Origin of the sequence: Porphyromonas levii DSM 23370, from assembly GCF_000379925.1 — a bacterium.
Taxonomy (GTDB): Bacteria; Bacteroidota; Bacteroidia; order Bacteroidales; family Porphyromonadaceae; genus Porphyromonas_A; species Porphyromonas_A levii.
The window spans coordinates 1-57,671 of the sequence record NZ_KB904272.1; the positions used below are offsets into that span (position 1 = coordinate 1).

Genomic DNA, 57,671 nt, shown 5'->3' on the forward strand with positions numbered 1-57,671 from the left:
CCCACGGCAACTTTTCCGCCAGCTGATACCACCTATTGCTCTTATCGAGAGACTCCGACAAATTACCATCCCCAATAAAAAGGGGCAACCTCCCAATGCTTGAAAACACCTTCCTCATATTCTCAATAACTGCTATTGCGTTTCTTTTTAACACTACAATATACCAATAATCATCAATATAGCAAAGAAAATAATACTTCAATTGCTTGAATAGTAGGTGGTTAAGGCATATTCAGCAAGCTCTAATTCATACCATTATTGGCATCCATATTGCCCTCATCAATGGTACGACTACTGGTGTTTTTCTTCAGCTGGGTGATAAACTGCTGTTTGTTCTGCAGGAGATTGAACTTGTAGGCATCTAGGGTTTGCTCAACAGCATAAAGGTAGATATCCACCTTGTTGTCGTTGTATTCCTTAGCGACCCAGTTGCCAGTTCGAACACCTCTACCATTCCTCTGCTCGATGGCACTTGGCACCCAAGGTGTATCTAAGTGGTGTATGGCAACTGCCCTTTCTTGGGCATTAACTCCTGTCCCTAGGGTTTTGGTGGAGCCGAACATTATTCTGATTTTGCCTTCGTTCATATCTTGGCACATCTCCTGCTTCTGTTTGTCGCTTTTAGCTTCTTGTATGAAGCGGATACTATTAGCAGGAATCTCATAATGTTCAACGAGTTTGCGCTTTATCTCAGAATATATATTGAACTCAAGGTCATTGTCTCCTTTCCACGTTCCTAGGTCAGAAAAAACAAACTGAGTCCCTTTTTGCTCATTGAATTTATAATAGTAGTCTGCCACTTTTTTAGCGCAGTGAGAAGCCTTACTATCAATGTCATCTTCGCAGTTAGGGTCTATCAATCGCATATCTAACGACATCTTAGCCGCATAATTGGTTACTAAGAGCATACGAGCCTTATCTTCCTGTTCTGTCAAAGAGGAACGACCAATAAGCTGGGCATCACCTGTTCGAGCGAACTCAATTAAGTTATTCATATACTTAGTTTGGTCTGCTGTCCTAGGAATGTCATACAATGTGATATTGGCTTCGGGTCTATCTAAACCGATGTCTTCAGCAGTACGGAAGTCGGTTATCTCGCTGTAGAATGCTCCTAGCTCAGGAGCGTTCTTAAATGCTCTAAACCTCTCTTTCTGCTTGATTTCATTAGTCACAGAAAACTCATACTCTACGCTCTTGTTCGCAAAGACTGCTGCCCAAGCATCAAAACTTCTAATACCTTGTGCTTCGAGAGCTCGAGGACGTAGATATTTAAACAAGAGATACAACTCTGTGAGAGAGTTGGAAACAGTTGTGCCTGAGACAAAGGTTGCTCCAAGGTCTTTCCCCGTGCGCTCTTGAATGGTTCGTATAGCCATCAAGAGATTAAGAGCTCTTTGACTACCAACTTTATTACCTAAGCCAGCCACATTATTATGACGGGTGGCATAGGTAAGGTTCTTGAAGGTATGACTTTCATCAATAAATAGATGGTCGATGCCCATCATCCTAAAGTCTATCACATCGTCTCTGCGTTTCCGCAAATCATCTTCTACTTTTTTTAGTCGTGCCGTAAGATTAGACTTCGACTTTTCTAAAGCAGAATAGGCACGCTTGCTTATCTGGTCTCCATTGAGAGCTAGAGCATGGAGATTAGCTTCGACATCGTTGAGCTCATCATCAATAATCTTCTGCTCTATCTCTAGGCTCTGAGGTATCTTGGCGAAGTTCTCATGTGTGAGTACCACCATATCCCACTCATTATTCTTGATGTCGTGGAAGGCTTGCTCTCGGAGAGTTTCTCCAGCAACATCTTTCTCGTCAGGCACGAAGAGACGAGCATTGGGATAGGCTTGCTGGAAGGTCTTGGCGATGTCTTTATAATTGGCTTTTTGCGTTATCACCATCGGTTTATTTACCAAACCAAGTCGCTTCATTTCGTAAGCGGTGACTGCCATAATCATAGTCTTGCCTCCGCCAACCTCGTGATCAATGATGCCACCACCATTGACTTTAAGCATCCATATGGCATCTTTCTGAGATTGATATAGCTCGGAATAAGAGAAGCTACTAAAGTCAAGATGAGGAAATGTTTGATGAGAACCATCAAACTTGACCTTAGCTCGACCATTGAAAAGCCTATTATAGGTTGAAGTCATCGCTTGCTTGAACTCCAAGGGCTGGCTATCTAGCCAAATACGGAAATCACCTCTGATTTTCTCCTTGACGTTTTGAGCGAGCTGGAGACCAACACCATCGGGTACTTTCACGCTTTGAATCTCTCCAGTGATTGGGTCTTCCCTTTCAATGGTCTTGGTCATGTTAGGGAGCGTATCAGTAAGAGCATATCTTAGCATATTCTTGCCAGTATAGCTCCTTGATGCTCCTCTCACGAAGTAGATCTCATTGTTTACATGGTTATAAAATGTATTGGGGATAGCCACATCATAATCGTCAGTAGCAGGGTTATAAATAACTATAACTTCCGTGCCAAATCGGTCGGTAGCGAAACGAGAATATACCTTGCTACTTATCCATCTTTCACCAAGAGAGAAGTCAATATCAGCATATGGGATAGCAGGAGGAGTTGCTTCTTTAAGAGCTATAAGAGCCTCCTCTGCTAATGGTGCCTCCTCGGGATGCTCTTCTATCCACCTCTGTACTTGCTCTGCTTTCTCAATAACATTGCCAGCAACAAAGGTTTCAGCCAACTCATAGTTGCCCATAAGTGGGTTCCAATATATTCTCCCCTCCAAATCTTTTACAATGTCTTTGACATCTGTTTCGGGGAGAAGCTCACAGATATAACTCATATCTACTGAGCCAAAACGATTGAGAGAGGAGGTAAGAGCTTCGACAGGGGTAGTAACAAGACCACTGCTATTGGTGAAAAATGCTACAGGTTTGTAGAAGATATCACTCTTTACATAGACATTTTGGTTGTCTTCAAATCTCTCAATACCAAAGACCTGCTTGGAGATACTATCATTGTCTCTAATGAGCTTCTTATTAGATTTGTCATTCAAAGTGCCGTATTTCTCGACAAAGGCGTCATAGTGCCTATTGAGTTGAGCTCTAAGCTCGGTAGCTTCTTCCTGACGTTCTGCCTCATAATCATAGAGAAGCTGGTAAGAGTCACGCACTTTGATGTACAAATCGAGTTGCTCGATTTCACGAAGAGAAAAATCAACCGGGAGAAAAGAGGAGCCACCAAGAGGATGGAGGATGAGGTGACCAATTTGTTTCCCTTCTCGTACCAAGACACCAGCTTCTTTGTAATGCTTGTAGATCTGACCTGTATACTCTTTGATGCTCGCATCAAATGTGGATTGTACTGGAGACTGAGATTTCGTTTGTATTGGCTTCCGAATGGCACTATCTTCGACAACAACAGGATTGCCAAACATATCTTTTAGCACTTTTCCTGTCTCCTCTTGATACTGCACAGCAAATTGTTTTTCTTTGCTAAGTCTGACTTTTTTCGTTGAACGAATCTGCTGACTAGAATTCGGCTCCTCTTCTGTAAGGGTAGGCTCAAGGTAATTTTCAGCTTTATCTATCGAATTTTCACTTGAAGCGCTAGGAGTTTGAGAGGTGGTGCTGGCGGAGATATTACGCTCAAGCTCCGCTTCCTCTGTCTCCGCTGTGACATGCCCTTGTGCAATCTCTAATAACTCTCGTTCTTCTTGCCTTATTTTTTGGAAGTGGTCGTGATTGGCAAAGACTGCCATCACGGAGCTATAAGGGAGGGACATCGTAATGTCGGGTATCCCGGGACCTCTATCTGTAAGTTGTACTAAAACCTCTTCATTGGAATTGTTGTCAACAATCTTGCCAATTCTTCGCACACCAAGTAGGTCTACTAGGGCGAAGTCTCCCTCCTCAGATTGAACAGGTGCGATAAGGTTGGTACTACTCCAATCAAGATGCTTAAATAGACGGTCATCGGGATTAAAGGTTTGCATTGCTTTCACAACGCTAGTCACCTCTTCAATTGAACGAGATTGGGCTGTATCAAAGAGAAGTTCTCCGTGATTATTGTAGAGCTGGCGTCTAGAAGCGGCAGCAGCTCCTCCGATAATTCCTGAAATCCACAAGCCAACTCTAGTACCACTATCAGGCAATAACACTCCAACAGTATTATCATTCATATTGTGAACATAGGCATGTTCAACCCCATCGAGCTTGCCATTTCCATTGAAGTCGATATAACGGTATTGAATACCATCTATCCAAAAGTGTCTGAGTTTGCCCTCTTCGCTATAAAGCTTACGGGTATGATTATGCCTGATTTCAGCCTCATCATTTACCTTGGATTGTCCTTGCGCATATTGCTGATACAGCCTTTGGTCAAAGTTCTCTTCAAAGTCTTCACGAAGCATTTCCTTTATTTTGGTGCCTACTCCCTCGATATTCCCATCGAAGTTGTAGACATAGGCTGGCTTGCCGTAGGCATCGGTGCCAATAGACCTTGCAGGAAAGCCAGCAAGTCTATTTTTATCTGCCATATAATCTTCACGGAAGAGAACACTAGAAGCAATACCTGTGTTAGGGTCTCGCTCGGAAGTAATGAAATCATACTCCCTAGGACTCATGCCTTGAATGCTCTTTTCCCTATCGCTCTTCTGCAAAATAATAAGGTCGCTGCCAACGGCAGTACCAGCTTCGTCTGCAAACATTCCATCAGGCAATCGAATTGCTGATATGATGTTGCTATGACGCATCAGATATACTCGCGACTCGCTCGATGACATGCTATCAAGTACAGCTCTCGAGGTGATAAAAGCAACAATACCTCCCGGGCGTACTGCATCTAGTGCCTTTGCGAAGAAATAGTTGTGCAGACTCCCTGTGGTCGCTTGCTTTAGCGAATCTCCACTCCTGTTAAACTCTACATCAAAAACAGTGATGTTGCCAAATGGGATATTGCTTACTGCGATATCAACGATACCACTAGACTGACCTATTGAGAGTTGCTCAAAGGGCATATTTTGCACAACAACATCCCTGCTGTTAGCATTGACCTGTTTAAGTATAAGTGAGGTGAGATAATCTTTCTCAATGTAATACCTCTTATCAGTGAGAGCTCCTAAAGTGTCGCCAAAAACACCTAATCCTGATGAGGGGTCGAGCATTAGCACCTCTCCACTTTCGTGGAGCTTGAGCTCGGCAATGCTATCTGATATAGCTTGTACAATAGGTTGGGGCGTATAAAAGGCAGTTTGAACGCTGTTTTTAAGGCTCTCCAACATTTTGTCATAAGAAATATCGGGGAGTTGCGCCTCCTTAAGAATGAAGTGCAACTCCTTAACCATCGGGAATAAGTCATATTCACTTTTACTCCAATGCTTCAAATCATCTTCGACCTCGCAAGGGAGGAGAACACACTTTAATCCACCAAAGCCTTTATACTTGCGGAGTATAGCTATCTGCTCATCACTAGGTGCGAGTATATTATCGCGCTCTAGTTCTATCGCAGTTGCAATAGCATTGATGTTGTCCTGGAGTACTTGTTTCTTGTTATATGCCATACATCTATTCGATTATAAGCGTCTGCCTTTTGACTGAGTCGGAGCAGACTTGTCTATATTGTTGTCAAGAGAAATACTTGCCTTCACAGCTTCTTGGGCAATGGCTGATTGCTTTTTCTGGTTAGGGTTTATCTGAGAGAAATTAAGCTTGTCTTTTTCCTTATCGTAAGATACATAAGAGCTGAAAGCAACCCCAGTATCAGGGTCTTTAAGGTCATTGAGGTATAGGATATTGCCATCTTCAAGCGCAGTAATAAGGGTGGGAGGCAAGGTTCTTCCGTAAATAGTATTCGGGATACCTGCCTTTTGAGAGTGCTGTTCAACAACCTCTTGCTTTTCCTCTACCGTTGGTACTGCAGTGAGCTCTGCTTCTACCTGCTTGTGTGTTACACCATCAACCAGTTGCTTTGCAGACAACCTTGGTTCAATCTTCTCAGAGAAGTCGAACAGACGCTGGAAGAAACTCTTCTTTTGTACAGGGGAGGCAAGAGACAATGACAAATCCACCATTTCTTTATCTTGAACTCCCAAAGCCTTATAGACCTCGGGGTGTGCAATCATGTAGGCAGACTCTACCTTAATGAAGTCTAGAGTAGATTTGAATATGAGAGTTGGTATTCCTCCTTCTTCTGCAGGTGCAATAGTCCCGATACTATTCTTCAGTAAAGGGTCAGCTAAAGCAAAGGATTTATATGATTGCTCCATGTAATCCCAAAAAGCACGACCAATATCACCTGACCTGTCAAGCTTCATAGGTGCATTGTATTTCCGAATAAGACCAGTCGGCTTGTTATCGATATATAACGTCCTATACCCTCCAAGGCTAGGTCGGTCGGGGTCTTTGAAGGTGACTCTACTGCTCTCAAACTGCTCTTCCAGTCGCTCCGTAAGGGGTAGATAAGAGCTGATAGGAGACTCAGAAGGAGTAGGAGGTGGTATTGGTATTTCATTTATATTCTCATTCATAAATATTATAACTTTATCTTAGTATTATTACCCTGCCCCTGTGACTTCTCAGGTCTGTCAGGCTTTCGTGTCCCTTGCCAATCCTTGCCAAGTTCTGCTTCAGCTTTTTTGACGATGTCAGACTTCTTGGCAATGATAGGGAGCTTGGCTTTACCTTCACTAACACTATTTCTGACTTGACGGATAATGTAATTAGGGGTAGACTTATTTTCTCCTACACTTAATCTAACAGTCTTACTGGGATCAAGAGACAATATAAAAAGTGTCTCCTCGGGTGTGAGTTGGTTTTTTGCCACTCTTGCCCTAACAGTGTCACTATTATCATCAGACAATTCTCTCAATACCTCCTCTGGACATCGAGAGCTTTCAGCTACAAGAGCCCTTGTGTTAAGATTATCGCTCCTACTTAGTCTTTCAAACACTCTATGAGGAGTATTGGGGTGATTAAGTATTCTCCTTATATCAGTCTCTTTCTCTGCAAAATAGGAGATACGCTCTAAGTCAGATGGAGAGGTAGTTTTGGAATTACTTAGCCTAGAAATCATCCTATCCAGCATCAGGTCAAACTCTATATCCTTTTCTCTTTCCATAGTCGCTTTATTTAATAAGATAGGGGAGCATTACCTCCCCTATCTATTGTTTTAAGACCTAGCATTCCTTACATACCTGCTTTGATGCCTTTACTCTCACCGACCTTTTGGCTCTTGCCTTGGGTCTGAGACTTGGTGATGTCTATACCAGCATCGGTAGCTTTTTGTACAACTTCAGACTTCTTGGACTTCGTTGGGTCAAAGTTCGAGAACTTGAATTTGCCCTTGTTTTTATTCCAAGTAATATAGGAGTCGAAGGTCTGACCATTCTTGTTAATCATGCCCTCAATCTTCAGAGCCTTCCCAAGTGAGAGAGCATTCTGTTGCTTGACCGTTAGAGGTACCTTGCAAATGGTATTAGGAATTCCATCGGAACGCCTATTCCCAAGGAACTGCTTGTTGGAGGGAAACCTAAAATCTAGACCTCGCTTCTCTGCACTATACTGGAGTATAGCATCGTAAGGCTCGCCTTTTTTGCTTTGTAGACCTTGCACAGGCACCAAGTATCCATTGGCAAGCTGTTCTATTTGCTCTGGCGTAAGGTCTACACCGGCAATGTGGTTGGGAATACGAACATCCTTAGTTGGCATGAAAACCAAATTGTTCGTCTGACTATCGACAGAGACGAAAGCAGTAATAGCTTCTCCATTAGGGAATTTCAATTCTGCGAGACGTCCTAGATTGCCGTATGTCTCAAGATTAAGCTTGTCGGTTTCGCTAAACTGATTGCCAAGAAATGGTGTGTCCAAATCTAGCTCCTTTTTGACCGAGCGAATGTCAAGGGTAGGGGCACCATCAGGATTGTTCCGAAGGGCAATTCTCGCTTGGTGCATAACTTCTGTGTCGTCTATGCTAGTCTTGACATAAAGGACATCAGTGTACTGGAACTTGAGAAACTTGTCAAGTTGGTCATGTTCTTGTAGAACTTGACTACTCAATCCAACACCCTGCAATAGAGCTTCAACCTCAGGAGTCACCGTCTGCTCTGGCATATAGTCATACGGATTGACCCTCATCTCCTTGAGAGCTTCCTTATGCTCTGTACGATTCTGAAGCATAGCCTCAAGAGCATCTACAGATTTCTTGACATTGCCATCTTCAACTTTCATCGTATAGAGACGGTAATTCTTTACATTCTTGTAAGACTTGTTGAAGCTTTTAACAAAGTTCTCAAGTACATCACCCTTAGTATTGACATCCATCTTGACCATCTCTCTAAGAGGAATCTTCGGAGTAGGTTTTCTTGTCTTGATGTTTCCCTGCTCGTCTATACTCTCTACAACCTGAAGGTTGCCGACCTCATTGCCTGTATTGACCATCGAGCGGTCTTCGGCTACCAAAATAATATCTCCCATAAAATCTAAATAAATATATAGTTACTAATACCTTACAGCACAAATTACTATATAGTTCCCTACACTTCCAAGAAGTCGGGCAATATCGGGTAAAATCGGGCAATATCGGGCAATCCGACTTCCCGAAAAAAATGTCCTTCGAGTATCTCTACTCAAAGGACATTGGAAAATCAAATTTCAGAAATTCTATGAAAACAAAATATCTATTGGTTATCTATAGTCTTCGCTATATTCCCTCTGCTCTTGAACCATATCATCCATCAGGCTATCTCCAAAAAGAGTTTTGATGGTAGGCTTGTATATATCTTTTAAGTGGGTAATAGCATCAGCTAACTCGGGATGCCTACAATCTTCTCTCGCATCTATCAAGTGCCTTTCAATGCTATTCACACCTACATATATTGCCTCAATATCACTATGGTAAAGTTTGGGTAAAATAGGGCACAAACTCTTGTTGATAGCACCTTCAATATTTAGTTGATATGAGTATTCCCAAAGGGAGTTTTCTTGCTTAGTTACAACTAGCTCAAAGCCTGATGCCGTAGCCTCTCCCAAAATCATACTCCCAACGGTAATGGTGGTATTGCTATTAGTCCTTTTAATTGACAATTTGCTGTTCATTTTTTATGCCTAGTTACTTTTTGTTGTTATCAAAAAACTCTATTCTTATAGTCTTACTTAGCTTAAGAGCTAAAGCTAATAGAACCAAGAAGAAGACTACAGATATACCGCCCCAAACGAACTGTATGAAGCTGTTACTTGGTGAAGCTTCTACGCAGTAGGCACTTCCTATAAGAGCTATCAATGTACAGAGGATTCTACCATCGGAGCTTCGAAGAAAACTCCCCAAGATTTCGAATGCCTTTCTTGCATTCTCACCTTTGATGTTTCGCAACTTCCCGGCATTAAAATGTACCTGAACCAAAGTCTTTGGAATGCTCTGATGCGTATCTCCTGATGTAGGCTCGACACTTGATGGGGCGGAATCTGCTTCTCGTAAAGGTTGCTTTGTAGTGTCTCCTCCCTGTGGATACTCTACAGATGAGGGCTCCTCCACAAAGGTGTCATCCTCAAAAAATGACTGCTGGGTTGGCATGTTATCATCACTCATAGTTAATTACCTCTATATGTATTTGGTGACTTGTTGATAGTATGATACATTCCCGACATTTGCTCTAGCACCTCCACAAGTGATCGAAGTATGGAGACACCATAATCGAAAGTATCTCCTGTTCCTGATGCTATTAATGGGCGAAATAACACTTCCCCAGCATCATCGGGAGAGACGTTACTCTCAAGAGTAATATCGTTTGTTTTAGTGTTTCGTCTTACGATTAGATACACTTCATCTTCGCCTATAAACTCTTGTAGTGAGGTTAATAAACCTCTCTTTTGCTCTTTCTTGCTCATCTTAATATACTTCTAATATACGTTCAACGACTACTCAATATTGACAATAAGATGTCTTTCTCTTTTCTTAGGTCACAAGGCATAGTGCTGCTATTGACCACTGTGACTAGATTAAGTCCATCAGAGCCGTGTTGCTCTGCGTAAATCAAACCCCAACCCTTGGGGATTTCGTAGTTCTCAATCATTCTATATGGGCATACAAAATACTTCTCGGCTCCAACACTGTCTATCGGAGCTTGGCGGTTCCGCTTCGAAAATTCAGCTCTAAACTCCTCTTCCGTGGTGATAACCACATAAAGAACGGTTCGGGTGCCTCGCCAAGCAAAGAGGTCTATATGCTCTGCTCCAAGGGTCACGACCTCCCTTGCATGGCAATTAGAGTGGCGTATGACCAATTGGTCTAAGATGTCAGACTTCTTAATTGCAGGGGTAATTACTATCTTTGTACTCATAAATATATTACACTCTTACTTCAGTTATTATTTCCATTAGTCTTTCTCTTGGTATCATCAATCGATGGCGAGGAGACTCGCCAATAAAGGTCACAAGATAACTCACACATTCTCCCTTTATCTTCTGTAGGAGAGCTTCGGAGTAGGAGGAAAGGAGCAAATCTTCGAAATCCACCATTTCTATATATTCGAAATCATTGGTGGTTTCATCGTACCTAGAGAGCCAATGCCCTTTAGGGAAATCTCCAAAAGGAGAGCCATTTTTTGAATTCGTAAACATAGTCTATCTTTTGCTTTTTCTGTGTCTGCTCATATATTCGGCAATGACGTCTTTCGAAAACAAAAGGCGCCCTTGAAGCTTGGTGCACTCAATGCGACCAAGGTAGACCCAATTATATACAGTCTTGGGTGAAACTTTGCAAAGTTTGGCGACATCCCAAACATCGAGAAAATCATCGCCACTTTTCTGACGAAGACTGCTGTCTCCGACATTGTCTTTCATTAAGTACTTAAACAAAGAGTTTACATCATCTTCCAATGCTTTAACTCTTTCTTCCAATATCCTGTCTCTATCCATAATTAAGCTTTTTTGTGGCTCAATTCAATTATTATTCGTATCTTTGCTTCAAGAAGTTCGGGGAATAATCCTCATAGGAGGTTCGTTGTACATCGTCAAGTATTGAGGCTTGAAAGAATGGACTACGAACCTCTTTTTTTGTTTTATCCTAGTCTTAAACTGATTAGCCAATTCACTATAGGGGCGAAGTATCTCATATTGTAGTACCAATTTCCAGTAATTAAGTAATTGACTGGTTTTAGTAGTAGCAATAACACAAATGTTATATAATATCATGCCGTGTCTATAGGCTATTATCACAAAGTTGAACGGTATCATCATCTACCTTTTCTATAATGCCATTCTCAAGCATAAACTCAATTCGGGTGATTGAAGTGCGCCTGTCTTTGAGGTTATACTCCTTCAGAAGATACTCCGAAATGGCATTGACAAAGTCGTTGTAACCCATGCTATGACTATCACCAAGAGTGTTCTTGGCAATACCCAATAGCTCTTTATATTTGCGATCATCGGACTCTTTCTTTGATTTGTTGCCACGATAAACGTGCATGTCAAGCTCTTTATCCCAACTATACACCATCATCGGCACGTCGTACGGATCGCCATCACGTACTTTCAAGGCTTTAACGACAGAAAGAGCCGGGTTAGACTTGTCTTTGTCAATAGAGATAATCCCTGCTGCCTTGCGTTGGAGCTCACTACCAAGGTGTCCTCTTAGTTTTAGTCCACCTGGCGTCAAGTGGAGCACACAAACGATACAAGTGTTATAGATACCTGCCAACCTGTAAAGCTCCTCTACAATTGCCACGCTTTCAGACTCATTGTTGGCGCTTATTATGAGGTCCGCAATGCCATCTAAAACCACAAGGTGTATACCATCATGACGATGGTAATACATATCCATACTTTCTTGTATAAGCTTCAAGCGCTCATTTCGAGAGAAAGCTGTGAGGCAGAATGGGTGGTAGTAGTGAGGAATATCATTGATTTGTGCTCGCTTAAGGCTTCGCTTCACATTCTTGTAGAGCTGAGCATCGCTTTGCTCTGTGTCAAAGTGCAGAACAGCCATGCCCTCTGTGTTTGGAGCAACACTCATGCCTAGTGTCTCTTTGGCTGGAAGAGCGTGTAGTGAAATGGCTCCTGAAATAAGGGCTGAAACATAATTACTCTTACCTGTACCTTCTCCTCCAGTGACACATAAGAGATTGCCGAAGCTCCCAAGGGTCGTATCGTCTAAAGACACTAGTCTGCGCGAGGCTTCAGGTGGGTTATTGAGGTTAATCTCACATGAGCTTAGAAGCACCTTGGTCTGTTGATATAAGTTCTTCTCAAGTGTGATAGATACTAATTCTTGCATATCATCGCGCGTGTGACCTATAGTAAAATAATCAGATATGTCTTTTTCTGTTTTGTCGCCTGAGAGAGGAAGCTCCACTCTTAGGACTTTATAGCTGGAAAGGGCACTCTCATGCTGAAGCGAAGCCTTAACTCCAGTATCATCCATGTCATAGCATAATAGTATGTGCTTAAAGCGCCTTTTGAGCATTTCAATGATACTCGTATCTATCAAAGAGGTCTCAGAGTTAAAGGATATTGCATTGAAGTTTCTAACCGATAAACTCATTACATCTTTTTCGCCTCCGGTAATAAAGACTATATCGCCTTTCATTGGGAGTTGCTCCAATCCAAATGCCAAGACTTCAGTTCTCTCGCCAGCATTCAAAAAACGCATCTGGCTGAAAGGACGGTATATCTTGACTGCAGTACCCAAGTCATACAAAAACATGGGTTCATTTTCCGATGAATTGATGGTATAAGGAACTCCATCGCTACTCCGAAAAGAACTAAAGCTCCTTAGCGAATAAACCTTATACCTTTTGAGAATTGCTTTAGTGATTCCGTAGTGTTCCCAAAAAGCAAGCTCTTCATCAGTATATTCCTTTTTGACATACTCAAACTTTGCTGTGGGAGAAGGTTGTTTCGGGGTGGGAGGAACTGCCTTCTCCTTCATGATTGTGCGAGTCGGCGTAGTCTGTCGGGTAGGATAAGAGCCTCTTTGACCTACTGGACTTGCAATTGGTAGGTGCAAATCTGTAATGATTACATCAAGTATTCTAGGGAAGTCCTTTCTTAAGTCTAATCCTTTTAAGGTGGCTACAAACCAAAAGCAATCACCACCATCTTGGCTATCGCCAAAGTCTTTATACCTCCATATCCTATCTTGACCTTGAAAAACATTACAAGAGGCTTTTGTATCGTCGTAGAAGGGACTTGGAAAGTTCTTCCGCATCGGAAGGTCATAGGGCAAATAATAATTGAATACATCTAATCCGTTTTGAGTTGCACCAAGAATATTCTGTTTGATGTTATCTCTGAATGATATTTCTTTGTTCATGATTTACCTTTGTATTTGTCTGTTCAAACTAATATTCCGCCCGTCTTCTTCCCCAGCTTCAAAAGCTTTTAGCATCAAGTCAGAATTTGGCTTCTTTCCCTTGAAAACCTCCCCACTATAGAAGGGGTCATTGCGAAGGTACCCTTGAATTGCGGATGTATGACAGACCATAAGTCCAGTTTCTTCTGGGGTTGGTTTCCGACTGTTGAAATTCTCTTGCAACCCAGCCACCGCCCCAATGAAATAAGAACGAAGAAACTTATTCTTGCCCTGACTGGTAAATCTTTTCCTTTCTTGGCGAAGGTAATATTCAAACTCTGCTCTCCTCCTTTGAGCCAAACTGCCAAAAGAAGAAACTAGATAGTTGTATAGGTTTTTCACCACAATGACATTGTCTTCTTGTCCGACAACTAACATGTGTTGTTTGGCTGGTATTATAAGAATTTTGCAATAGTTATTACTAGCCACCGATGAAAGCAAATGTCGTTTCCACTGGGAACCATAGGGGCTACGGTAACTTATTTCATCAGACTCCTTAATATTAAGTCCATCGGATGTTTCATCAGAAATATCTCCCAATGAAAGATTATATGTTGTAAGCAACCTATGTACAGCGTTAGCTGCTGCATACGCTTCTCCCTCATTACCTAATGTCTCCGCAGAGCTTTGTAGCTTCAGCAGTTTCTTTATTTTGTCTAATACCTTTTCTTTTTCGTTCATTCAAACCTCCTTTCAGCACCTCTAACTGAGCTTCTCTTTAATGGTGATTGGTAATATCTATCCATGAGACGAACAACTGCTTCTGCATGTTCTATCTGGCAACCTAAAGAATTTTCCCAGCCATCCATGAAGTAGACAGCATTACAACCTTGGAGACTAAGTAAGTCTGCCTCTATATGTTCTTCCCAAGGGGCATCAAACGGTAGAACATTATTCAATGGATTGACCAACTCGTAGGTAGGAAATAATCTCCGCAACCTATTCTCCGCTTCATGAAAGTCATATCTCACTTTTTCTTCTGGTAGACCTGTTATCGGTCCACTGATATATAATTTCTGTTTACTCATAGTTCTAACAAGCTCTTAAATTCTTTAAGCCTTTCTAATGCTGATAGTTTATTCAGCCCTTTCACCTTAAACTTGTTAGTCTTGATAGCAAGCAAGACCGCACTATAAGGATAGACAATAAAACCATTGCTGTGATACTCAAAAGGCAATTTCCCAGCTCTTCTCGCTCGGTACAGTGTAGCCCTTGATAAGTTAAGAGCTTCCATCAATTCGGCTTCTGTAAAGCTGTCTTTTCGAGTTAAAGGAGCTTCTAGACCAAACTCCAACTCCTTTTCTTCCAAAAACTCATAAAGACTATCAAAAAGTTGTCTCAACTCCGTTGTTTTCTCCATATTCTAAACCTATCTGTTCGTGATTAAGTCGTGTAGCCAAACGCCCCATTTCCTCCTCTATTTTAGTAGGGATGACACGGGCATATATTTGTGTTGTCTGAATATTCGTGTGACCAAGCACCTTAGAGACAGCTTCAATGCTCATACCTTTGGTAAGTGCCATTGTCGCAAAAGTGTGGCGGGCGAGGTGAAAGGTGAGGTTCTTAGTTATACCACACTCTTGTGCAATCTCTTTCAAATACTGGTTCGTTTTTTGATTGCTGAATAAAGGGAGTAATCTTCCGCCCTCACACCTCTTGTCTTTATATTTATCAATGATTCTTTCAGCTTGAGAAAGCAATAGTATTTGGCAAGGGGTAGAAGTTTTTTGTCGTGGAGTGAAAATCCACTTCTTGCCATTAATTATTTTAATGTCGTCTTCAGTTAGGTTACGGACATCAATGTAGGATAGACCTGTAAAACACGAAAAGAGAAACATATCCCGCACCACATCAAGACGCTGTAAGACGAGTCTTGCTCGAGAAAGAAGGGCAAGCTCATCATCAGTCAGATACCCACGATCCGTTTTCTTTTTAGGAAAACTGAGACCATAAAAAGGATTCCTGTCAATTAGCTCATTGCAATAGGCGTACTTAATGGGCTTGCCTAACAAAAACATATACTTAACCACAGTATTGCGGTCATAACCGACATAACTCCCCAAGTAGTCTTCATAGTCATGTATTACCGACTTAGTGACTTCGCCAGCTTTAATATCCTTTCGTCGATATTTGAAAGACAAAAAATCTTCGAAGTTTCTTCGAGCACAAAGGTGTCTGCGATAGGTAGTAGCTGTTATTTTTCCAGTAGATAACTTCTCACTCATTTCTTCCTCGTCAAGGTCAAAAAGCTGAGACATGTATACAAGATGGGTCTTTTTCCCGTTAAGAGCACTTCTTAGGGTATCTAAAGAGAGATTGTTATCATTGAAAAGTTGCTCTGCTGTAAAAATCACTTTTTGCTCCAGCTTTTCTAACGTCTCATTCATTTGAAGTGCTTGAGGGTGCGCTTCGACCACTCGATTATTAGTTATCATGTCAGGATTAACAGACAACCCAACTTGACCTAGAGAAATCCTTGACCCATTCAAAGAAACTCTCATCATAATAGGACTTTCTCCTTTGCTCCCTTTTTTGTTCCTAGGGTAGAAGCTAACCCTCATTTGAAGCTCGGTTCTCATAACTATTCTCATATTGTTATTCGCTAAATGATGAAAAAATCGAAAATCGAACGAGAATAAGATGAAAACCGCTGTGGTCACAAAATCTTAACTTTTTTGTCTGTGACCAAATTGTAACCACCTCTCAAAATGAGAAGATGTAACCCAATGAAACAAAGAGGTTTTAGTAAGTGTTAATTTGAAACACTTTTTGATACACTATTTTTCTGTTTGTGTCTTTTGTGTTTCTTGGTAGAATTTGTTGAAACAAAAATAAGCACCGCAAGTCTTTGACTTACAGTGCTTATCGGCTTTGTTGTGTCTTTGTTGTGTCTTACCTCAAACAGTTAATGAAACATCGTTTGATACACTTTAGAGCCGAAGACGGGACTCGAACCCGTGACCTACGCATTACGAATGCGTTGCTCTACCAACTGAGCTACTTCGGCGAATTGCTCCGCAAAGGTAACAATTTATTGTAAATAATTAGTCAATTAAGTGAGAAATCTTTACCTCTTTGATTGGGTAGAGTTTACCTAGCGCTTGGAGGTCTATATGTTTACGATTACCTACTATGGTGATTGTGATAGGTTTTCCCTTTACTAGTTGTTCATGAGCCGAGATGATTTGCTCCTGAGTAAGGTGCTGAAGCTCTTCCTGAATCATGAGCGAAATATCCTTACTGTAGCCCTGACGCTCCAGTGATCTTATTTGTCGTGACCGCAAACGTAGGGTAGGGTAGTAGGTTCTTGCCATACTGAGCAATCCCTGTCGGGCGTTGGCATAACGGTTTACATCATCGGGCGCTCTCTCTATAAGCTCTGCTACCAACTTGAGTGCTTGGACTACTTTATCTGCCTGTGTACTCAGGGTGATAACGTAGTCTGTTTTGCCATTTGCTATTGTCGCAGGTGCGAAGTCTGCATACCCACCCACGCCGTAGGCAAGTGAACGGAATTCGCGAACTTCTTGGAATAGAAGCGAGCTCATACCACTGCCAAAGTAGCTATTATATAGTCTGATAGCTGCCTTCTGCTCCTTTTTCAGAGTCCCTAAGGGGAGATAAATCTTGATAATGGCTTGAGTAGCACTAGGCTCGTGCGCAAATAGTACCCGTGATTGCTGCTGTACAATCGACGGAATATGACTATAGCCTTCGCCCTTGGTCGTTATGTCGTTAGCATGTAGCGCTTGTACAATCTGTGGCGCGATAGTGTCGATATCCAAAGAACCAGTATAGTGAATATCCACTTCGCTACGTAGTAGTTGCTGAAGCTCCTCAATGAGGTCTGCGGGCTTGATCTTCTTTAGCTCAGACTTGCTGATGGATATCTTGTAGGGTGCATCCTCCCCATAGCGGGCTAGCTCGAGAAGTCTCTTAGAGAGTGTTGTAGGGTCTTTTTTCGTGGCTCTATCCGATAAGCTCTTACTCTCCATGAGCTTCTTCATCGCCTTCTTCTCGGCTCGTACATCGAAGAGGAAGCGGCTTAAGAGCGCTACGCTCTCATTGAAATGATGGTCAAAGCCCGTGAGCTTGATGACAAAGAAGCTATCTCTTGATTCGAACGTAACGGAAGCACCTAGTGCCTGAAGCTCACTATTGAACTCATGGTTGCTCCATCCTCCACCTCCTACTAGGTCTAGGTAGTACTCTAGTACCTCTAGCCTTGGATGCTTAGTGGCTTGCTGGAAGTAGAGGAGATCTAGAGTAAAGAGGTCGTTCTCCTTATTGGTGGTCTTGAAGAGTTGTACCAATCCATTGCCCGTAAGAGTTCGTCGCTCAATATCTCTCGTGAAGTCTAGTGCCCGTATGGGAAGGTCGGATATAGGCAAAGAATCCATGTGCCGGGCAAAGTCGGATTGGGCTCCTTGGTTAGGAGCTACTACTGGCTGGTACGGAGGCTTATTAAGATGCTCCTTAGGATATCTTCCGGTCTTCTTCCTGATTTCCAAGAAGTCACTACCTAGGTAGAGGTTAGCTACACGCATAACTTCCTCTTTAGTCAAAGAACGTAAGCGCACTAGGTCTTGGCTAAATGAATCCCATGTCCTCCCCTGAGCGTAAAGATCTCTCAGTAGATTAGAGCGTTTCTCAATGCTTTCAATCTGCTGTAGGTATTCCCGCTCAATAATGAGCTTTACCTCTTGAAGCTGTTTGTCAGTGAAGTCTCCTCGCTTTATCTTATCGATTTCCTTCATCACCATCGCCACAGCCTTCTTTCTACTATGTAGTAGCTTAGGCACGGCAAAGAACCCGAAGACACCATGGTCATTGAGTGCGGTGGCTATTGGCGATGCTCCCATAATGTCTCCCTCTATGGTGAGCTTATTTAGGAGACCTGTCTTGCCCTCATTAGAGAGTAAGGATTGGATGAGAGATAGAGTAATCTGGTCGGGATGTGTATTGGGAACCGTTTGCCATAGGTAGGCTGCTCCACTAACAAAGGGGATAGGGAGCTTTACATCTAATCGTTCATGTCCCTTGAATGGTTTAGGCTTAGGCATCTCTTCCTTAGGCGCATTGCCAGGAGCTATCTTGCCAAAGGTGCGCTCTAGTAACTCTTCTAGTCCTTCGCGCTTGAAGTCTCCCACTAGTATGAGTGCCATATTTCCTGCTCGATAATAGGTATGGAAAAACTCCTTCATAGCATGTAGGTCGGGCGACTTAAGTGCCTCTGTACTGCCAATAATAGGGAATTGGTAAGGGTGTGGTGCGCAAACTCGCTTCATTACCTCCTGCATGGGCTGAGTCCCCATGTTATCAGAGTACATATTCTTCTCCTCATATACCGTTTCTAGCTCGCTCTGAAAGAGTCTGAATACAGGCGCTACCATGCGCTCGCTATTCAGCTCGCACCAATGCTCGAGATATTCAGGCGAAAAGGTGTTGAAGAATACAGTGTAGTCGTACGATGTGCCAGCATTGAGTCCCGTCCCGCCATACTTTGTGATGAGTCTATTGAACTCATTGGGAATAGCGTACTGAGTAGCCTCAATATTGAGCTGATTTATCTTTTTCTGTATCTCCTGTCGCTCCGCAGCACTGTTGGCTTGCTTAAGAAGCGTATATTGATTAGCTATCTCAGCTAGAATAGGTTGCTCCTTGGCATAGTCTACTGTACCGATACGCTTAGTGCCCTTGAACATTATGTGCTCAAAGTAGTGTGCAATACCTGTATTGGGGGAATGCTTTGCCCCAGCTCTCACCGCCACGGTACCGTAAACCTTAGGCTCCGAAGAGTCGTGAGAGAGCCAGACCGTAAGTCCATTGGATAGTGTGAGCTCCTCGACCATTTCGGTCTGAGCTAGAGAAACGTTGATAGTCATAATTGTTGCTGTTAGGAATAGTAAAGGTTTCATGGTCTTAGACGTATTAGATGTAGATTAATGATAACTACCTCCGACTTGGTGCCAATCCGAATCGGAGAAGAGGAAAGCCCAAATCCTGAACTCGTTATATAGTGTGTGCCACCCTCCTCAATATAGCCATAAGAGTTTTCGAATATCATACCTAGGAGCCACTTGAAGGGGATAAACTGCCCGTCGTGTGTATGTCCATGCATGGCAAGGTCTACACCACTAGCACGCTCTTCCTCAGGTTCATTAGGCTGATGGTCTAGAACCATAGTGGAAGCTCCTATAGGTACTTGATCCATAAGCTTTACTAGGGGAAGCCTTTGTTTGTTCATAGCGTCATCTCTTCCCACTAGATAGAGGCTATCCTCTAGTCGTACTACTTGGTCGCGTAGCAATACACCAATACTACTTAGCCAGTCGCATTTCTTTTCTAGATCGATATAATACTCGTGGTTCCCTAGTACATGGAATATCTTGGAGGGGTCGGGATGTAGGGCGCGCATCAGTGTTGTAACCTCTGGATATTCCTCTACGTAGTGGAAGTAGTAGTCCAACTGATCGCCTCCTACAAAGACATAGTCCGGTTTTTCATCTTGTACGATCTTAGCCATCTTACTCACCTGCTCCTGGGTAATAATATCTCCAAAGTGTATATCTGTGATGAGTGCTATCTTGAGGTCATGAGACGAACCATTGTAGGGTAGGGAAACGTTGTAACGAGTGACCACTGGTTGCATCGTATTGTAGTAGCCCTGGATACATAGGATAAGCGTTATCGGCATCAGGATGAGCATAGCCAAACCTCTAGCTCTACGCTTAGGGATATCGCCTTTGATGACCCCCGTTTTCTGCAGTATCCATATTGCAAGGTAGGCTAATACTAGGAGCATTAATAGTACTCCTATATATATGTAGTAGTTGCTGAATATCAGTCCGCCTACTCGCATAAATTCCCCATTCTTATTGAGAGAAGCACTGGAAACGACGATATATACGAAGTAGAGTAGCTCTAGCCCTACCCAACCTAAACTGACTTTACGCCAAATAGATCCCTTTATTGTCCCTTTCCAAACCGCAGTGAGTAGGAGTAGATTCATAAGGACCTGACCCACCAGCGAGATAATTAGCATGCGCATGAGGATACTTATTCTTTATGCTTTTGGAAGAATCTGATAATCATAAATAACGAGACGGTAAAGGAGAGGATATCGGCAACGGGGGTCGACAACCATACGCCCTTGAGTCCCATAAACTGTGGCAGTATATACAGTGCAGGTATCAAGAGCACAATTTGGCGGGAAACACTTAGTATAAGTGACCGCCAAGCTGAACCGATACTCTGGAAGAAGTGAACCGTAGATACCTGAAACCCTACAGCCCAAAAGGCGAAGGTCTCGATAGAGACAGCGATAGACGCAATCCCGATAAGTTCGGTATCGGCAGTAAAGAGCCGTACTATTTGTTCGGGAAATAACTGAGCTAGAGTAAGCCCAATGAGCCCGATGGTCACATTTATCTTGACCGTCTTGGAGAATGCTTCCCTAACCCTACCCATATTGCCAGCCCCGAAGTTGTACCCCACAATCGGTTGCATACCTATAGATAATCCCATAATGAGCATGAAGATAAGGGTGGCAATACTATTGGATATTCCGTAAGCCCCTACGGCATAATCCCCACCGTACTTCACAAGGCTCGTATTTTTCATCACTTGCACCATACTGGATGCTAAGTGCATCACGAAAGGTGCTACGCCAATGCTAAGGATACTCCCGATATAGCCTAGTTTAAACTTGAAGTACTTAGGCTTAATGAGTAGAAGGTTGCGCTTGTCTGTGAAGTGCTGCATCACAAAGAGCATACCCACAAACATACTAATGACTGTTGCCCAAGCTGCACCTCTAATACCCCAGCCTAAGCCATAGATGAAGAGGGAGTCGAAAAGGACATTTAGCACCGCTCCTATAATCATCGTAATCATAGCCTTGAGCGGATAGCCTGTAGACCTCATTACCGAGTTGTAGGAGAATGTGAGGTTGGCAAAGATATTGCCAGGTATTACAATCTCCAAGTAGGCTTTGGCATAGGGAATGGTGCCCTCCGATGCGCCAAAAGTATACAGCAAGGGCTCCATAAATATGTAGGTAAGGGATATGGTGCTAAGACTAAAAATAAGGGAGAGCAAAAAGGCATTACCCAATAAATACTCTGCTTCTTCGTTTTTCTTTTGCCCCAAAAGGATAGAAATCCTAGAGGAGGCGCCCACACCCACTAGTACGCCGAAGGCTTGTAGAAATATAAGGATAGGGAACGTAAGGGCAAGACCAGAAATAGCCATACCACCTACTCCCTGTCCTATAAATATACGGTCTACGACATTGTACAAAGAATTCACCATCGATCCTACAATCGATGGCAATGCATAGTTTCTTAGTAAATGGCCGATGGGGAGTATGCCAAGGTCGTTTGTTTTTGAACCCCTTCCTGCTCCTTGGGCACTTTTATTTCCAAACACGATTCGTCGAGCTAAATGTTATGTTCCATTTTCCTAAGCCCTCCTTCCTAGGAATCTAAATTGGAATGAGGTCGAGTAGTCGACCACTGTGGCGGTTACCCCAGTTTGCTAATGCGTTGTAGCTTGGACTCGTCCAATACCTTAATCTTCCTCCCATTCAGGCTGATAACACCCTCTTCCTGAAACGAACGAAGAGTGCGTACTGCATTACTAGTGGTCATGTTGCTGAGATCCGCTAGTTCGTTGCGTGTCAAGTAGGCATGGATGGTTCTGCCATCACCCTCGGAACCATATTTGTCCTTGAGTAGCAGAAGAGACTCCGCTAGCCTCCCTCTCGTATGCTTCTGAGTCAGGGTGATGATCATTTGGTTGCGCTCTCGCAGACGTAGTGCAAGGTCGTCCATGAAATAAAGACCTACTCTAGGATTGCTACGCAGGATACCCTCTAGGCTCCTAATTGGAACTAAGCAGATAAGACTATTCTCCATAGCGGTAGCACTGGTAAGAGGCGATTCGGAGGCAAAGTGAGCCTCATAGCCGAAAAACTCCTTGGCTCGTATCAGACTTAATATCTGGGTACGATCCTCCTCCTGGGTGATCTTTACTTGACCATTGACCAGGATAAAAGCATTTTGTGGAATAACCTTAGCATCATATATCACCTCACCACGCTTGTAGATATAGTAGCTAGACCATATCAAGAGCTCCTCTCGCTCTGAGTCTGTAAGTAGGCTCCAGAGTTTTGGCATTATGTTGGAGAGATGAGGGCTATTCTCCTTTTTAATTTCAATCTTTTCCTTCATCGCAACTTATATTCCAGCACAAAGATACATATTTTTCACCACCTTCTAAAACAATAGTAGTGGATGATTTTATACAATTTCGGTGATGTTTTTCGCTAGACTAGCATTGGTGGCTCTAGTACAGGCAAAAAAGTCCTCGGTATATCTAGGACAGTCTCTCCCGCGAGGGACTGGAGTTTATATGGCTAGGAACTGGAGTCCCTCCCGTGAAGAACTGGAGTCCCTCCCGAGAGGGAATCTGTAGAACTAGTAGACCGCTGAGCGATTTTCTACAGAGGAAAGGAAAATGAGATAGGTGAGCATGGTCGGTATTTGATATCGGGGGTCTTGAGGGTAGGGGTAGTTACTCTATTTTTTGCTATCTTTGCAGGCGAATTATATTGAATAATAGAAAATTGAAGGAAATAAGATGACAGATAAGATAAGCTACGCTATTGGTCTGAGCATGGGTCATAATTTTAAGGGCGAAGGTATAGAGATAAATTGCCCTGAGGATTTCAGTAAGGCTGTGCTGGATGTGCTCCAAGAGAAAGAGACCGAGATGACTATCGATGAGGCTAAGCAGGTAATTAATGCCTACTTCACAAAGCTACATGAGGAACGTATGGAGCTCAACAAGAAAGCAGGTGCTGAGTATCAGATGATCAATGGCAAGAAGGAGGGGGTAACCACTCTTCCATCGGGTGTACAGTTTGAGGTGCTCCAAAAGGGAGAGGGCGAGAAGCCTTCGGCAACCGACAAGGTGAAGTGTCACTATCATGGTACGCTGATTAATGGGACTGTGTTTGATAGCTCTGTAGAGCGTGGCGAGCCAGCGGTATTCCCAGTGAATGGCGTGATTATGGGTTGGCAAGAGATCCTCCAAATGATGCCTGTAGGCTCTAAGTGGAGGGTGACCATTCCTTATCAGCATGCTTACGGAGAGCGTGGGGCTGGTCAGGCAATAGAGCCATATAGTACGCTGATCTTCGATATCGAGCTACTAAGTATCGAGAAGTAATATACACAATCATAACAATTAATTGGAAAGATAATGAAAAGGACTTTCACAGGTGTTGCAGCTACCCTTATGGGCGTAGGTCTGCTCGTATCTTCTTGCGGTGGAGGTAAGATTAAATCCGCTAGCTTTACTCAGGATAACGACAGCGTTTCTTACGCAATTGGTATCCTTAACGGTGCTCAGTATAAGGGCTATCTGGAGCAGGATTCTACCATTAACATGGAAGAATTCCTTCAGGGTCTAGCTGACGGTGCTTATGACAAGGGTGGTAAGAGCTCTTCTTACAACCAAGGCTATGGTATCGGCGAGAACTTCCGCAGGGGTACTCAGGAGGATAGCACTGTAAATATCGATAATCTCGTAGCTGGTTTTGCCGATATGCTTAGGGATCAGGGTCTGATGACTGAGGATGAGGCAATGGCATTCATGAACTCTTACCAGGCTAAGATGCAGCAAAAGGCTATGGAAGAGCAGAAGGCTAAGGAGGCTAAGCAGATAGAGGCTCAGGATAAGATCCTTGCCGAGCTTGCAGCTGATTCTGAGGTAATGAAGACTGAGAGTGGTCTTATGTATAAGGTGACTAAGCTAGGTACAGGCGTGAAGCCAAATGCGACGGACACTGTAACTGTGCACTACAAGGGTACGGATGTTATGGGTGAGGTTTTCGACTCATCTTATGATCGCAATGAGCCTACTTCTTTCCCACTTGACCGTGTGATTGCTGGTTGGACTGAGGGCTTCCAGCTCATGCCAGAGGGTTCTACTTTCACCCTATGGATTCCTGGTAACCTCGCTTATGGAGAGCTAGGTACTCCTACGAATGGTCCTGCTGGTCTACTCAAGTTTGAGTGCGAGCTTATTAAGGTGTCTCCAGCTAAGTAATAAGTAGAGACCTACTGATACAATATATTATAGTGGCTATGTGGGCAATCGCCTGTATAGCCACTATAATATTGTAAATATTAGCACTCTTCCTTCAGGGCAATAAAGAGAGCCGTGAAAGCACTTGGCTTTCACGGCTCTTATGTATAATAACAAGTAACGATTACTTGCGGAATGGAAGCTTGATTACCTCTGCAGGGATATCCTTCTTGCGGATGCGGATAAAGATCTCGCTACCTGGATCCTTAAACTCTCTCTTGACGTAGCCAAGACCAACACCCTTGCCATCAAGGCTTGGTGCTGGTGCCCCTGAGGTGACACGTCCAATCACGTTACCATTAGCATCTACAATCTCGTAGTCTTGGCGTGGTACGCCTTTCTCCTTTAGCTCGAAGCCAACGAGACGATTCTTGATGCCCTCTTCCTTGGTCTTGAGCAGGAAGTCACGGTCGGTCATCTTCTCTTTGCCGTCTACGAACTTAGTAATCCAGCCTAGACCAGCCTCGAGAGGATTGGTGGTATCATCGATATCGTGACCATAGAGACAGAAGCCCATCTCGAGCCTAAGGGTATCGCGAGCACCTAGACCAGTAGGCTTGATACCAAACTCTTTGCCTGCCTCGAATAGAGTGTCCCATACAAGGCGAGCATCCTTGAGATCCTTGAAGTAGAGCTCAAAGCCACCTGCACCGGTGTATCCAGTGTTAGAGATGATACAATCAAGTCCAGCGAACTTGCCTAGTGCATAGTGGTAGTATGCAATGTCGTCGAGATTGACATCGACACACTTCTGAATGGTTGCTTTGGCCTTAGGACCTTGGACAGCTAGGATGCTAACTCGCTCGGAGTCGTTCTCTAGGACAACACCTTCGTACTGGTGCTGCTTCATCCAGTTGAAGTCCTTCTCTATATTGGCAGCATTAACTGCACACATATATCTACCATTCTCTAGCTGATACATGATGAAGTCATCTACGATGCCTCCCTTGCCATTTGGCATATAGGTATACTGAGCCTTGCCAACCTCTAGTTTGCTTACATCGTTGCTAGTTACAGCTTGTAGAAATTCTAGTGCTTTAGGACCGCTAACGATGACGGCTCCCATGTGTGATACATCAAATACGCCTACATTGTCAATCACATTCATGTGTTCTGGGTTGATACCCTCGTATTGGATTGGCATGTTGTATCCAGCGAATGGAGCCATCTTGGCTCCAAGTGCGATATGGATATCGGTAAATGGAGTAGTCTTCAATTCCATAGTTCTCTTTTCTATAAAAGTATTAGTACTAAATTCTTATTTCTTGACCTCGGTAGAGGCAATCTTAATGATAACCTCCATAGATTTCTCTAGTGATGGTACTGGTAGGTACTCGTACCTTCCGTGGAAATTGTGTCCACCAGCGAAGATATTCGGACATGGCAGCCCCATGTATGAGAGCTTAGCGCCATCAGTACCTCCACGAATAGGCTCGATGACTGGTTCTACACCTGCTGCCTTCATGGCTTCCGCAGCGTGGTTTACGATATACATCTTATCCTCCACCACTTCGCGCATATTGAAGTACTGGTCGGTAATGACTGCGGTGCACCTGCCTGCGCCATAAATCTCATTGATACGCCTAGCAATCTCAGTGATGCAGCTCTTCTTGATTTCGAATTGCTCTCTATCGTGATCCCTGAGAATGTAGTGAAGCTCGGCTTCCTCCACAGTTCCACTCATGCCTACAAGGTGGTAAAAACCTTCGTAGCCCTCAGTATTGCTTGGCAATGCCTCTGGAAGATAGCTATTGTACTCCATGGCGAGGAGTTGGGCATTGATCATCTTGCCCTTAGCATCGCCAGGATGTACGTTGAGCCCTTTGAAGGTTACCTTTGCCCCTGCAGCATTGAAGTTCTCAAACTGTAGTTCGCCAATCTTACCACCATCGATGGTGTAGGCGAAGTCGGCTCCAAACTTCTTGACGTCGAACTTATCAGCTCCACGACCAATCTCCTCATCGGGTGTAAAGCCCACCTTGATAGCACCATGCTTAATCTCTGGATGATCGATAAGGTACTGCACTGCCTCTAGTATGGCTGAAATGCCAGCTTTGTCATCAGCAGCGAGTAGGGTGTGACCGTCTGTGGTAATGATTTCTTGCCCTTTGTAATCCTCTAAGTCGGGGAATGTCTCTACTGAGATACGGATGTCCTCTTTGGCGTCGAGGATAATATCGCCACCTTTATATTGGACAAACTGAGGCTTGATATCTTTGCCACTCATGTCGGGCGCACTATCCATGTGGGAAACAAAACCTATTACAGGTTGATCCCAATCGCAATTGGCGGGTAGGGTGCCCATAAGGTAGCAGTTATCATCTAGCGATACATCTTGTAGCCCCATTTGTTCCATATCTTCCTTTAGGAGCTTAGCAAGATCCCATTGGATATCCGAACTAGGTGTTGTGGTAGACTCTGGGTCTGACTTTGTATCTATAGCGATATAGCGTAAGAAACGCTCAACTACTGGTTGTCTCATCTCTCTATCTTTTTTATTATCTCGTCCGCTATGGCTGTAGCCTCTTCGTTACTCTGTGCTTCGGCATATATACGGACGATAGGTTCTGTGTTACTTTTCCTTAGATGTACCCACTTATCTGGGAAGTCGAGCTTCACTCCATCAATAGTGGTTACCTCGGCTTTCCCCTTGTACTCATTCTCAATCTCCTTGAGTATCTGATCTACATTAAGGTCTGGGGTAAGCTCTGCCTTCTTCTTCACCATGTAATAGGTAGGTAGAGTCGCCAATAGCTTAGTAGGAGTAGTATTGCGCTTGGCTAGAAGGGTGAGGTATAGAGCGATACCTACGAGAGAGTCTCTACCATAATGCGACTTCGGATAGATGACTCCGCCATTGCCTTCTCCACCGATAAGGGCTCCCACTTCCTTCATCTTCGTAGTGACATTTACTTCTCCTACAGCGGCTGCGAAGTACTCGCCGCCATGCTGCAGTGTTACATCACGGAGCGCACGAGTGGAGCTAAGATTGGAAACGGTATTGCCCCCAGGATAGAGCTCTAGGAGATAGTCCGCAACACTCACCAGCGTGTACTCCTCACCAAAAGGCGTTCCGTCTTCGCTGTATATAGCCAATCTATCGACGTCTGGGTCGACCGAGAAACCTACATGTGCTCCTTTCTCCTTGACTAAAGAGGAGAGACCAACTAGATTTTGAGGTAGCGGCTCTGGGTTGTGAGCAAAGTCGCCAGTAGGCTCTCCATATATAATATGGTACTCCTTTACGCCAAGCGCCTCTAGAAGTTGTGGAATCACAACGCCACCTACCGAATTGATGGTATCTACTGCTACTACAAAGCCAGCCTTACGGATAGCCTCCACGTCTACCTCGGGAAGTGCGAGGACATCTTGAATATGTTGATCGGTATAGGAGCGTTGGGTGACCTTGCCAATCTGATCTACATCAGCAAACTCTAATTGTCCGTCCTTTGCCATCTCTAATACCACTCCTCCCTCAGTACTTGATAGAAATTCCCCATTGTGATTGAGGAGCTTCAGGGCATTCCAGCGCCTTGGGTTGTGGCTCGCTGTAATGATGATACCACCGTCTGCTTTTTCATGAATCACAGCCAGCTCTGTGGTCGGTGTTGTGGCAAGTCCAAGGTCTACGACCTCAAAGCCCATGCCTAGGAGCGTTCCTATTACCACGTGGCGAACCATATCTCCCGACATACGGGCGTCACGACCTACTACGATCTTTCCACTCTTTACTGGGCTATTCTTGCGGATAAACTGAGCATAAGATGCAGTGAACTCTGCGATATTGATAGGGTTGAGCCCGTCGCTCTGCCCTCCTCCAATAGTCCCTCTTATGCCCGATATTGATGTAATCAAACTCATGACTTTACTTTGTAGTTGAGATTAGGTTATTTCTTATGTGAGAATATAAGCTTATCGTAATACAGTGCCACGCCTGCCTCGTTTTCGTTGGCAAACGAAGAGCCTGCCTGGAAGGTAAATGCTGGACCCTCTCTAAATGATGTTATCATCTGTATTGCAGACCCTAGTGGCACATGCTTCAGAGCAAGCATCATCGCATTACATACGAATTGCGCCATCCCCTCTTCGCCAACTGTAGAATTTGGGGCAGCTGGGAAGCTCCCTTGCTGCATATCGGTATTCACATTACCTTGGTAAACAAAGGTAGCAGCAGGTGTCTCGCTGTCCGAAGCACCGATATTACTCATCTTCACAGGACCATTAATCATGCGCTTCCCTATTACTGTGTATGAAAAACGGGCGCTTACTGAGGTCTCTTGTGACACGGCCATATCTTTGAGGTCGCTACCAGGGGTGAGTACATTGATATATACCCCAAGGCCTACGCCAGCATCATTCTTAATCTCATAGAACTGTTTGGGTTGCATCTTGAGATCCTGAGGGAGCTTGTCTATGATAGTGAAGCCCTTTTCGTTCATAAACGCTTGTATTTCTGTGCTCTCCCTCTTTATCATATCAGTATAGGAGATGCGCTTCTGGCGGCAACTAGTTGCGCCCATTGCAATAAGCAATAGGAGCGCAGTTGCGATTATCTTACCCTTTGTCATCTTAGAAATCTGCATTATTAGGTGTGCGTGGGAATGGAATCACATCTCGAATATTGCCCATCCCTGTTACAAATAGTAGGAGGCGCTCAAAGCCTAGTCCAAAGCCAGAGTGGGGGACAGTACCAAACCTGCGGGTATCGAGATACCAACTCATCTCCTTAGTAGGCACACCTGTCTCATCACAGCGTCTTACTAGCTTTTCATAGCTCTCCTCTCTTTGGGAACCACCGATAATCTCACCAATCTTAGGGAAGAGCACATCCATAGCACGGACTGTCTTGCCATCTTCATTCTGCTTCATGTAGAAAGCCTTTATCTCGGCAGGGTAGTCGGTAAGGATGACTGGTGTCTTGAAGTGGTTTTCTACGAGATAGCGCTCATGCTCTGAAGCAAGGTCGGCACCCCAGAAGACAGGGTATTCGAACTTATGTCCTTTTGCCACAGCATCCTCAAGTATCTTCACGCCTTCGGTATAAGTCAGGCGCTTAAACTCCTTGCTCACTACAGACTCGAGACGAGCAATAAGCTCTTTGTCTATCATGTTATTGAGGAACTCGAGGTCGTCACGACAGTTGTCCAGCGCCCACTGCACTAGGTACTTGATAAATTCCTCAGCAAGATTCATATTATCTACAATATCGTAGAAGGCGATCTCTGGCTCAATCATCCAAAACTCTGCCAAGTGGCGAGGGGTATTGGAGTTCTCTGCCCTAAAGGTAGGACCAAAAGTATAAATAGCTCCTAGTGCAGTGGCCGCAAGCTCTCCCTCTAGCTGACCAGATACAGTAAGATTGGTTCGACGACCAAAAAAGTCCTCGGAGTAATCTACTGTACCATCCTCATGGCGAGGAGGGTTATCGATATTCAGGGTAGTTACCTCGAACATAGCACCTGCACCCTCGGCATCCGAAGCCGTGATGAGTGGTGTATGGAAATAGAAGAATCCTCTTTCGTGGAAGAACTTGTGGATTGCTATCGCCATATGGTGTCTGATGCGGAATACAGCGCCAAAGGTGTTGGTACGAGGGCGCAGGTGCGCTATCTCACGTAGAAACTCCATCCCGTGCCCCTTCTTCTGTAGTGGATAGGTCATAGGATCGGCTTCTCCGTACAATAGGATTTCTTTCGCTTGTATCTCTACGCTCTGTCCTTTGCCTTGAGACTCAGTGAGAAGCCCAGTAATACTTACGGAGGCACCAGTAGTGATCTTTTTTAGTAGTTCCTCGTCGAAGGATTGATGATCTACTACTACCTGTAAGTTATGAATACAACTACCATCATTTACTGCCACAAAGCTGATGCCCTTAGATCCTCGCTTAGTCCTTACCCATCCCTTAATGTTCACATCGCTACCTGCCTCAGGAGCGATTAGTATATCTACAATCTTAGTCCTTTCCATCTGTATAATCATCTGAATTACTCAAAAGCACCCATCAATAAAGTATTAACTTCATCTTGCGTGAGATAACGCCACTTTCCCCTGCCAAGATTCTTCTTGGTCAGACCTGCGAAGTAAACCCTATCGAGTTTCTTTACATGATAACCTAGGTGTTCAAATATTCGGCGAACAATCCTATTACGTCCCGAGTGTATCTCTATACCCACCTGAGTAAGGTCATCATCAGCCACATAGCTAATCGCATCGGCATGCATCTCTCCGTCCTCAAGCTCTACGCCGTCGGCAATCTTTTGCATATCCTCAGCTGTTACCTCCTTATCTAGCCACACGTGGTAGATTTTCTTTTTCTTAAATGAAGGGTGTACTAGCTTTGCAGCCAAGTCACCATCGTTAGTCAGAAGCAGCACTCCAGTGGTGTTTCTATCTAGCCTTCCCACAGGATAGATACGCTCCTTACAAGCATTACGCACCAAGTGGGTCACCGTTAGTCGCTCTTGTGGATCCTCTGTTGTCGTCACACAATTGCGAGGTTTATTGAGGAGTACGTACACCTTATTCTCAGGCTTCACCTCACGTCCATTGACTTCTACCCTATCTTGAGCCGTAATCTTAGTTCCCAGTTCCGTCACGGGCAAACCATTCACTAGCACTGCGCCTACCTTTATCAGTTCGTCCGCCTCACGGCGAGAGCAAACCCCTGCATTCGATAGGAACTTATTAAGGCGAATAGCCTCCGAAATATCTATAGGATCCTGTTCGTACACAGGAGGTCTATTTTCGTGCTGACGTCTAGGCTTATTGCCGAAGTTCTTACCCCCACCATCTCTTTTATTTGGCCGCTGACCCCCACCTTGGGTACGTCTGTCCCCATAGTTATTACCTCTAGGAGCGCGCTCCTGATTTCCCTCATAGTTCTGCCCCAAGCGTTGGCGCTTAGCCTCCCTTACTTGGTTGTACTGCTCCTTATAATAAGAGTGCTGCTCAGAGCGATCATTGTTTCGCTCTCTTTGGTAATTGCCATAACCATCACCCTCAGAGCGATAACCCTCCCTCTGTTGGTAAGATCTTTCAGGAGCCCCACTGCTTCTCTGCATCTCGCTGATACGGCGACGACGCCTTGGCTGTCCATCTATCCCTCTTTCTGAGCCCTCCTCTCCTGCGTACCTCCTGTGGGGAGTATCGTAAGAGGCATTGCTGGAAGTATCACCAGCCTCACGGCTATACTCATTCCATTCACCGCCCTCATTGCGACTCGTCGCGAGTGGCTTCCTTGGCGGGATCTTGTTCCATTCCATATTCTTTCCGAATTCTATTTTATCTATTAAAATACAGTACAATCCATTTCTTCTGTCCACAAAGTTACAGAAAAGATTACACTATACCAATACTAAAAAGATTGGTTGAGCCATTGGTCGGGTGCGTCTCTGTAGTTTGGGTAAAAGTGGTATCTTTGTTGGCAACGTTTTGTTATTTAATAGATATACGCGATGAAGATTTGTTTGGTAGGCTATGGTCGTATGGGTCATGAGATAGAGCGTGTGGCGCTCTCTCGTGGTCATGAGATAGTAGGCAAGATAGATGGTGCATGGAATGAGCTCCCTCAGTGTGATGTAGCGATTGAGTTTACACAGCCTGATTCAGCCTTAGGCAATATCACTAAAGCGCTAGCACAGGGGATCCCAGTGGTATCTGGTACTACGGGGTGGCTGCTCGACTGGGATAAGGCAGTAAACGCAGTCGATCAGAATAATGGTACTCTCTTCTATGCTTCCAACTTCAGTGTCGGTATTTATCTGTTCAGGCAAATCAATCGTCAGCTGGCGCGCATGATGAATCGTTTCTCTGGTTACGAACCTATGGTAGAGGAGGTACATCATATCCATAAGCTCGATTATCCAAGTGGCACTGCGCTTACGCTTGCCAACGAGGTGGTAGAACAATTGGCATCCAAGACGGAGACGCTTGCTTATCTCGCTCCAAGTGAGATGCCAGAGCATACCCCTAATCAGCTTCTGATTCGCTCGGTACGTGAGGGCGAAGTGCCAGGTACACATATTATTCGTTATGAGAGTGCAGAGGATAGTATCGAGATAAAACATGAGGCAAAGGGTAGAGCAGCTTTGGCATTAGGTGCTGTGCTCGCAGCAGAGTTTGTGCAAGGCAAGAAAGGACTCTTCGGGATGGAGGATTTGATTTCATTAGATTGATAAGATTAGATATGAAGAATATTGATTGGAAATCGGTAGCTAAAGGGAACTGGATAAAGTTCGCTATATGGGTGATAATACTAATCGGCTTTTGTTTTTGGGCGAGGAGCCTTTGGGCTTTGCTATTACTACCTATACTTTTCGATATATATATTAGTAACATTGTACATTGGCGCTGGTGGAAAAAGTCCAAGAGCTCATTTGTCAGAGGCATAATGGGTTTAGTAGAGGATTTAGTAGTAGTATTGCTTATTGTGCATGCGATCAACCTCTTTGTCTTCCAGCAGTTCAAGATTCCTAGTGGTTCGCTCGAGAAGACTGCCCTTATCGGTGATCATCTATTTGTGAGCAAACTAAGCTATGGTCCACGTGTACCCATGACCCCGATAGCCTTCCCCCTCATGCACAATCGATTCCCTGGTGGAGGGAAGGCTTATCTTGACCATCCACAATGGGAGTACAAAAGACTGAAAGGGTTAGGCAAGGTCAAGCTCAACGATATTGTGGTCTTCAATTTTCCCGTTGGTGATACTGTGGCACTCCAGGTTACCAAACCAGATTACTATACGTTGGTAAAGCAGTATGGGAGAGAGCGTGTATGGTTCGATGAGCGCACCTTTGGTAAGGTGGTATATCGTCCAGTAGATATGCGCGATCACTATGTGAAGCGTGCTATAGGTCTGCCAGGAGATTCGCTCCAAATCATAAATAATGCCGTTTATATCAATGGGCAGAAGCTAAAGGAGCCAGAGCTCCTCCAGTACAATTACTTTGTGGAGACTGATGGTTACCACTTCTCTCCTAGCGAGCTTCAAGAGTTGGGGGTCAACAATGATGATGTCATACTCCTCTCCAATGATGTCGTGATTAACCAAGGCTCGGAGCCAACTCATCCTAGGGGCGCTATCTATCATCTTCCTCTAACTAAGGATATGAAGGCTCAGCTTGATCGTCATTCGCATGTCCATCGTATTGCTATTGAGCCAGACCCTACACCAGATCAGTTTTTGACCTATCCAATCAATATGGCTACGGGCTGGACTCGCGATAACTATGGTCCTCTTTGGATTCCAAGGGCAGGTGCTACCATCGTACTTACCCCAGATAACTTGCAGCTCTACGAGCGCTGTATCCGGAACTATGAGGGGCATGACTTAGTGGTAAAGGAGGGCATCATCTATATTGACGGTGCCGCAACTGATACCTATACTTTTGGGATGGACTACTATTGGATGATGGGCGATAACAGACACAATAGTTTGGACTCTCGTAGCTGGGGACTAGTGCCTGAGGATCACATTGTAGGTAAGCCTCTATTTATATGGCTCTCATGGGATAAGGATAAGGGTAATGTGCGCTGGAACCGTTTCTTCAAAGTGCCACGATAGCCTATGAACTTCGGTAGCACAAAGCACAGTAATGAGCGTGGCTGGGTATGGACTTGGCTACTACTGCTGGCTTTGCTTCTACTACTTATAAAGTCTTTTTTGCTTGGAACTTACTACGTAGCATCGCCAAGGGCTTTGCTCTTTGTGGCGATACAGTCAATGCCGCATGCAGTAGGAGATGAGCTGCTTGTGGAGCTGGCCAAGGGGGAGATTGTTCCTGCTGAGTATAGAGAGCAATCCGGAGAGCGACTACTTGTTGAGGTAGGAGGCGAACCTATTCAGATCGTATCGGCACAGGTCAAGGGCAAAGTGATAGGTCGGCTTAGATTATGATTACACTACCATCAGCTTTTCTTCCTAATACCCACTATCTACGGCTAATAGCCCAAGGTGCAGTGGCGGGCATTTATGTGGGAGAGCAGTATAACAAACAGAGCTTCCGCAATCGCACAGAGCTGTTCACGGCTCATGGGCGAGAATGTTTTACCATCCCAGTGCAGAAAATAGGCTATCCCTCTCCTCCTACTCGAGAGGTCTTAATCTCAGAGCATGGGGAATGGCGTAGAAAACTATGGCAATTACTGAGGAGTAGTTACCAGTCTTCGCCCTACTGGGTTCACTATGCCGACCGCTTAGAGCATCTTCTTCATTGTCCTGAGCCACGTATTATTACATACAATCATGAGTGGTTAGCTCTCCTATGTAGTATTTGGGGGTTCGATACACCACCGATTACCGATTTGGAGCTGACGTTTTGCCCTGAGCTTATCGAGCCTACCCATCTCGAGACCCTGCCGTCACTTCCTAGGTATTGGCAAGTATTTGAAAAGAGGCATGGCTATCAGCCCTACCTCTCTTCCTTGGATTTACTCCTCAATCTTGGCCCCGAAGGTCGATTGTATTTGCTAGACCTTCCTTAGTCGTACCGCGCGCATTGAGTGGTCGTCGCCCTTCTCTAGGATAAGGTGGGAGCGAAACTTAGTGGGCGCAATATTCTCTACTAGGTTCTTTAGGTTGATTTCCTCCCAAATCTTATTGGCGAGTGCTACCGCTTCTGTGTGTGGGAGGTCGTGGAAGCGGTAGAAGTAGCTCTCAGGATTAGCAAAAGCAGTGTTTTGTAGCTTTAGGAATCTATCGATGTACCACTGTCTGATATCGGACTCTTGGGCATCGACATAGATACTGAAGTCGAAAAAGTCCGAGACAAAGATCTGCCTACGGGCATTGCTTCGCTCTCCTTGAAGCACATTGATACCCTCAATGATAAGGATGTCGGGTTGGTCGATAAGCTGTTTCTCCTCAGGCATAATGTCGTAGAAGAGGTGGGAGTAGGTGGGTACTTCTAGTAGCCTACGTCCGCTTTTGACACTAAATAGGAAGTTGATAAGACGGCGTGCATCGTAGCTTTCGGGAAACCCCTTCCTATCTAGTATGCCCCTATCTTCTAGTTCCGCATTGGGATAGAGGAAGCCATCGGTAGTCAGGAGGTCGACCTTTGGGCATCCCTCAGCCATTGAGAGCAGTTTCTGGAGCACACGTGCGGTCGTACTCTTCCCTACGGCAACACTCCCCGCTATACCGATAACATAGGGTACATTGTGTGTTGCTTTGTGGAAAAACACATCATACTCATTGTGCAACCTTCGGAAGTGCGTGATATGGATCTGCAGTAGTCTACAGAGCGGCAGATAGATATCGCTGATCTCGGCTTCGGTAAGTGGCTCATTGAGTGCCTGTAGCTTAGTGAGGTCTATCTGAGAAAAAGGGAAGTCGGGATGGCTATCTAATCGGCTCCATTCCTCTCGTGTAAAGGTACGGTATGGCGAAGATGTATTCATGACTTACGGGGAAGCTCAAAACTATCAATTAATGAATGATCGCCACGATACGTATCGAAGTAGAGGGTATCATTGGTGATTCTGATGTGGCTGTAGTAGCGGTTGCCACTCTCCGAGACGGTATGGTTATTTGGATTGCCCACAGGGTACTGCTTATCGCTAGTGCTCATGGTAATGTAGATTGGTCTATCAGGAGCTACACCATTGCGACTGAAGGCATGGTCGTGCCCTTGGAGCAGTAGATCCACACTGTGCTCCTTTAGAATAGGGTTAATGCCGTATTTCATGTCCGGATTGACCCTCCACTTTCGAACGGAGTAGACACCATGGTGCCCCATTACAATGGTAAAAGGTGCAGGGCTTGTCTCTATCGATTGCTCCAACCACTTACGGCTACCCGAGTAGTCCCAAAGGAGATTATTCGTCTCTAAGGCTATCACCCTTACAGTAGGATAATCTACAAAATAATTGGTGATCTTATTACCATTGAGTGGCATTGGGAAAGTCGCAACATATCTACTCCCTAGGCTCCAAAGACCACCCAACTCGTATTCGTGATTGCCGGGGGTAGGGAGGAAGACTGTATGGGGCGCAATACTGTCCACAGTGTGGTAGAAGAAATCCCACCACTGGTTGTGAGGACGCTCTATCATATCACCGATAAATAACCAGCCATCCATGTCGGGGAAGCGGGAATATATCTCTTGAAATAGCTCGCGACTACCAGTGTCGGATCTATCTTGGATATCACCAATGAATAATAAGTCTATGACACCATCATTAGGGTAAATAGTGAAGTCTCCTCGTAGGGTATCTCTCGGCGCTTCCGTAGTCACAAAACACTTGTATGCTCCCTCGGAAAGGTGATTGACCCTTACATTATAAATGTGTGTCGTCCCACCTCCTGTTGTGATAGCTTCGTGCGAAGGCCGGTAGACCTGTGCTAGGGAGTCCTTCACGAGGGTAAAACTAAAAGGTTGCTCACTACCACTTACCCAACTAAAAGATCGGTCGTTCAAACCATCTTCTCCTGCTGTAATGAAAAGTCGCTGTGGGGTGTCGGGTAGTTCAAAGTCTGGTTCGGGTAAGTCACCAAACCAGTTGCTCCAATTGACCCACAATAGTACGCCTACAAGAAGTACTATCCCTAGGGGGATATAGCGTTTAAGCTTCATTCGTTGGTGTCGTGGTGGTGCAATGATAATAAATAAGGGCGTGATAAGTAGCAAGGTTTATGCTACTTGTCACGCCCCTTTGGTTGTTTATTCAGTCATAGAGAATTACTTGATCACGCCGAGTTCGCGACCAACCTTTTCAAAGGCAGCCACGCAACGATCGATATGCTCTACCTCGTGAGCCGCTGATAGCTGTACGCGGATACGCGCCTCACCCTTTGGTACAACTGGGTAGTAGAAGCCAGTCACGAAGATACCCTCTTCCTGCATCCGAGCTGCGAACTTTTGGCTCAATGGTGCATCATAAAGCATTACAGCACAAATAGCACTTTGGGTTGGCTTGATGTCGAAACCAAGAGCGGTCATCTTGGTGCGGAAGCGCTCCACATTACCCACTAGCTTAGTGTGTAGGTCGTCGCTCTCCTCAAGCATCTTGAATAGCTCGATACCAGCACCTACTACGGCTGGAGGTAGAGAGTTGGAGAATAGGTATGGGCGGCTGCGCTGACGGAGTAGGTCGATAATCTCCTTGCGTCCAGTAGTGAAACCACCTACAGCACCACCGAAGGCCTTACCTAGTGTACCAGTGTGGATATCTATCTTGCCGTATACATCATACTGCTCAGCTACGCCATGACCAGTCTTACCTACCACCCCAGCAGAGTGGCACTCATCCACCATTACGAGTGCATCATACTTCTCAGCAAGAGCACAAATCTTATCCATAGGTGCCACATTGCCATCCATAGAGAACACACCGTCGGTCACAATAATGCGGAAGCGTTGCTCCTGAGCCTCTTTTAGGCACTGCTCCAGCTCCTCCATATTGCCATTGGCATAGCGGTAGCGCTTAGCCTTACAAAGCCTTACGCCATCGATGATAGAAGCATGGTTGAGGCTGTCACTGATGATCGCATCCTCAGCACCCATGATAGGCTCAAATACACCACCATTAGCATCGAAACAAGCTGCATAGAGGATTGTATCCTCGGTATGGAAGTATTTGCTAATAGCCTCCTCGAGTTGCTTATGGATATCCATAGTACCACAGATAAAGCGTACTGAAGAGAGACCAAAGCCACGGCTATCCATGGCTTCCTTAGCAGCCTTAATAAGGCGTGGGTTATTGGAAAGACCTAGGTAGTTATTGGCGCAGAAGTTGAGTACGCTCTGGTTCTTCCCATTCTGGTCTACCGTGATTTCTGCATACTGCTCACTGGTAATGATTCTTTCATTCTTGTAGAGTCCAGCCTCTTTGGTGTCTTGTAGCTCCTTTTGTAGGTGCTGTTTGATTGATCCGTACATAATTGTAATAATTATTGGTTGGAATAATGTATTGATATTTCTTTCCTCAAAGGTACCACATTTTCAGTAAATAAGTATAGGGGAGAAGTTGTCCCCGCAGAGTGCCAAAATTTATTCCTAGAGAAAAATAAATTTATTTGTACAGATAAATATTTTTATTCCTAGAGAAAAATAAATTTATTCCTAGGAATAAATTTTCTCGCTCTCGCTCGTCAAAATCACTGAGAGGTATACTAGCTTTGAGTGGGGTAGGGAGTAGAGGTTTGCTGTCGGTCTATGAGCGAGTAGTCGGTTTTGTCCAAAGAGGTGATATGTCGGGGATTATGGGTAAATTTGACCTCCAAAGGAGAAATGTATTTTTAATCACATGTTTACAGGGAATATGCATAAGAAAGAGAAGGGACAGGCAGAAGTGTCTCGTGAGGTGTATGACTTTGGCTCTATATCATGGAAAGGAGCTGATCTAACTGGTCTGAAAGAGCATCTTCTGACCAATATCGATCTCATCGAAGAGTATCCAGAGCGAGAAGCTGAGAGTATTGGTCGCTTGCTTTCTCGTCGTCTCGAGGTCAAGGAGGATCAAGTCATCGTTACCGACGGAGCCACAGGCGCATTGCACTTGATTGCGAGTGTCTCTAGGGGTGCTACTTCACTGATATTGCCTCCTACCAATCAGGAGTTTCGCCATGCGCTCAGTAGGGCAGGGCATACCATAAAGGAGGAGCGTGGGGTAAAGGATTTAAGTAAGCTTGATCTTGAGGGTATAGATTACCTATGGATTTGTAATCCCAATACCCCCGATGGTAGGCTGTTCAGTCGTAGATCTATCCTCACATTGCTCCGTGAGCATCCAGAGGTTACTGTGGTGGTAGACCTTTCGATGGCTAATTATGTGGTGGAGGATAATATTAAGGCTTCGGATATCAAAAAGTACCCTAACCTTATCGTTGTAGGTTCGTTTTCACGTGCCTTCAATGTCCCTGGTCTCCGCGTGGGCTATGCAGTAGCGGTGGCAGAGCGTATTAGTGCTTTCCATGAAAATTATACGCCTAGATGTGTAAGTACCTTGGCACTGGAAGCGACTCGCTTTATACTACTTCATCCTGCACAGTTTACTATCCCAGTGCGCAAGTGGTTGAGAGACTCCATGGAGTTGGGCGAAAAGCTAGAGCAGAAGTGCGATGTTGAGGTTGTGTATGGAGCTACCCCATTTTTTATTGTGCGCATGAATAGAGGGAATGCTGAGGAGCTTGCCACCTTCCTGTGGGATGAGTATAGCATCAAGGTAGGCGTTAAGAGTAGCGACCTAGACCTCGAGCCCAATGAAGTACGTATATGCGGCTTTGTTTCGGCTCGTCCCAATGAGCTCCTAGTAGAGGCTATGACTGAGTATTTTTCACGTTTTGCAGATGCTGAGATAGAAGAGAAAGAGGCATGAAGATAAGAGTCTTTGTGATAGGAGCAGTGCTAATGGCGCTGCTCTTGTCGTGTAATAAATCGAGCGTCCAAGAGCTAAGCGAGCATCCTTCGCTAATTCCACTCCCCAACCAGTTGGAGTGGAAAAGTTTACGAGCTTTGACATTGGATAGTAAGAGTATGGTGTCCATTCCTGAGGAGGTGCCTAATAGAGAGTTACTTGTAGAGCAACTCAATGAGACTTTATCCGCCCATGGTTGGTCTCCCATAGCACTTACAACCAATGATGCTAAGGCAGCAATAAGAGTGGTTATGGATAAGGAGTTGCCTGAGGATACCTATACCTTAGATACAGATGCTTCTCAAAAGGTGCGCATTATAGCGGGTAGCACTGCAGCAGTGGGGTATGCGATACAAACTCTTAGGCAACTGGTAACGGATAAGGGTATTGCAGAGGTAAAGATTGCCGATGCTCCTCGGCTAGAGTACAGGGGAGTGATGCTGGATGTGAGTCGTCACTATATGAGTGTAGACTTTATCAAGCAGCTCCTCGATGAAATGCAGTACTACAAATTCAATCGTTTCCACTGGCACCTTGTAGACGCAGCTGGGTGGCGGCTTCAGATAAAGCAATATCCTGAGCTTACCGATAAGGCAGCATACCGAACCGATACAGATTGGCAGAAGTGGTGGATAGAGAAAGATCGAAAGTATTTGGATAAGGATGCTCCTGGCGCTTATGGTGGCTACTATACCCAAGATGAGGCTAGGGAGATCGTAGCTTACGCAGCGGAGCGTGGTATCACGGTAATTCCTGAAATAGAGATGCCTGGTCACAGCGAGGAGGTACTCCATGTCTTCCCTCAGTTGAGCTGCAGTGGTAAGGCGCTTGAATATGAGAGTGATTTCTGCATAGGCAATGAGGAAAGTTTTACTTTCTTGGAGCACGTACTTGATGAGGTGATGGAGATTTTCCCCTCTGAATACATACATATAGGAGGAGATGAAGCAAGCAAAACTGCTTGGATGAGTTGCCCCAAGTGTACTGCATTGATGAAGCGTGAGGGGATGAAGGAGGTGGACGAACTTCAGAGCTATATGATTCATCGGATAGAGTCCTACCTCAATAGTAAAGGACGGCAGATTATTGGATGGGATGAAATCCTTGAGGGAGGACTAGCTCCCAAAGCTACTGTTATGAGCTGGAGGGGAGAAAAGGGCGGACTATCGGCTGCTCGCGCTGGGCATAAGGTAATCATGACACCGAATACTTACCTTTATCTTGATTATTATCAAGAAGATCCTACTGCATCGGAAAGAAAGCAGATAGGCGGCTTCGTGCCATTGGAGAAGACCTATAGCTATAATCCCATTTCTAGTGAACTGACCCCTGAAGAGCAGAAGTATATATATGGTGTACAGGGAAACCTTTGGACAGAGTATATTATGAATGAAGAGCATGCTCAATACATGCTTTTCCCAAGAGTACTTGCTTTAGCAGAAGTGGCGTGGACAAAACCAGAGTTGAAGGATTGGGAGAGCTTTCGTAAGAGAGTCAATGTGCATGTTCCTCAGCTACATGCAAGAGGTGTTAATAGTTATCCACTCTCTTCTCTTCTTAATATCAAGCATGAGATTAATTATGACCGTCAAGAATTTTCTGTAACCATGACCACTGAGCTCTATCCACATGAGATCCATTATCGTTTGGATGGAGCTGTACCTACTATGGCAGATCCCATTTACACAGAGGGTGATACACTTACCATGCGTGATAGTATGACGCTTGTGGCAGGGATATTTAGAGATGGTCAGTTGCTTGGGGAGCCTACTCGGTTACGCCTGGATTACCACAAGGGGATAGGAAAAAAGGTGGAGTGGCAGCACGAACTCGGTGGAGGTTATCCTGCAGGAGGAGAGGAAACTGCTTTGCTAGACGGGCTGCGAGGGAGTATTACCTACCTTGATGGTCGTTGGCTCGGCAATGCCGCCACCCAAAGTACTATTGGTGTCATTGACCTTGGAGCATCTACTGAGCTGACTCAAGTGAGCACAAAGTGTATGCACGATATTGATCCTTGGATACACATGCCTGAGTGGGTAGAGCTATCTGTGTCTGCCGATGGCAAGGATTACCAAGTGGTAGATAGGGTATTATCACAGACCGACCCTAAGGATACACGTCTTAGGTTCGAGACATTTACCTTCTATCCCAATACAATGGCGAGGTATCTCAAGATAGAATACCACTTGCCTATCTCTCAAAAGTTCCTATTTGCGGATGAAATAGTGATTTGGTAGGAGACCATATCGCAAGATACGACATGTTATTTATGTAAGTGACTGGATGTGTAATTACTTCTGACAGAGTTTGAAGACAATGTTACATGGAGTGGCAGGCTTTTGGCCTGTCACTCCTTTCTTTTTGTCAGTTGGATAATGTTTTGCAGAACTAGGAGTAAAAATAGTAATAGATATGAATTGGGATAGATACACAATCAAGGCGCAGGAGATTCTGCAAAGTGCGATACAGAATGCACAGTCACTAGGGCAGCAGTCGATAGAGCCTCTGCACCTTCTAGTTGCTATCCTCACGGGTGGAGGGCATCTTGTGGAGGCGGTGTTGCCTCAGGCTAACAAGGTGCTTCAGGAAGCCGAGCAAGAGCTTGGTCATTTGCCCAAGGTGCAGGGTGGCGAACCTTATCTGAGTAATAACGCTGCAAAGCTCCTTCAGAGTGCTGAGAAACTATCGGAGCAGATGGGCGATAAGTATGTAGCTTTGGAACATTTGCTCCTCGCTATAGCAGAGCAAAAAGACATTGCTGGTAGACTTCTACAGAGCAGTGGTACTACGACACAACAATTAAGACAAAACATTATGAATATAAGAAACGGAGCAAAGGCGGATAACCCCAGTGCAGACAATACCTACGATGCTCTGGGTCAGTATGCCATTAACCTTTGCGAAAAAGCAAAGAATGGAAAGCTCGATCCTGTTATCGGGCGTGACGATGAGATTCGACGCGTACTACAGATATTGAGTAGGCGTACCAAAAATAACCCGATACTGATTGGTGAGCCAGGTGTCGGTAAGACCGCTATTGCTGAAGGCTTAGCAAGGCGTATCGTACGAGGTGATGTGCCTGAGAACCTCAAGACAAAACAGATTTTCTCTCTCGATATGGGTGCCCTCGTGGCTGGTGCCAAGTATAAGGGAGAGTTTGAAGAGCGGCTTAAGAGTGTGGTTAACGAGGTGAAGAAGTCTGAGGGAGAGGTGATCCTCTTTATCGATGAGATTCACGTACTCGTGGGTGCGGGTGGAGGCGAAGGTGCTATGGATGCAGCCAATATCCTCAAGCCTGCCCTTTCAAGAGGCGAAATACGTATCATCGGTGCTACTACATTGGATGAGTACCGTAAGTATTTTGAGAAAGACAAGGCGCTCGAACGTAGGTTCCAAGTGGTGATGGTCGATGAGCCAGATGAGCTTTCAAGTATTAGTATTCTGCGAGGACTCAAGGAGCGGTATGAAAACCACCATAAGGTGCGTATCCTCGACGATGCCATCATCGCTGCAGTGCGCCTATCTAGTAGGTATATTACCGATAGATTTTTGCCTGATAAGGCCATCGACCTTATGGATGAGGCTGCGGCAAGACTGAGGATGCAGGTAGATTCGCTCCCTGAGGAATTGGATGAGGTGCTCCGAAAGATGAAGCAGCTAGAGATAGAGCGCGAAGCCATCAAGATGGAAGGCGATACTGCCAAGGTCGCGCTCCTCGAAAAGGAGATTGCGGAGCTAAAGACGGAGCAATCCGAACTCACGAGTAAGTGGGATAGCGAAAAGGCTCAGATGGAGCTGATTCAGCAGAATAAGGCTGAGATTGAGCGCCTAAAGCTAGAGGCAGAACAGGCAGAGCGTGAGGGTAACTATGAGCGGGTGGCTATCATCCGATATGGCAAGCTGGAGGAACTCCAGAAAGGCATTGAGGAGGCTGAGCATAAACTACACGAAGTTCAGGGAGACGACGCTCTTATTAAGGAGGTCGTAGATGCTGAGGATATCGCAGAGGTGGTGTCTAAGTGGACCAATATCCCTGTATCACGTATGATGACTTCGGAACGAGAGAAGCTACTTCACTTGGAAGATGAGATGCATAAGCGGGTTGTAGGTCAGGATGAAGCAATAGAGGCTATTGCCAACGCTGTGCGACGGAGTAGGGCTGGGCTCCAAGATGCTCAGAAGCCTATAGGGTCGTTCTTGTTCCTTGGTACTACAGGGGTAGGAAAGACGGAGGTCGCTAGGGCGCTTGCCGAGCTTCTCTTTGATGATGAAAATATGATGACCCGTATCGATATGAGCGAGTATCAGGAGAAACACTCCGCTTCCCGCCTTGTGGGAGCGCCTCCAGGATATGTGGGCTATGAAGAAGGAGGACAGCTTACTGAAGCTATTCGCAGGAAGCCTTACTCTGTAGTGCTCTTTGATGAGATAGAGAAGGCACACCCCGATGTCTTTAATGTGCTTCTTCAGGTACTTGACGATGGACGTCTTACTGATAATAAGGGTAGAACAGTCAATTTCAAGAATACCATTATCATAATGACCTCTAATATGGGTTCGGATGTGATACAGCGTAATTTTGAGGAGGGCGCTCCTGATATGGTGGAGAAGACAGAACGACAGGTGTTGGCACTCCTCAGAGAGCGAATCAGACCCGAGTTCCTCAATCGTATTGATGAGACAATAGTCTTTCGTCCGCTTACCAAGGAGCAGATCGCTCAGGTAGTGCGTATCCAATTGGATAGAGTGGTAAAGACTTTGGCTGATAATAACCTCCAACTCACATATACGGATAGGGCTGTGGAGTATATCGCTACACTCGGATTCGACCCTCAGTATGGTGCCCGTCCTGTAAAACGTGTGATCCAAAGAGAGGTGCTCAACCCACTCTCTGTTGCTGTGCTCGAGGGGCAGGTCTCCAGCGACCAGCCTATTGAACTCGATTTTGAGAACGAAAAAGTGAAGTTTTTGTCTCGATAAGTTTGGTAGTTTAGATTTTTGTGGTATCTTTGCGCTCGTAAGAGAGGTAGAGATACCACACTTTATGACTGACTCATGGTGTAATGGTAGCACAACAGATTCTGGTCCTGTTTGTCAAGGTTCGAATCCTTGTGAGTCAACTATTAGAAGCTGCGAAGAGTGCCAAGCGCTCCTCGTAGCTTTTTCTTTTGCTCCTCTTTATAAGAGAAGAAGCTTCAATTATTTGGTGTGAGGAGAGTGGAAGAGCTGGAAGTGTCTGATTTCGCTCTCGTTTAGAGGAAGTCCCAATCAATATACACTGTGGCAAAGTCCCTGAATTGTGGTATCTTTGGGGTGTATTATGAGTAGTGTTTTTCGTAAAATCATTCGCCCTATCGGGGGGCTATGGCAATGGCTCAGGAAGGTAAACCCTTTCCTGCTCCTTACTATTGTCTTTGTTATCGTCGTGGTGATTCCTAGTGAGTATAGTATTTGGAATCAACTTAAGTATAGTAGAGAGATAGCTCGACAAGAGCGAGAGATAAGACAGCTGGAAGAGCGTATTGAGCGTGCGACAGCTGCGAAGCAGGCTCTAGTAGTTGAACGAGATAGATTGGAGAAGTTTGCTCGTGAACGCTACTTGATGAAAGAGGAGGATGAGGATATTTATTTGATTGATGAGTAATAACAAATACAATAGCAAGCCAGAAGGTAGGGTGCACTCTACCGTATTTCAGCAGGTGCTACTGACGATAGGCCCTATTTTGGTGGTAATTGGGGCTATAATATATAGTTTCCCACTGCTTACTGCATATGCTGGTTGGGTGATAGCATTAGGTGGTGTGCTTGGGGCTTTGGGGGCATTACTCCTGTCTATTAGAGGACGAGAGGGAAGTGCACGAGTAAGGCGTTTGGATCGCATGATCTTTTTGGGGCTATTGATGTTTATTGTATCGGGAGGGTTTATGATACAGGGGTCGAGTTCGTGGCTAGTTATCTTGGCTGTTGGTACAGTATTTTATATTTATTCGGTATTTGCCAAGGATAGGGCGTTGAAAAAAGAGGATCAGAAAAGATGGAAATAGAGGATAGACGGTTGGTGGTCATCCCGACTTACAATGAGATTGAAAATATTCGCGCCATACTCGAGGCTGTGATGAGCCTAGAGCTGGCGTTTGATGTCTTGGTCGTAGATGATAATTCGCCCGACGGAACAGCTGCAGAGGTGTTTAAGCTTATGGAGGAGTATCCTCAGCGGATTCATATCCTCCAACGACAGGGCAAGCAGGGACTCGGGACAGCCTATATTGCTGGTTTTAAGTGGGCACTGGTGCAGGGGTATGACTATATCCTAGAGATGGATGCCGACTTCAGCCATAATCCTGAGGATTTGATTAGACTCTATAGGGCTTGTGCTGAGGAGGGTGCGGATCTCTCAATTGGCTCGCGATACGTTAACGGTGTAAATGTGGTGAACTGGCCACTAGGTCGTGTATTGATGTCTTACTTCGCCTCTAAGTATGTCCGTGTAGTAACAGGGATGGGTATCAATGATGCAACGGCAGGTTTTGTATGCTACAAAGCAGAGGTATTGAGAACCATTGACCTTGATGATGTACGTTTCAAGGGCTATGGCTTCCAGATAGAGATGAAGTACACTGCACTATTATGCGGCTTTGTCCTTAAAGAAGTGCCGATTATCTTTGTGAATCGTGTGCTGGGTACGAGCAAGATGAATACGAGTATCTTTGGAGAAGCGTTCTTTGGAGTAATGAAACTTCGTTGGTGGAGTTGGGTGCGAAAGTTTCCACAGAAGGGGACAATAGAAAGGAAGTAGCTATGGATACTTTAATCAAAGGAGCAACAATAGTCAACGAGGGTGCACGCCTGGAGGGAGCCTCGCTATTGATAAGGGGCGAGAGGATTGCGAAAATATATCGGAAGAGTGAGGCACTTCCAGATGCCGATAGGGTGATAGATGCGGAGGGTTTACTATGTTTGCCAGGGGTGATTGATGATCAGGTGCATTTTCGTGAGCCTGGTCTCACGTATAAAGGTGATATATCCACGGAGAGCAGAGCGGCTGTATTGGGTGGCGTGACCAGTTATATGGAGATGCCCAACTGTAATCCGCAAACCACCACGCTTGAGGCTTGGAAGGATAAGATGGAGCGAGGGCGCGACCATTCGTATGCTAATTATGCATTCTACTTTGGCGCTACCAATGACAATAGCGAACTTCTAAATCAGTTGGATTTAAAGTATACGCCTGGTGTCAAGGTCTTTATGGGGGCTTCAACTGGTAATATGCTGGTGGATAGAGAGGAAACACTTAAGAATATCTTTGAACAGTCTCCATTGCTTATTGCCACCCACTGTGAGAGCGAGGAGGTGATACAGCGCAATAAGACAAAAGTCATAGAGAACCATGGAGAGGATGCTGGTGTAGAATGGCACCCCATAATAAGAAGTGCTGAAGCGTGCTATGCAAGTAGCCAGAAGGCTGCTCAACTCGCAACTGAGAGTGGAGCCAAATTACATATCCTCCACTTAAGCACAGCTGATGAAATCTCATTGTTAGATGCTTCGGAGCTTATCACAGGGGAGGTATGTGTGCACCACTTATGGTTTACTGATGAAGACTATGCACGTCTTGGAACCCGTATCAAATGGAACCCCGCTGTAAAGGGGGTGGAGCATAGGGAGGCTCTTAGAGCTGCCGTCAGGGATGGGCGCCTCAATATCGTGGCTACAGATCATGCCCCACACTTACTGAGTGAGAAAGAGGGTGGAGCGTTAAAAGCAGCCTCGGGTGGACCATTGGTGCAACACTCTCTATTGATGATGCTTGAGCTGGTAAGGGAGGGGGTATTCACACTAGAGCGAGTGGTAGCGTGTATGTGCCACAATCCTGCTACATTATTTGAGGTAGAAGAACGTGGCTTTATACGAGAAGGTTACTATGCTGATATTGTTTTAGTAAACCCTAGTAGCACTTGGGCTATTAGTAAAGAGAATATTGCTAGTAAATGTGGCTGGAGTCCACTAGAGGGCGTGACCTTCAGGGATAAGGTGGAGTATACTTTCGTGAATGGCTATGAGGTGGTAAAAGCTGGAGAAGTAGTGGAGGATACAATGGGTATAGCAGCTCGTCCACTAACTTTCGATCACAAGAACTGGAGATGATGAGAGGTGCCTTTTGGTTTAGAGTATTGGTGCTGATAGCGTTGTCTGTGTTTGGCATTGATGCTTTGGCTCAGATTGATATGGAACGTCAGCTCAGAGAGCGTGCTGAGCATCATGATACGTATGATGATTCGGATAGAGATAGGCATGGTAAGTTTAACACTTTCTATTTGAGTCCTCGCACGGGTGATATCAATAATGCATGGGCTGATACTTTGATGCTCAATTACTATCATAGGGCATTTGTGGAGGGACTAAATGTGGCAGAGGCTTATACTGGCACTCAGGCATCGCCCTATCAGTCGAAGATATATTTCGATCGACCGCTCAATCGATGGGGTGCATTTTATTTTACCAATCCTTACAATCATTTGATACGTCGTGGCAAGCGGATGCAGTGGTATGACACCAAGGTGCCTTATACTTTCCTGAAGTATCTTACGGTTGGGGCTGGAGAGAATAAGGAGCAAAACTTTACGTTTGACTTTAGTACCAACCTAGGCAAGCGGTGGAGTCTTGGAGGAGATGTGGATATTGATTACGCCAATGGCTATTACGCATCTACTAATAGTAATAACATTACTTATCGGGTGTTTTCCTACTATCGAGGTAATCGTTACCAAGCGTATGCCTCTATCGGCAATACCAATACGGTTAACCAAGAGAGTGGGGGTGTGACGGATATGAAGTATATCACCAATCCGGATGAGTTCAATGAAGGACGTAGAACACTCCAGCCTAAGGATATCCCCACTAAGTATAAGTCGACCTGGAATAGGGTAATCTATGGGGTTGGTAGGCTGTACCACAAGTATAGTCTTGGTTTCTACCGCGAACTGGATAGTGAGGGCAATATTATTCAACCCAAGCCAAAGCCTGAGTCTCAACCTCAACCAGAGCTAGAGGCTCCAAAGGACTCCATAGCACCGATATTGCCAGAGCTAGAGGCTCCTTCTGATACAATCCCAGCAATGGAACCTACTAGCGCGCCAAGTATTCGGAAGCGTACAGGCAAGTCTTCAGGGCAGGCAGATGCTCCGAAGGAAGGTGAGGAGGAAGAGGAGCAGCAGGATAATAGGATATTCATCCCTGTTACAAGTTTCTTCCACGACTTCCAGCTAGAGCAAGGGTCTAGAAGATGGCTCTCGCTTGATCCTGCTTTTGAGAAGGAGTATCCGAAGCCTATTATCCCGAAGCCTACAGGAGGGCGCTACTTCCCCAATGACTATTTCCACGTACTGAAGATTAGCAATACTCTGGGAGTAGAACTAATGGAAGGTTTCCATAAATGGGCGAAGATGGGTATTGCAGCCTTTGTATCGTATGATATTGTGCGCTATACTCAACCATTGATGGATGAGGAGGACGCACTGAGACTCAAAGTAGATAAGATTGAGACGCTAAAAGCAACCGAGAACACAGTGTACGTGGGAGGACGTATAGGGAGTAAATCATTTAAGTACTTCGACTATTATGTTTGGGGACAATTGGGTGTTGCAGGAGCTCAAGCAGGTGAGATTGAGGTGAAGGGTGAGCTTAATACCCATATCCCATTAATGAAAAAGGAGGTAGGACTATCGGCTACGGTCGATTTGCTCAATACTCGACCATCCTACTTCCTTCGACATTATAAAGCGAGCCTGCACGAGTGGAATCAAGATCTTGCTATGATTCAAATGCTAAGGATTGGAGGAGTATTGGATATACCTTTTACGAAGACGCGAGTGCATGTGGGCGTAGAGACCCTTCAAAATCCAATGTTCGCAAACAAGAAGGGTGAGCCTATTCAGGAGCGTACTAATACTAGGGTACTGGCGGTGGGTTTGGATCAGAAGCTTAGCTGGAGGTTTATCAACTGGGAGAATAGCATCGTATGGCAGAAGAGCAGCAATCAGTCCATCACACCATTGCCAGAGCTATCGGTGTACTCCAACTTGTACGTGCGCTTCTTGATTGCTAAGGTGATGACCCTACAGTTGGGCGCTGATGCTAAGTGGCACACTGCCTATCATGCACCTTACTACGAACCGAGTACGCAGCTATTCCGCGCTCAGTCCGATGTGATGATAGGCGGTGGCATACCACTTGTGAATGCTTATGCAAATCTACACCTGAAGAGAACCAAGTTCTTCTTTAAGTACTATAATATCGGGGCTCTTATCGCCAAGCCTAATAACTTTTCGATGCCTATGTACCCGACATATCCGCCTGTGCTTAGAATGGGTGTAGCGATAGACTTACGCAATTGATAGGGCAGAATATGGGACTTCAAGAGAGAACAAAGAGAAGGCTAATTGCCAATGCTTTTGCTATCCTAGCAGTAGCGCTAATGATGTGGCTCTTTACAAGCAAGAGAGGAGGTGAGAAGACAGCTTCTACAGAGAGTATATCTGTACTAAAAGTGGCAGTAGACTTAGCACCTAATGGACTACAGGTAGATAGTCTTGGGGAACTTTCGGGAAGACCGAAGGAGCTACTAGACTTGCTCCTCCCAAATCAAGAGAAGGAACTGGTTCCATTTACCACAAGAGCGGAGGCTCTAGTAGCCCTAATGGCTGGTGAGGTACAGCTCTATGCGACATCTATGCCGTATTCCTCTGTAGAGGATATGGATGGGATCACAGCCACTGAGTGGCTCTATACTTCTCGGTTTTCGCTCCTTTTTCATGAGGGCGATGCGAATTGGGCAAGTCGTTTTTCAAGCGATAGCACATCAACAGTGGTGGTCTCTGAGGGGGATCAGGCAGCTGTGACTATCTTAGAAAACCTATCGGAGCTTACCTATCCATCCCTAAGGATAGAGGTGCGGGAGGCTTCTCCATTGGAGTTAGGTGCAGAGCTATCCAAGAGGCGTATCACTTATCTAATGTGTGATAGTGCAATTGCAGAATCGATCGTAGCTGTAGATAGTACACTTCAGGTGTCGCATGACGTAGGTTTTGATTTGCATCAAGTTTGGTTAGTCCGTGACTCGGATGATCGTCTTCGGAATATGCTCGATACCGCAATTGTAGCCCATCGGGGGAGCCGTGAGTGGATGAGAATAATAAATAGCAATAAGTGAGATAGAATTGGACATTAAAGATATTCAAGAGTTTGAGGACTTCTATCATTTCGGTCTGGACGACCGAGTGCTAGACGGACTAGATGCGATGGGTTTTAGACAGCCATCGCCCGTACAAGCGGCCGCTATTCCCAGTATTTTGGAGGGAAAAGACGTGATTGCTTGCGCTCAAACGGGCACAGGAAAAACGGCAGCATTTGTGCTGCCTGTACTTAGTGAGCTAGCCTCTGGAGAATACCCCGAGGAGTATGTCAATGCCGTAATTATGGCACCGACAAGAGAGCTAGCACAGCAGATTGATAGGCAAATAGATGCGTTTTCCTACTTCGTGGGTGCAAGTGCGGTACCTATTTATGGTGGTACGGGAGGGATAGAGTGGGAACAACAAAAGCGAGCATTAAAGATGGGAGCAGATATGATTATTGCTACCCCTGGGAGACTCCTTTCGCACATAAACCTGAATACCGTAGACCTGTCTAGGGTCAGTTTCTTTGTATTGGACGAAGCTGATCGAATGCTCGACATGGGCTTCTTCGAGGATATTGTAGAGGTGTACAAGCTCTTACCAAGAGATGTACAGACGATAATGTTTTCTGCCACTATGCCAGATAAGATACGTAAACTGGCTAAGCAGATTACTAAAGATGCTGTAGAGGTCAATATTGCTATCTCTAGACCTCCTGAGTCTATCGACCAGAGCGTTTACTTCTGTGGGGAAGATGAGAAACTCGCCCTCCTAATGGACATATTCAAGGAAAAGAATCCATCCAAGGCGATTGCCTTTTTTGGTTCAAAAGATCGGGTGAAGCAGGCACATCGACTCTTGCGTTCCAATGGTTTTGAAGTGGCAGAGATGCACTCCGACCTTGATCAAGAGCGGCGCAACGAAGTAATGCTCAACTTCAAGAATGGGCGCACTCATATAATAGTAGCTACAGACATCATCTCTCGTGGTATTGATGTCGATGATATACAACTGATTGTTAACTATGATGTGCCTAGCGACCCCGAGGATTATGTGCATCGTATCGGACGAACTTCTAGGGGAACCAATCTTGGTGGCTCCGCAATCACCTTGGTAAATAATAAGGACAATGGACGGTTTATAGATATTGAGAAGTTCCTTGGCTACAATGTACAGCGCAATGAGCTCCCAGAAGGATTTACCGAACTGGCTACTAGTGGAGTGTCTGATGAGAAAAGGTCTACTGGCAAGGGACATCGACCGCATAGACGTAAAGACAATCGTCCGAATAGGCAGAAGGGAGAGGGTAGAGTAGAAGGCCAACCTGGTCAGAATACTCATAGGAAGAAGAGGTACAACAAGAAGAAAAAGAGCAAAGAGCAAAATGGAAATAACGTACAATCCAACTGATCTCCTACGACTACAGAGCGAATTATCCTCTTCCCGACAAATAGTTCTCCTAGGGCATGTCTCTCCCGATGGTGATGCTGTCGGCTCTACTTTGGCGCTATCTCGTGTCCTTCGTAAGCAAGGGCACTCCACAAATGTACTCTATCCTACGCCATATCCACATAGTTTTGGCTTCCTTGAGGGGGCATCAGAGGTCGTAATTGCCAAGCATAGCCCCGAAGAAGCTAATAGGCTCTTGGAGGAAGCTGAGATGATTTTCCTAATGGACTTCAACGAACCCAAAAGAGTAGAGCAACTAGAGCAACCCCTAATCTCATCCAAAGCCTTCAAGGTGATGATTGACCACCATCTTCATCCTACTGGGATGGTAGATGTATGCTTCTCATATCCTCAGAAAGCAGCAACATGTCTACTCACATACGAACTTATTATGGCTCTGGGATGGGAGACGTATATGGACAAACAGGTCGCCGAATGTATCTATACAGGTATGATGACCGATACCGGAGGCTTTAATTATAACTCGGAAGACCCTTGCCTTTATACCGCCCTCTCCGTACTTTTGGAGCACGGAATAGAGAAGGATGCTATCACCAGCCTCATCACTCGTAGCTTCTCGATCGATAAGGTCAGGCTCAATGCCTACCTCCTTGCCAATAACCTCACCTTCTTTCCTAAGTACCATACTGCGATTATCACCATGGGTATGAAGGAGAAGTCTATGTTCGAGTATCAGGTTGGGGATACCGAAGGACTAGTGAATGAGCCCTTAGCGGCTAAGGATATTCACTTCTCCATCTTCCTTCATGAGCAGGCGAAGTATACCAAGATATCGCTACGCTCCAAGGGAAAGTTCCCTGCAAACGAGTTTGCCAGCAAGTTCTTCAATGGTGGCGGGCACCACAATGCGGCTGGTGCGGAGGTATATGCCTCACTTAATAGCGTATATGATATGGTGTTGGAGGCGGTAAAGCTGATGCACCCAGAGGATAATGACTAAGGATAAGTACCATAACTATACTCCAGCGCCACTTTGGGCGGAGGGTGTCCGGAAGGAAGGAGAATCACCTCTTCTGATAGCTGGGCCCTGTAGCGCAGAGACCCGCCAGCAACTCCTCTCCACAGCTCGAGCGTTGCACAGTAATGGCATAAAGGTTCTTCGAGCAGGTGTCTGGAAACCGCGCACCTACCCAGGTGGGTTTGAGGGCGTAGGAGAGGAAGCTCTCTCTTGGCTCATAGAGGCTCGAGAGGAGACAGGCATGCTTGTGGGGACAGAGGTCGGTACTGCTTTCCATGCCGAGAAGGCACTTGCCGCTGGGTTGGACTATCTATGGATAGGCGCACGGACCACAGCCAGCCCCTTTGCCATTCAGGAAATAGCCGAGGTGCTTGGTGGTAGCGATGTCCCAGTCTTGGTCAAAAACCCGCTCAACCCTTCAGTAGATCTTTGGAAAGGTGCAGTGTATCGTCTGATAGAGTCTGGTGTACGTCGGGTAGGGCTTATCCATAGGGGCTTCGACATCGGTGTGCCCCAAAGCCTCCGCAATACCCCTCTTTGGAGTGTGGCTTCGGATATGAGGCGAGAACTCCCCCATCTTCCCATCTACCTAGATCCAAGTCATATTGCAGGGCGGAGGGATTATCTAGATAAGCTCATCCAAGTGGCCCACCTCCTGAAGTATGATGGCATAATGATCGAAAGTCATCTCAATCCTGATGAGGCGTGGAGCGACAGAAACCAGCAGATAACGCCTGCCAAGCTAGCAGAGACGATGGCGAATCTGCCCGAGGCATCGGAGCGACAGCTTCATTTACTCCGCGATGAGCTGAGTGGGATTGACGAACGACTCCTATTGTTACTCTCCATTCGCCGAAAACTATCGCACGAGATAGGTGCCGTGAAGCGGGTCTACGGCTTCACCCCCTATCAGGAGGAGCAATACCTGAGCAAGCTCAGAGACCTAACCGCTGCTGCCGGGTTGTACGACCTTCCCGAAGGGCTCCTTCGCCACCTCTATGCAATTATTCATGATGATTCAGTCGCACTACAGAAATAATGAAGCTGACACACACCTCTATTAAGCTGGAAAAGCTGCACTTCTATAGCTACCATGGACTACTGGAGCAGGAGAAGAGCGTGGGTAATGACTTTGAAGTCTCTCTGGAGTTCCACTTTCCGGCGCTTGAAGTAATGGTAACAGGAGACCTCGCTGAGGGCATCAATTACGCGCTTATCTATAAGTTTATAGAGCGTGAAATGGCGATTCCTACAGAACTATTGGAAGTGCTTTGCTATCGTATGCTGGAGCACCTCAAGGAAGAATTTCCGCTTATCTCCCAAGCCACCCTCTCAATCACCAAGCTCGCGCCCCCTATTGAGGGCTTCGATGGCGCGGGTATCTCATTCTCTGCTACTGCAAATTATGAAGCTAACTGACTTTGTCGCTATAGACTTTGAGACTGCCAACCAGCACCGCCATAGTATATGCAGCGTGGGTATTGTAGTAGTCCGCAATGGTAAGATTGTAGAAAAGGTCTGCCGATTGGTGCGCCCTGCACCCAATTTTTATACTCAATGGACCACCGAAATCCATGGTCTCACGGCGGAAGATACCGATACGGCACCACCTTTCCCAGAGGTATGGCAAGAGATTGAGCCCTATATAGGTGGTCTGCCATTGGTTGCCCACAATAAGAGTTTCGATGAGAACTGTCTCAAGTCCGTCTTCGAATACTACGAGATGCCTTATCCAGATTATCCCTTTTATTGCACCCTAGTTACCTCTCGTAGACAATTTCGGGATGATATGCTGCCCTCTCATAGCTTGCCATTCGTAGCACAGCATTGTGGTTTTTGTCTGGAAAAGCACCATGATGCCCTTGCCGATGCGGAGGCTTGCGCACATATCGCACTTCATCTCGACTTCTAGATTAAGCACAAAGAAGAGCCCCACTGGTGTAGTTGCGTCAGTGGGGCTCTTCCTTGTGCTTACTTTTTCTGCATGAATCGCTCCTCCTTGATAGAGAGTAGACGGCTCTTAGCATACTTTGCCCATTCGCTACCCTCTATGGTATTCGGGTCGGTCTCTTTGAGTAGTGCATTGAGGTAGCGCTCCTCATTGTCCCAATCGTTGAGTTTTCTGTAGGTGCGCGCTATCATGTAGAGTACTCGCCTATTGCTCGGGTCTATCTCATAGGCACGCTTTAGGTACTTAACCCCCGACTTCCATTGCTGACGCTCCAGATAGATTTGCGCCCTTCGCTCCTCCAATTGCGCCGAAAAGGTAAGTATTTCGGGCGTACGAAAGGTTAGGGAGTCTGCCTCATCTATCAGGTTTATGGCCTGATCCAACAGTTTAAGTCGAGTCTTTGCTAAAGCTAAATCGGAGAGAATCAGAGGCGTTCCACCCTGACTATACTCCACCGCTTCTGTAAGTACCTTCTCTGCTCGCATCGAAGACCTAAGACTTTTATCCATCAGAAGGAGGCTCCCTAGGTAGTAAAGGGTATTCACATTCTTATCACCAGCATCGTATAGTGTTTGGAATTCGTCCTGCGAAGCGCTGTAATGCTTCATGGCGTATAGCGTATGGGCAAGCTCACGCCGAATAGGCTTCGAACCTGGGTGTACCTTTAGGAAGTCGGTCAATAACCCCAAGTACTCTTCTGACATGTTATTTGACCGGGCGAGCTGGAGCAGAATCACCAGGTTGCTTTCGTTAAAGGGGTACGCTTTCGCAATCGCTTCCCTATAGTATATAGCGCTATCGGGTATGAGCAGCGCCTGATAGCTATTTGCGAGTAGGAGGTAGTCTTTGATATTGAACGTGGTATCTGCGTCAACAAGCTCTCTCATCACCCCGATAGATGCAGGGTACTCTCCGATAGCGTAGAGTAGGGTACCTTGCCTTCGGGAAAGGTCGGGCGTGCGTTCTTCACACTGATCCAAGAGGTCGAGCGCTTCGTAGAAATAACCAATCTCCTCCAAGTGCTTGGTGATGCTATCCAGTTCGGCAACCGTTTGTGCCTGAGCACTCATGCCTATGAGTGCTAGTACCACTGAGAAAATCATCTTTTTCATCATGAGTCTATTACTTTTAGGTGTTGTATCGGTCTCTCGTATTTTGGGCAAATATAGCATAAATCTTACCTATAGCAGAAATACCCTCGACGTTTTCGCCCGAAACCCTCGACCTTTTTCACGGAAACCCTCGACCTTTTTCACGGAAACCCTCGACCTTTTTCACGGAAACCCTCGACCTTTTTCACGGAAACCCTCGACCTTTTTCGCGGAACATCTTTGTTCTCCGAAAATATACCCTCTGTTATGCGTTGGATAACCTCAAATGTCTTGCTTCAGACCTCTCTTTAGTGGGGTCGTAACAGAATTGTATTGTTTTGGTAATCCCAAAGAGTCCTCTAATTCTTAATGTTTCGTTAAATTTGCGTCGCTATATCGGGTGGGTAGCTATTCCCACGTGAATATATTTTAATTGAGCGGATGTATAATGAGTATATTAACTAACTTTTTTCTTGTATGAAACTACAGAAAATGCTTTTTGCCATGCTGGCGACACTCCTCCTGAGTATCCCATCAATGGCACAGGTAACTACCTCTGGAATTTCAGGTAAGATCGTTGACCAGAACAACGACTTCCTTCCAGGCGTATCGATTACCGTTACCCACACACCATCTGGTACAGTGTATCGTACTATCTCCAATGCGGAGGGGTACTTCCGTATCATTGGTATGCGACCAGGCGGTCCTTATGAATTGGTTGGTCGATTCTTGGGTTATCAAGACACCAAGGTGGAGAATATCAATCTAGCCCTTGGCGAGACCAACTCTGTTGATATCAAGATGAACGAGACCTCGTTCTCGCTAGGAGAGGTTACTGTCCTCGCTGACCGTTCATCAGTCTTCAACTCACAAAGGACAGGAGCTGCCAACAATTTTACCTCCAAAGTAATCGAGTCTACACCTATGATCTCCAGGAGTATCTTTGACGTGGCAAAGCTTACTCCTTCAGCAATCTCTACTGGTAACGGTACTTCTTTTGCTGGTTCGAGCAATAAGTACAATAGTTTCCAGATAGACGGAACGGTCAATAACGATGTATTTGGTCTCTCTAGCGCTGGTACCAACGGCGACCAAGCAGGTGTAACACCTATCTCACTCGATGCTATTGAAGAGATTCAGGTGGTTATTGCTCCTTTCGATGTAAGACAAGGTGGCTTTACCGGCGGTGGTATCAATGCGA

Annotated in this window: 50 protein-coding genes and 2 tRNA genes (1 of these 52 running past the window's edge); 22 read left to right on the plus strand and 30 right to left on the minus strand. The window is 45.3% G+C overall.

What is annotated here, in order from left to right:
* Positions 1-242: 242 nt before the first annotated feature.
* The 20 genes from A3GG_RS12115 to A3GG_RS0107895 all read right to left on the minus strand — a co-directional run bounded on the left by A3GG_RS12115 (position 243) and on the right by A3GG_RS0107895 (position 22,545).
* Positions 243-5,528: a helicase-related protein gene (locus A3GG_RS12115; protein WP_018358739.1), complete on the minus strand. Its 5,286-nt coding sequence runs from the start codon at positions 5,526-5,528 to the stop codon at positions 243-245.
* A 12-nt stretch (positions 5,529-5,540) separates the two neighbouring features.
* Positions 5,541-6,494: a hypothetical protein gene (locus tag A3GG_RS0107805; RefSeq protein ID WP_018358740.1), complete on the minus strand. Its 954-nt coding sequence runs from the start codon at positions 6,492-6,494 to the stop codon at positions 5,541-5,543.
* A 5-nt stretch (positions 6,495-6,499) separates the two neighbouring features.
* A complete protein-coding gene (locus A3GG_RS0107810) occupies positions 6,500-7,084 on the minus strand; it encodes a hypothetical protein (RefSeq protein ID WP_018358741.1) in 585 nt (194 codons plus the stop codon).
* A 68-nt stretch (positions 7,085-7,152) separates the two neighbouring features.
* A complete protein-coding gene (locus A3GG_RS0107815; protein WP_018358742.1) occupies positions 7,153-8,439 on the minus strand; it encodes a DUF3945 domain-containing protein in 1,287 nt (428 codons plus the stop codon).
* 210 nt (positions 8,440-8,649) lie between these two features.
* Positions 8,650-9,060 (minus strand): hypothetical protein, encoded by a 411-nt coding sequence (locus tag A3GG_RS0107820; protein ID WP_156808710.1) that lies wholly within the window; start codon positions 9,058-9,060, stop codon positions 8,650-8,652.
* A 13-nt stretch (positions 9,061-9,073) separates the two neighbouring features.
* Positions 9,074-9,550, minus strand: coding sequence for a hypothetical protein (locus tag A3GG_RS0107825; RefSeq protein WP_018358744.1), 477 nt, complete (start codon positions 9,548-9,550; stop codon positions 9,074-9,076).
* A gap of 2 nt (positions 9,551-9,552) precedes the next feature.
* The gene (locus A3GG_RS0107830) at positions 9,553-9,849 is read right to left on the minus strand and encodes a P-loop NTPase family protein (protein WP_018358745.1); all 297 of its coding nucleotides are present in this window, start codon (positions 9,847-9,849) and stop codon (positions 9,553-9,555) included.
* A gap of 23 nt (positions 9,850-9,872) precedes the next feature.
* Positions 9,873-10,301 (minus strand): hypothetical protein, encoded by a 429-nt coding sequence (locus A3GG_RS0107835; RefSeq protein WP_018358746.1) that lies wholly within the window; start codon positions 10,299-10,301, stop codon positions 9,873-9,875.
* A gap of 7 nt (positions 10,302-10,308) precedes the next feature.
* A complete protein-coding gene (locus A3GG_RS0107840) occupies positions 10,309-10,581 on the minus strand; it encodes a hypothetical protein (protein ID WP_018358747.1) in 273 nt (90 codons plus the stop codon).
* A 3-nt stretch (positions 10,582-10,584) separates the two neighbouring features.
* Positions 10,585-10,878: a helix-turn-helix domain-containing protein gene (locus A3GG_RS0107845; RefSeq protein ID WP_018358748.1), complete on the minus strand. Its 294-nt coding sequence runs from the start codon at positions 10,876-10,878 to the stop codon at positions 10,585-10,587.
* Positions 10,879-11,161: 283 nt separating this feature from the next.
* Positions 11,162-13,273, minus strand: a complete 2,112-nt coding sequence (locus A3GG_RS0107850; RefSeq protein ID WP_018358750.1) for a bifunctional DNA primase/helicase — start codon at positions 13,271-13,273, stop codon at positions 11,162-11,164.
* A gap of 3 nt (positions 13,274-13,276) precedes the next feature.
* Positions 13,277-13,993, minus strand: a complete 717-nt coding sequence (locus A3GG_RS0107855; RefSeq protein WP_018358751.1) for a DUF7168 domain-containing protein — start codon at positions 13,991-13,993, stop codon at positions 13,277-13,279.
* Positions 13,990-14,340 (minus strand): DUF4406 domain-containing protein, encoded by a 351-nt coding sequence (locus A3GG_RS12125; RefSeq protein WP_018358752.1) that lies wholly within the window; start codon positions 14,338-14,340, stop codon positions 13,990-13,992. Before A3GG_RS12125 ends, A3GG_RS0107855 begins: the two co-directional genes overlap by 4 nt.
* Positions 14,337-14,672, minus strand: a complete 336-nt coding sequence (locus A3GG_RS12860) for a helix-turn-helix transcriptional regulator (protein WP_018358753.1) — start codon at positions 14,670-14,672, stop codon at positions 14,337-14,339. The genes A3GG_RS12125 and A3GG_RS12860 overlap by 4 nt, the downstream gene beginning before the upstream one ends.
* Positions 14,638-15,903: a tyrosine-type recombinase/integrase gene (locus A3GG_RS12135; protein ID WP_018358754.1), complete on the minus strand. Its 1,266-nt coding sequence runs from the start codon at positions 15,901-15,903 to the stop codon at positions 14,638-14,640. The genes A3GG_RS12860 and A3GG_RS12135 overlap by 35 nt, the downstream gene beginning before the upstream one ends.
* Before the next feature lie 343 nt (positions 15,904-16,246).
* Positions 16,247-16,319: transfer RNA gene (locus A3GG_RS0107875), tRNA-Thr, on the minus strand.
* Positions 16,320-16,356: 37 nt separating this feature from the next.
* The gene (locus tag A3GG_RS0107880; protein WP_169333158.1) at positions 16,357-19,197 is read right to left on the minus strand and encodes a M16 family metallopeptidase; all 2,841 of its coding nucleotides are present in this window, start codon (positions 19,195-19,197) and stop codon (positions 16,357-16,359) included.
* 29 nt (positions 19,198-19,226) lie between these two features.
* Positions 19,227-20,363 carry a metallophosphoesterase gene (locus tag A3GG_RS0107885; protein ID WP_018358756.1) on the minus strand — a complete coding sequence of 379 codons (1,137 nt, stop codon included), beginning with the start codon at positions 20,361-20,363 and terminating at the stop codon, positions 19,227-19,229.
* A gap of 8 nt (positions 20,364-20,371) precedes the next feature.
* Positions 20,372-21,682 (minus strand): MATE family efflux transporter, encoded by a 1,311-nt coding sequence (locus tag A3GG_RS0107890; protein WP_026215714.1) that lies wholly within the window; start codon positions 21,680-21,682, stop codon positions 20,372-20,374.
* 155 nt (positions 21,683-21,837) lie between these two features.
* Entirely contained in the window at positions 21,838-22,545 is a 708-nt protein-coding gene (locus A3GG_RS0107895; RefSeq protein WP_018358758.1) for a Crp/Fnr family transcriptional regulator, read from the minus strand.
* A gap of 409 nt (positions 22,546-22,954) precedes the next feature.
* Here A3GG_RS0107895 and bamJ point away from each other — a divergent pair, with 409 nt between their 5' ends.
* Positions 22,955-23,545, plus strand: a complete 591-nt coding sequence (bamJ, locus tag A3GG_RS0107900) for a BamJ family beta-barrel-assembly machinery protein (protein ID WP_018358759.1) — start codon at positions 22,955-22,957, stop codon at positions 23,543-23,545.
* Positions 23,546-23,578: 33 nt separating this feature from the next.
* Positions 23,579-24,427 (plus strand): FKBP-type peptidyl-prolyl cis-trans isomerase, encoded by an 849-nt coding sequence (locus A3GG_RS0107905; protein ID WP_018358760.1) that lies wholly within the window; start codon positions 23,579-23,581, stop codon positions 24,425-24,427.
* A 163-nt stretch (positions 24,428-24,590) separates the two neighbouring features.
* On the opposite strand, the gene gcvT is transcribed toward A3GG_RS0107905, so the two are convergent.
* The 6 genes from gcvT to A3GG_RS13125 are packed head-to-tail and all read right to left on the minus strand — an operon-like array spanning position 24,591 to position 31,728.
* On the minus strand, positions 24,591-25,682 hold the full coding sequence (gcvT, locus tag A3GG_RS0107910; protein ID WP_026215715.1) for a glycine cleavage system aminomethyltransferase GcvT: 1,092 nt from the start codon (positions 25,680-25,682) through the stop codon (positions 24,591-24,593).
* 42 nt (positions 25,683-25,724) lie between these two features.
* Positions 25,725-26,948: a peptidase T gene (gene pepT, locus A3GG_RS0107915; protein WP_018358762.1), complete on the minus strand. Its 1,224-nt coding sequence runs from the start codon at positions 26,946-26,948 to the stop codon at positions 25,725-25,727.
* Positions 26,945-28,327, minus strand: a complete 1,383-nt coding sequence (gene glmM, locus A3GG_RS0107920) for a phosphoglucosamine mutase (protein WP_018358763.1) — start codon at positions 28,325-28,327, stop codon at positions 26,945-26,947. The genes pepT and glmM overlap by 4 nt, the downstream gene beginning before the upstream one ends.
* A 26-nt stretch (positions 28,328-28,353) precedes the next feature.
* A complete protein-coding gene (locus tag A3GG_RS0107925) occupies positions 28,354-29,034 on the minus strand; it encodes a DUF4827 family protein (protein ID WP_156808712.1) in 681 nt (226 codons plus the stop codon).
* Between the two features lies 1 nt (position 29,035).
* Complete coding sequence (gene asnS / locus A3GG_RS0107930; RefSeq protein WP_018358765.1) at positions 29,036-30,445, minus strand: asparagine--tRNA ligase; 1,410 nt, start codon at positions 30,443-30,445, stop codon at positions 29,036-29,038.
* 5 nt (positions 30,446-30,450) lie between these two features.
* Positions 30,451-31,728, minus strand: a complete 1,278-nt coding sequence (locus tag A3GG_RS13125; RefSeq protein WP_018358766.1) for a pseudouridine synthase — start codon at positions 31,726-31,728, stop codon at positions 30,451-30,453.
* A gap of 192 nt (positions 31,729-31,920) precedes the next feature.
* On the opposite strand from A3GG_RS13125, the gene dapB reads away from it, so the two are divergent.
* The 4 genes from dapB to A3GG_RS0107955 are packed head-to-tail and all read left to right on the plus strand — an operon-like array spanning position 31,921 to position 34,948.
* On the plus strand, positions 31,921-32,640 hold the full coding sequence (dapB, locus tag A3GG_RS0107940; RefSeq protein ID WP_018358767.1) for a 4-hydroxy-tetrahydrodipicolinate reductase: 720 nt from the start codon (positions 31,921-31,923) through the stop codon (positions 32,638-32,640).
* An 11-nt stretch (positions 32,641-32,651) separates the two neighbouring features.
* A complete protein-coding gene (gene lepB / locus A3GG_RS0107945) occupies positions 32,652-34,028 on the plus strand; it encodes a signal peptidase I (protein ID WP_018358768.1) in 1,377 nt (458 codons plus the stop codon).
* 3 nt (positions 34,029-34,031) lie between these two features.
* Positions 34,032-34,361, plus strand: a complete 330-nt coding sequence (locus A3GG_RS0107950) for a hypothetical protein (protein ID WP_018358769.1) — start codon at positions 34,032-34,034, stop codon at positions 34,359-34,361.
* Entirely contained in the window at positions 34,358-34,948 is a 591-nt protein-coding gene (locus tag A3GG_RS0107955; RefSeq protein ID WP_018358770.1) for a WbqC family protein, read from the plus strand. Before A3GG_RS0107950 ends, A3GG_RS0107955 begins: the two co-directional genes overlap by 4 nt.
* Here the strand turns inward: A3GG_RS0107955 and coaA are convergent.
* The 3 genes from coaA to kbl form a co-directional block, all read right to left on the minus strand.
* The gene (coaA, locus tag A3GG_RS0107960; protein ID WP_018358771.1) at positions 34,934-35,866 is read right to left on the minus strand and encodes a type I pantothenate kinase; all 933 of its coding nucleotides are present in this window, start codon (positions 35,864-35,866) and stop codon (positions 34,934-34,936) included. The two genes, A3GG_RS0107955 and coaA, sit on opposite strands and share 15 nt — an antisense overlap.
* Positions 35,863-37,041 carry a metallophosphoesterase family protein gene (locus tag A3GG_RS0107965; protein WP_018358772.1) on the minus strand — a complete coding sequence of 393 codons (1,179 nt, stop codon included), beginning with the start codon at positions 37,039-37,041 and terminating at the stop codon, positions 35,863-35,865. The genes coaA and A3GG_RS0107965 overlap by 4 nt, the downstream gene beginning before the upstream one ends.
* 105 nt (positions 37,042-37,146) lie before the next feature.
* Positions 37,147-38,346, minus strand: a complete 1,200-nt coding sequence (kbl, locus tag A3GG_RS0107970; protein ID WP_018358773.1) for a glycine C-acetyltransferase — start codon at positions 38,344-38,346, stop codon at positions 37,147-37,149.
* Between the two features lie 382 nt (positions 38,347-38,728).
* On the opposite strand from kbl, the gene A3GG_RS0107975 reads away from it, so the two are divergent.
* The 15 genes from A3GG_RS0107975 to A3GG_RS0108045 all read left to right on the plus strand — a co-directional run bounded on the left by A3GG_RS0107975 (position 38,729) and on the right by A3GG_RS0108045 (position 55,340).
* On the plus strand, positions 38,729-39,784 hold the full coding sequence (locus A3GG_RS0107975; RefSeq protein ID WP_156808713.1) for an aminotransferase class I/II-fold pyridoxal phosphate-dependent enzyme: 1,056 nt from the start codon (positions 38,729-38,731) through the stop codon (positions 39,782-39,784).
* On the plus strand, positions 39,781-42,063 hold the full coding sequence (locus A3GG_RS0107980) for a family 20 glycosylhydrolase (protein WP_018358775.1): 2,283 nt from the start codon (positions 39,781-39,783) through the stop codon (positions 42,061-42,063). The genes A3GG_RS0107975 and A3GG_RS0107980 overlap by 4 nt, the downstream gene beginning before the upstream one ends.
* A gap of 175 nt (positions 42,064-42,238) precedes the next feature.
* A complete protein-coding gene (clpB, locus tag A3GG_RS0107985) occupies positions 42,239-44,806 on the plus strand; it encodes an ATP-dependent chaperone ClpB (protein ID WP_018358776.1) in 2,568 nt (855 codons plus the stop codon).
* Positions 44,807-44,875: 69 nt separating this feature from the next.
* Positions 44,876-44,946 (plus strand) — tRNA-Gln (locus A3GG_RS0107990).
* Between the two features lie 200 nt (positions 44,947-45,146).
* Positions 45,147-45,470 carry an FtsB family cell division protein gene (locus A3GG_RS0107995; RefSeq protein ID WP_018358777.1) on the plus strand — a complete coding sequence of 108 codons (324 nt, stop codon included), beginning with the start codon at positions 45,147-45,149 and terminating at the stop codon, positions 45,468-45,470.
* Complete coding sequence (locus A3GG_RS0108000) at positions 45,463-45,870, plus strand: hypothetical protein (protein ID WP_018358778.1); 408 nt, start codon at positions 45,463-45,465, stop codon at positions 45,868-45,870. The genes A3GG_RS0107995 and A3GG_RS0108000 overlap by 8 nt, the downstream gene beginning before the upstream one ends.
* Positions 45,861-46,622 carry a polyprenol monophosphomannose synthase gene (locus tag A3GG_RS0108005; protein WP_018358779.1) on the plus strand — a complete coding sequence of 254 codons (762 nt, stop codon included), beginning with the start codon at positions 45,861-45,863 and terminating at the stop codon, positions 46,620-46,622. The genes A3GG_RS0108000 and A3GG_RS0108005 overlap by 10 nt, the downstream gene beginning before the upstream one ends.
* A 2-nt stretch (positions 46,623-46,624) precedes the next feature.
* The gene (locus A3GG_RS0108010; protein WP_018358780.1) at positions 46,625-47,971 is read left to right on the plus strand and encodes a dihydroorotase; all 1,347 of its coding nucleotides are present in this window, start codon (positions 46,625-46,627) and stop codon (positions 47,969-47,971) included.
* The gene (locus A3GG_RS0108015) at positions 47,968-50,220 is read left to right on the plus strand and encodes a putative porin (protein ID WP_018358781.1); all 2,253 of its coding nucleotides are present in this window, start codon (positions 47,968-47,970) and stop codon (positions 50,218-50,220) included. Before A3GG_RS0108010 ends, A3GG_RS0108015 begins: the two co-directional genes overlap by 4 nt.
* Positions 50,221-50,231: 11 nt before the next feature.
* The gene (locus A3GG_RS0108020; RefSeq protein ID WP_018358782.1) at positions 50,232-51,035 is read left to right on the plus strand and encodes a type 2 periplasmic-binding domain-containing protein; all 804 of its coding nucleotides are present in this window, start codon (positions 50,232-50,234) and stop codon (positions 51,033-51,035) included.
* 88 nt (positions 51,036-51,123) lie between these two features.
* Entirely contained in the window at positions 51,124-52,410 is a 1,287-nt protein-coding gene (locus A3GG_RS12145; RefSeq protein ID WP_051074824.1) for a DEAD/DEAH box helicase, read from the plus strand.
* The gene (locus A3GG_RS0108030; protein WP_018358784.1) at positions 52,385-53,410 is read left to right on the plus strand and encodes a DHH family phosphoesterase; all 1,026 of its coding nucleotides are present in this window, start codon (positions 52,385-52,387) and stop codon (positions 53,408-53,410) included. Before A3GG_RS12145 ends, A3GG_RS0108030 begins: the two co-directional genes overlap by 26 nt.
* A complete protein-coding gene (locus A3GG_RS0108035) occupies positions 53,403-54,467 on the plus strand; it encodes a bifunctional 3-deoxy-7-phosphoheptulonate synthase/chorismate mutase type II (RefSeq protein ID WP_018358785.1) in 1,065 nt (354 codons plus the stop codon). The genes A3GG_RS0108030 and A3GG_RS0108035 overlap by 8 nt, the downstream gene beginning before the upstream one ends.
* Positions 54,467-54,847, plus strand: a complete 381-nt coding sequence (locus A3GG_RS0108040; RefSeq protein ID WP_018358786.1) for a dihydroneopterin aldolase — start codon at positions 54,467-54,469, stop codon at positions 54,845-54,847. The genes A3GG_RS0108035 and A3GG_RS0108040 overlap by 1 nt, the downstream gene beginning before the upstream one ends.
* Complete coding sequence (locus tag A3GG_RS0108045) at positions 54,834-55,340, plus strand: 3'-5' exonuclease (RefSeq protein WP_018358787.1); 507 nt, start codon at positions 54,834-54,836, stop codon at positions 55,338-55,340. Before A3GG_RS0108040 ends, A3GG_RS0108045 begins: the two co-directional genes overlap by 14 nt.
* A gap of 59 nt (positions 55,341-55,399) precedes the next feature.
* On the opposite strand, the gene A3GG_RS0108050 is transcribed toward A3GG_RS0108045, so the two are convergent.
* Positions 55,400-56,494 carry a tetratricopeptide repeat protein gene (locus tag A3GG_RS0108050; RefSeq protein WP_018358788.1) on the minus strand — a complete coding sequence of 365 codons (1,095 nt, stop codon included), beginning with the start codon at positions 56,492-56,494 and terminating at the stop codon, positions 55,400-55,402.
* A gap of 453 nt (positions 56,495-56,947) precedes the next feature.
* On the opposite strand from A3GG_RS0108050, the gene A3GG_RS0108055 reads away from it, so the two are divergent.
* A protein-coding gene (locus A3GG_RS0108055) for a TonB-dependent receptor (RefSeq protein ID WP_018358789.1) crosses the window boundary here: on the plus strand, positions 56,948-57,671 show its 5' end (the start). It continues 2,459 nt past the right edge of the window; only the first 724 of its 3,183 coding nucleotides appear in the window; the start codon lies at positions 56,948-56,950; the stop codon falls past the right edge of the window.

What these genes read in the sequence shown, in the direction of transcription:
- A3GG_RS12115 (WP_018358739.1), bottom strand. Translation starts at nt 5,528, where the DNA reads ATGGCATATAACAAGAAACAAGTACTCCAGGACAACATCAATGCTATT.
- A3GG_RS0107805 (WP_018358740.1), bottom strand. Translation starts at nt 6,494, where the DNA reads ATGAATGAGAATATAAATGAAATACCAATACCACCTCCTACTCCTTCT.
- A3GG_RS0107810 (WP_018358741.1), bottom strand. Translation starts at nt 7,084, where the DNA reads ATGGAAAGAGAAAAGGATATAGAGTTTGACCTGATGCTGGATAGGATG.
- A3GG_RS0107815 (WP_018358742.1), bottom strand. Translation starts at nt 8,439, where the DNA reads ATGGGAGATATTATTTTGGTAGCCGAAGACCGCTCGATGGTCAATACA.
- A3GG_RS0107820 (WP_156808710.1), bottom strand. Translation starts at nt 9,060, where the DNA reads ATGAACAGCAAATTGTCAATTAAAAGGACTAATAGCAATACCACCATT.
- A3GG_RS0107825 (WP_018358744.1), bottom strand. Translation starts at nt 9,550, where the DNA reads ATGAGTGATGATAACATGCCAACCCAGCAGTCATTTTTTGAGGATGAC.
- A3GG_RS0107830 (WP_018358745.1), bottom strand. Translation starts at nt 9,849, where the DNA reads ATGAGCAAGAAAGAGCAAAAGAGAGGTTTATTAACCTCACTACAAGAG.
- A3GG_RS0107835 (WP_018358746.1), bottom strand. Translation starts at nt 10,301, where the DNA reads ATGAGTACAAAGATAGTAATTACCCCTGCAATTAAGAAGTCTGACATC.
- A3GG_RS0107840 (WP_018358747.1), bottom strand. Translation starts at nt 10,581, where the DNA reads ATGTTTACGAATTCAAAAAATGGCTCTCCTTTTGGAGATTTCCCTAAA.
- A3GG_RS0107845 (WP_018358748.1), bottom strand. Translation starts at nt 10,878, where the DNA reads ATGGATAGAGACAGGATATTGGAAGAAAGAGTTAAAGCATTGGAAGAT.
- A3GG_RS0107850 (WP_018358750.1), bottom strand. Translation starts at nt 13,273, where the DNA reads ATGAACAAAGAAATATCATTCAGAGATAACATCAAACAGAATATTCTT.
- A3GG_RS0107855 (WP_018358751.1), bottom strand. Translation starts at nt 13,993, where the DNA reads ATGAACGAAAAAGAAAAGGTATTAGACAAAATAAAGAAACTGCTGAAG.
- A3GG_RS12125 (WP_018358752.1), bottom strand. Translation starts at nt 14,340, where the DNA reads ATGAGTAAACAGAAATTATATATCAGTGGACCGATAACAGGTCTACCA.
- A3GG_RS12860 (WP_018358753.1), bottom strand. Translation starts at nt 14,672, where the DNA reads ATGGAGAAAACAACGGAGTTGAGACAACTTTTTGATAGTCTTTATGAG.
- A3GG_RS12135 (WP_018358754.1), bottom strand. Translation starts at nt 15,903, where the DNA reads ATGAGAATAGTTATGAGAACCGAGCTTCAAATGAGGGTTAGCTTCTAC.
- A3GG_RS0107880 (WP_169333158.1), bottom strand. Translation starts at nt 19,197, where the DNA reads ATGACTATCAACGTTTCTCTAGCTCAGACCGAAATGGTCGAGGAGCTC.
- A3GG_RS0107885 (WP_018358756.1), bottom strand. Translation starts at nt 20,363, where the DNA reads ATGCGCATGCTAATTATCTCGCTGGTGGGTCAGGTCCTTATGAATCTA.
- A3GG_RS0107895 (WP_018358758.1), bottom strand. Translation starts at nt 22,545, where the DNA reads ATGAAGGAAAAGATTGAAATTAAAAAGGAGAATAGCCCTCATCTCTCC.
- bamJ (WP_018358759.1), top strand. Translation starts at nt 22,955, where the DNA reads ATGACAGATAAGATAAGCTACGCTATTGGTCTGAGCATGGGTCATAAT.
- A3GG_RS0107905 (WP_018358760.1), top strand. Translation starts at nt 23,579, where the DNA reads ATGAAAAGGACTTTCACAGGTGTTGCAGCTACCCTTATGGGCGTAGGT.
- pepT (WP_018358762.1), bottom strand. Translation starts at nt 26,948, where the DNA reads ATGAGACAACCAGTAGTTGAGCGTTTCTTACGCTATATCGCTATAGAT.
- glmM (WP_018358763.1), bottom strand. Translation starts at nt 28,327, where the DNA reads ATGAGTTTGATTACATCAATATCGGGCATAAGAGGGACTATTGGAGGA.
- A3GG_RS0107925 (WP_156808712.1), bottom strand. Translation starts at nt 29,034, where the DNA reads ATGACAAAGGGTAAGATAATCGCAACTGCGCTCCTATTGCTTATTGCA.
- asnS (WP_018358765.1), bottom strand. Translation starts at nt 30,445, where the DNA reads ATGATTATACAGATGGAAAGGACTAAGATTGTAGATATACTAATCGCT.
- A3GG_RS13125 (WP_018358766.1), bottom strand. Translation starts at nt 31,728, where the DNA reads ATGGAATGGAACAAGATCCCGCCAAGGAAGCCACTCGCGACGAGTCGC.
- dapB (WP_018358767.1), top strand. Translation starts at nt 31,921, where the DNA reads ATGAAGATTTGTTTGGTAGGCTATGGTCGTATGGGTCATGAGATAGAG.
- lepB (WP_018358768.1), top strand. Translation starts at nt 32,652, where the DNA reads ATGAAGAATATTGATTGGAAATCGGTAGCTAAAGGGAACTGGATAAAG.
- A3GG_RS0107950 (WP_018358769.1), top strand. Translation starts at nt 34,032, where the DNA reads ATGAACTTCGGTAGCACAAAGCACAGTAATGAGCGTGGCTGGGTATGG.
- A3GG_RS0107955 (WP_018358770.1), top strand. Translation starts at nt 34,358, where the DNA reads ATGATTACACTACCATCAGCTTTTCTTCCTAATACCCACTATCTACGG.
- coaA (WP_018358771.1), bottom strand. Translation starts at nt 35,866, where the DNA reads ATGAATACATCTTCGCCATACCGTACCTTTACACGAGAGGAATGGAGC.
- A3GG_RS0107965 (WP_018358772.1), bottom strand. Translation starts at nt 37,041, where the DNA reads ATGAAGCTTAAACGCTATATCCCCCTAGGGATAGTACTTCTTGTAGGC.
- kbl (WP_018358773.1), bottom strand. Translation starts at nt 38,346, where the DNA reads ATGTACGGATCAATCAAACAGCACCTACAAAAGGAGCTACAAGACACC.
- A3GG_RS0107975 (WP_156808713.1), top strand. Translation starts at nt 38,729, where the DNA reads ATGCATAAGAAAGAGAAGGGACAGGCAGAAGTGTCTCGTGAGGTGTAT.
- A3GG_RS0107980 (WP_018358775.1), top strand. Translation starts at nt 39,781, where the DNA reads ATGAAGATAAGAGTCTTTGTGATAGGAGCAGTGCTAATGGCGCTGCTC.
- clpB (WP_018358776.1), top strand. Translation starts at nt 42,239, where the DNA reads ATGAATTGGGATAGATACACAATCAAGGCGCAGGAGATTCTGCAAAGT.
- A3GG_RS0107995 (WP_018358777.1), top strand. Translation starts at nt 45,147, where the DNA reads ATGAGTAGTGTTTTTCGTAAAATCATTCGCCCTATCGGGGGGCTATGG.
- A3GG_RS0108000 (WP_018358778.1), top strand. Translation starts at nt 45,463, where the DNA reads ATGAGTAATAACAAATACAATAGCAAGCCAGAAGGTAGGGTGCACTCT.
- A3GG_RS0108005 (WP_018358779.1), top strand. Translation starts at nt 45,861, where the DNA reads ATGGAAATAGAGGATAGACGGTTGGTGGTCATCCCGACTTACAATGAG.
- A3GG_RS0108010 (WP_018358780.1), top strand. Translation starts at nt 46,625, where the DNA reads ATGGATACTTTAATCAAAGGAGCAACAATAGTCAACGAGGGTGCACGC.
- A3GG_RS0108015 (WP_018358781.1), top strand. Translation starts at nt 47,968, where the DNA reads ATGATGAGAGGTGCCTTTTGGTTTAGAGTATTGGTGCTGATAGCGTTG.
- A3GG_RS0108020 (WP_018358782.1), top strand. Translation starts at nt 50,232, where the DNA reads ATGGGACTTCAAGAGAGAACAAAGAGAAGGCTAATTGCCAATGCTTTT.
- A3GG_RS12145 (WP_051074824.1), top strand. Translation starts at nt 51,124, where the DNA reads ATGGGTTTTAGACAGCCATCGCCCGTACAAGCGGCCGCTATTCCCAGT.
- A3GG_RS0108030 (WP_018358784.1), top strand. Translation starts at nt 52,385, where the DNA reads ATGGAAATAACGTACAATCCAACTGATCTCCTACGACTACAGAGCGAA.
- A3GG_RS0108035 (WP_018358785.1), top strand. Translation starts at nt 53,403, where the DNA reads ATGACTAAGGATAAGTACCATAACTATACTCCAGCGCCACTTTGGGCG.
- A3GG_RS0108040 (WP_018358786.1), top strand. Translation starts at nt 54,467, where the DNA reads ATGAAGCTGACACACACCTCTATTAAGCTGGAAAAGCTGCACTTCTAT.
- A3GG_RS0108045 (WP_018358787.1), top strand. Translation starts at nt 54,834, where the DNA reads ATGAAGCTAACTGACTTTGTCGCTATAGACTTTGAGACTGCCAACCAG.
- A3GG_RS0108050 (WP_018358788.1), bottom strand. Translation starts at nt 56,494, where the DNA reads ATGATGAAAAAGATGATTTTCTCAGTGGTACTAGCACTCATAGGCATG.